The organism is Actinomadura sp. KC216, assembly GCF_004348535.1.
In the GTDB taxonomy this organism is placed as follows: domain Bacteria; phylum Actinomycetota; class Actinomycetes; order Streptosporangiales; family Streptosporangiaceae; genus Spirillospora.
This window is the reverse complement of record NZ_SMJX01000009.1, coordinates 1-57671: the sequence shown is the minus strand read 5'-3', so window position 1 is coordinate 57671 and position 57671 is coordinate 1. Positions and strand designations below refer to the sequence as shown.

Below are 57671 nucleotides of genomic sequence, written 5' to 3'. Positions count from 1 at the left end.
CGGGCCTGCGGCGTCGAGGCGGGGGAGCGGCAGCGCGTGCCGGTCCAGCCAGGCGCGCAGCGCGTCCGTGCCCGCCGGGGCCGTACCCGCCGGGGCCGTGGCGTCGGCGGCTCTCGGCAACCCTAAGGACAGGGCTGCGGCGGTGCCGCCGGTGATCAGGGCGCGGCGGGAGAGCCCGTGGGCGTTGCTCCGCCCTGCTGTCTCGCGAGTCATGCTTGCTCCTTCGAGGATGCGGCGATGCCGGCGATCTGGTCGGCGAGCGCTTGCGGCGCGTCGAGCGGGACGAACGTCCGGGCGCCGGGGATCTCGACGAACTCGGCGCCGCCGAACGCCGCCGCCAGCCGCCTGCCGAGCGCCGGCTTGAACGCCCGGTCGGCGGTGCCCCAGACCAGCCGGACGGGGCCGCGGAAGGCGCCGAGCCGCGTCGAGACGTCGTTCAGCTCGCGCGGGTCGACGGCCTGGAGGAAGCGGGCCGCGTCCGTCCGGACGGCCGCGTCGGTGAGCGCCGGTTCGATCCAGGCGCGCGACTGCGCCGGGTCGAACCCGCGCGCGAGGAGGCCGAACCCGAGCGGCGAGTGCCGGAACGCGCGCAGCCGCATCGGCTGCAGGTTGAACCGGAGGCGGCGCGGTTCCTTGAGAAGCTGGAAGATCACGTTGAAGGGGAACGGCGGGAAGGTGTCGAAGGCGTCGCAGTTGGTGAGCACGAGGCGGCCGATCCGGCTCGCGTCGGTGTCGACGGCGTACTGGCACAGCGCGCCGCCGGTGTCGTTCCCGACCAGGGTGACGTCGGTGAGGTCGAGGGCTTCGAGGAACGCCAGGATCTGCCGGGCGACGCCCCGTGGCGACTGGTCGGCGCCGGGCACCGGCACGCGGTGCGAGCCGAGCGGCCACTGCGGGGCGTAGGACCGGACGCCCTTGGCGGCCAGCAGGTCCGCGACGCCGGACCAGAGCGAGCCGTCGACCAGGAAGCCATGGACGAAGACGACCGGCGGGGACGCGGAATCCTCCGGACCGGCGGCCCGGTAGCTTACGGTGCCGTGGGGCAGATCGATCATCTCCATCCGGCCCACCTCCTAAGATAAGTAACATACAACCTGCATGTATCTTACGGACAGACTGTATGAAACAAGCTCGTCGAACGCAAGCAGACCGCTCGGCCACCACCCGGGCGGCGCTCGTGCGCGCCGGCCGGAAGCTGTTCGCCGAACACGGCTTCGCCGGTGTCGGTACCGATGCGATCGTCCGCGCGGCGGACGTCAGCCGCGGCGCGCTCTACCACCACTTCGCCGACAAGACCGGCCTGTTCGTCGCCGTCCTCGACGAGCTGGAGGGCGAGGCCGCGCGGCGGGTGGCGGACGCGGCGGCCACGGCTCCCGAGGGCGACTTCCGCGAGACGATGACCCGCGCCATGCTGGCCTGGCTCGACGCCTGCGAGGACCCCGAACTGCAGCGCATCCTCCTGGTGGACGGGCCGTCCGTGGTCGGCTGGGCCCGCTGGCGCGAGATATGCCAGCGCCACGTCCTCGGCATGATGGAGGGCGTCCTCGCCCAGGGAATGGCCGGCGGGACGGTCCGGGAGCTGCCGGTCAAGGCGCTCGCGCACGCGCTGCTCGCGGTCGCGGACGAGACCGCGCTCCTGATCAGCGCCGCCGACGACCCGGCCGCCGCGCGCCGCGACGTGATGGCGGTCGTGGGCCCGTTCCTCGACGCCCTCCAGCCATAGACCGGCAGCCATAGACCGGCAGCCATAGACCAGAGCCCATAGCCCATTTCGTCCGCCGGCAGCAAAAAGGCAGGGAGACCGCAACTCCCTGCCACGTTCAATCTATAGCGCACTGGGGGGCTTGCGGCAAGCCCCGGGTCGTGCCGCAGAATCTGCGGCCGGAAACAACCTCAGTGAATGGGCGGTTCATGATTGACGTGATCATCGCCGGGGGCGGACCGACCGGAATGATGCTGGCGAGCGAGTTGCGGCTGCACGGCGTGCGGGTGCTCGTCCTGGAAAGGGACGCCGAGCCGAGCTCGTTCGTTCGCGCGCTCGGCCTGCACGTGCGCAGCATCGAAGTGCTGGAGCAGCGCGGTCTGCTGGAACGGTTCCTCGCGCACGGTACGAAGCACCCGATCGGCGGATTCTTCGCCGCCATTCCCAAGCCCCCGCCCGGCGGGCTGGACACCACGCATCCCTACGTCCTCGGCATCCCGCAGCCCGTCACCGATCGCCTGCTGGCCGAGCGCGCCGCCGAACTCGGCGCCGAGATCCGGCGCGGCTCCGAGCTGGCCGGGCTGCACCAGGACGACGCCGGGGTGACCGCCGAGCTGGCGGACGGCACCCGGCTGCGCTCGCGCTACCTCGTCGGCTGCGACGGCGGCCGCAGCACCGTGCGCAAGCTCCTCGGCGTCGGCTTCCCCGGCGAGCCCACCCGGGCCGACACGCTGCTCGGCGAGATGCAGGCGACCGAAGACCCCGCGACGATCGCCGCCGTCGTCGCGGACGTCCGCAAGACCGAGCTGCGGTTCGGTGTCGGACCCATGGCCGGGGCGTACCGCGTCGTCGTGCCCGCCGAAGGGGTGGCCGCCGACCGCACGGTCCCGCCGACCCTGGAGGAGTTCAAGCGGCAGCTACGGGCCTACGCCGGGACCGACTTCGGCGTGCACTCGCCGCGCCGGCTGTCGCGCTTCGGGGACGCGACCCGGCTGGCCGAGCGCTACCGGTCCGGCCGGGTGCTGCTGGCGGGCGACGCGGCGCACGTCCACCCGCCGCTCGGCGGGCAGGGCCTCAACCTCGGCATCCAGGACGCGTTCAACCTCGGCTGGAAGCTCGCCGCCGAGGTCGGCGGCTGGGCCCCGGACGGGCTGATGGACACCTACCACGCCGAACGGCACCCGGTTGCCGCCGACGTGCTGGACAACGTCCGCGCGCAGACCGAGCTGATGTCCGGCGGGGCGGGCCCGCGATCGGTGCGGCGGCTCATGTCCGAGCTGATGGACTTCGAGGACGTGAACCGCCACCTGACCGAGAAGCTCATAGCGATCGGCGTCCGGTACGACTTCGGCGGCGGGTCCGGCGGGCATCCGCTGGTCGGCCGCCGGCTGCGGGACATGGAGCTGAAACGGGGCCGCGTCTACGAGCTGACGCACCGCGGCCGCGGCCTGCTGCTCGGCCAGACCGGACGGCTGTCGGCGGCGGGCTGGGCGGACCGGGTCGACCACGTCGTCGACCACTCCGACGAGCTGGACGCACCGGCCGTGCTGCTGCGCCCGGACGGCCACGTGGCGTGGGCGGGCGACGACCAGCGGGACCTCCTCGACCACCTGCCCCGATGGTTCGGCGCCGCCGCCTGAGGACCCCGGCCCCTACCGGCTCGTGCTCGCGGGCTTGCGGGCGAGGACGAGCCGGTACCGTGCGCTTCCGTCCGCCCGCTGCCCCATGGGGGGCAGGGGCACGGTCGTCACGGTGAACCCGGCCGCGGTCAGCTCGTCGCGGAGGGCGTGCAGCGGCCAGGTCCGGTAGTACATGACGAACCGCGGGCGCCACACCGCGTTGCGAATCCGCATCACCACGTCGAATCCGAGGAGCATCCAGTACAAGCCCGAGGCGACGGGCGGCGGCGCACCGATCGGGAACGCGAAAAGCCCGCCGGGCCGCAACGCGCGGTACACCCCGGAGAACACCGCGGGACGTTCGGCGGGCAGGAAATGTCCGAGCGCCCCGAAACTGACCGCGAGGTCGAAGCCCTCGTCGAAGGGCAGGGCACGGGCGTCGGCGCGCACCCATTCGGCGTCCGGATGCGCGTCGCGCGCCTGCGCGAGCATTCCGGCGCTGAAATCGACACCGGAGATGCGCTTCTCGCAGAGGGGCCGGAGGACCCGCATTCCCGCGCCGGTACCGCAGCACACGTCCAGGCCCGCATCGAACGGCCCGAGCGGGCGCAGCGCGTCGGCGGTCGCGCCGAGCACGCTGTCGGGGGTGCGGAACGGTGTGCGGTCGAACTTGGGCGCGAGCAGGTCATAGGCGTCCTCCACCGAGGACAGGGCCTGGATCGCCAGTTCGCGCAGGGATGGACCTTGAGCGGAGAACACCGGCCAAGGCTACTTCCCGGCGCGCCGGGACGGCACGGGCTCAGGGGGTGCCGAGGCTCCAGAGGCGGACGCCGAGGTCCTCGGGGCAGGTGATGGCGATCGGCCGGCCGTCGATCCGCCCGAACGCGACCGGGACGGCGCCGCCGCGCGCGGACGGCCCGGCGGCGAGCGGGTCGCCGAGCGATCGGCGCGACGGCAGGCTCCACCCCTGGACCGCGCCGTCGGCGCCGCCGACCAGCAGGATCGGCTCGCCGCCGCGCATGCCGAACGTCACGGACAGGACCGCGCTCTCGTGGACGAGCGGGCTGCCGAGCTCGCGCCGCGTCCCGAGGTCCCAGACGCGGACCGTCCGGTCGTAGCCGCCGGTCACCGCGACGGGCCGGCCCGCGAGCCGCCCGTAGGCCACCGCGACGACCGAGTCGGTGTGGCTGGTCAGCCGCAGGTCGGTCCACCGGCGGTCGCCGAGGTCGAGGACGCGGACGGACTGGTCCCACATCCCGCCGATGATCGCCACCGCGGACCCGTCGAGCTCGCCGCAGGCCACCGGCATGGGGCTGGCGTCGTCGGTGAGGGGCGAGCCGATCTGGCGGCCAGCGGCGAGGTCCCACAGGCGCGCGGTGCGGTCGTCGCTCGCGCTGACCGCCAGCGTCCTGCCGCCGACGACGGCGGTCGCGACCGACGTCACCGCGCCGCCGTGACCGCGCAGCGGCTCGCCGACCCGCTCTCCGGCGGCGAGGTCCCACACGGTCAGGGTGCCGTCCTGGCAGCCCGTGACGGCGATCGGCAGCCCGGCCTCCTCGCGGCAGGCGACCGCGAGCACGGGCGCGTCGTGCCGGAGCGGCGGCCCGTGCCGCCGCCGCGCGGCGAGGTCCCAGACGCGGGCCGTCCGGTCGTGCGCGCCGGTGACCGCGAGGGGCAGGTCACCGCACGACCCGTACGCGACGCACCGGATCGTCCCGGTGTGGCCCGTCAGAGGATCGCCGATCGGGACGCCGAACGGCGACGGCACCGGCGGCCCGCCGGAGGACGGCGCCGGCCCGCCCTGGCCGAGCATCGACATCACCCCGGAGGCGGTGGGACGGTCGGCCGGGTCCTTGCGCAGGCAGGCGGAGACGACGGCGCGCAGCGGCTCGGGCACGCCGCCGAGGTCCGGCTCCTGATTGACGATCCGATACATGGTGCCGTGGCCGTTCTCGGCGTCGCCGTGGCCGAACGGCGGCGTGCCGGTCGCGGCGAACGCCATCGTCGACCCCCAGGCGAACACGTCGGTGGGCGGGCCCAGCCGTCCGCCCGTGACCTGCTCCGGCGCCATGTAGGCGGGGGTGCCCCGGCGCTCGTGGTCGCGGTGCGCGATGGTCTCCAGGGCGCGCGCGATGCCGAAGTCGACGATGCGTGCGCCGTAGGGGCCGGTGAGGACGTTGCCCGGTTTGAAGTCGCAGTGCACGAGCCCGGCGGCGTGGACGGCGGCGAGCGCCGAGGCGATGGCCGCGGCGAGCGCCACGACCTCCGCGCGGCCGTACGGCCCGGCCCGCCGGACCCGGTCCTCCACCGACTCGCCCTCGATGTACTCGCTGACGACGTACGGGCGCCCTGCCTGCTCGCCGGAGCCGAGGACGCGGGCCGTGTAGCCGGTGGCCCGCCCGGCGAGCCTGATCTCCCGCTCGAACAGCCGCCTGCCCTGCGGGCTGCCGCCGAACCAGGGGTGCAGCAGCTTGATCGCGACGCGCCGGCCGTCCGGTGCCTCGCCCAGGTAGACGACGCCCTGCCCGCCCGCGCCCAGCCGGGCGAGCACCCGGTACTCGCCGATGTGCCTGGCGTCGCCTTCCAGCAGGGGTTGGAGGGGCACCTTTACGCGTGCTCCAGCGCGTCGATCGACTCTCCGAACTCCGCCACCTGCGGCGAGTCCCCCGCGAACCTCCTGACGGCGCGCAGCAGCTCGGCCAGCCCGCGCGGGTGGTCGCGGCAGGCGCTGACGATGGCGTACAGGTCGGCGCGGTCGTCCCCGCCCGGCCGGGTCCCGAGCCGGGTGGCCAGCGGCAGCGGCAGCTCCGCGACGATCTGGTCGCGCAGGCGGCGCGCGCGGAGCTCCCGGAGGGACATCGCGCGCTCCACGGCGACGTCGAGCGCCGGGGGCGGGTCGGCGACCGTGACGGGCGGCGGCAGCGGCGGCGGCACCGACGGCGGCAGCGGCGGCGGCACCGACGGCGGTGGCAGCGACGGCCGAGCGGGAGCTTTCGGCGGGAGGGCCGCGGGCGGCCGCCGCGCGGGCTCCGCCGGTGGCAGGACGCGCGCGTCGACGATCGTCGGCGGCGCGGCGGGGGCCGGGAGGAACGGCGGGCGGAAGCCCGGAATCCGCATCCAGGCGGGCGCCTCGGTCTCCTTCACCCGCGCCACGATCCGCTCGTACTCGCCAGGGTCCACCAGGCCCAGGCCGTGCCGGATCAGGTCCTCGTGGACGCGGTCCGACGCGACCGCCGCCAGGTCCGCCCCGGTCCGCCGCATGCCCTCCCGGAGCTGCCCGGCCGACAGGATCCGGAACGCGTGGTTGACGGCCGTCCCGACCAGGCCGTGCCGGTCCGAGGTGACCTGCCCGGTGTGCACCGCCACCCGCAGCCGCATCCGCGCGGCGCCGTTGGAGACGTCGTTGTGCCGCCGCACCTCGGCCCGCAGCCGCTCGACCACGGGTGCCAGCAGCGCGGCCGGGTCGGTGTCCGGCGGCGGGACGATCAGCACGCCGTCGCCGCGGTCCTCGCGGTAGCAGGACGCGAAGGGGATCCCGGCGCCGTCGAACGCGGCGTGCAGCCCGTCGTAGAGCGCCTGCCTGAGCCGGTGCCGGACGACGTCGCTCCGCGCGCCGGTCGAGAACGACTCGATGTCGCAGACGAAGAGCGAGCACAGCCCGTTGGGTGTCCAGGGGGCGCTGGAGTGGGACATGCGCTGCCTCGGTTCGTCGGCCGGTCACTGCCTCCGACCGAGGTGTACCACGGGGTTTCACCAGCCCGTCAAGGTCACATGACACACAAGCGGCCGGCGGTGGGCGGCCTCCTGCGGCTCCGGACGCCGCGGCTACGTCGAGCGCCGCACCCCGCACGGACGCACACGCATACACAGACGCAGGCGCGGACGCGGACGAGGACGAGGACGCGGGCGCATGGGTGGACGCATCAGGAAGGGGGTCGCGCAGGTCACCAGGAACACGCCCGCGCAGGCCAGCCAGGTGGTGTGCCGCGGCCCGAGCGTCGCGACGAGGTATCCGGCGGTCAGCGCGCCGAGGGGGAGGGCGCCGCCGGTGACGAAGCGGCCGACGCCCATGACCCGGCCGAGCATGTGCTCGGGCACCCGCCCGGTCTGGTGGTTGATGAGGGCGAAGTTGAGGAGTCCGCCCGTCAGGCTCAGGCCGCCCCAGGCGACCAGGCCGATGACGGGGTCGGCGAACACCGCGACGACGAGGGTCAGCCCGGTCCAGGTCACCATGCAGACGCCGATCGTCCGCCCGTCCCCGAGCCGCTCCTCGATCTTCGGCGCGGCGATCGACCCGGCGAGCCCGCAGATGCCGGACGTGGCCAGCAGCAGCCCGATCTGGCCGCCGGACATCGCGTGCTCCCTGGCCAGGACCAGAAGCGAGAGCACGACCGCCTGGAACAGGAAATTGCAGGCGGCGGCGACGGTGAGCACGGTGCGGAGAAAGGGGCTCCCGAGCACGATCCGCAGGGCGGCCTGGAAGGAGACGGAAGCGGCGGCGTCATCCGGTTCCGCCATTGCTGGATCACGGACGTCGCGCGGCCGGAAATTCTTTGTGCGCATGAGGGAAAGCGCGAATATCGCCCACACCGAGGCCAGCACGCCCACCAAATGCGGAAGGTACTTTCCGCAGCCCAGGAGGAAGCCGCCGAGAGGCCTGCCGAGCAGCTGGGCGAGATGGCCGCGCGCCTCGTTGGTGGCCAGCGCCGTCCGCAGCTTCGCGGACGACACGACGTGCCGGACCGCGGTCACCTCCGCGGCGTGGTAGAGCACCAGGAAGACGCCCTCGAAGAAGGCGAAGAGGATGAGCAGCGAGGCGGCCCACTCCTGGAAGGTGATCGCGCCGACCGGGAGCACCCCGGCCGCCAGCCGTCCCGCCTGCCCGGCGAGCATCAGCTTGCGCCGGTCGAAACGGTCGACGAGCCAGCCCGCGGACAGGTGCATGAGCAGGGCGGGCAGCGTGCTGGCCGCGCTCACCCAGCCCGCCACGACCGGCGAGCCCGTCAGCAGGAGCGCCAGCAGGGGATTGGCCGTGAGGGCGCACATGTGACCCAACTGGGAGGCCGCCGAGGCGCTCCACAGCAGCGTGAAGTCACGCCCTCTCATCGGCTGCCGGGCCTCTGACGACCGTCGCCCTCCGCGAATGCGTGCGACCTGCCGGGTCGCACGCATCCGGCGGGGCGGTCATCGATGGTAAGGATCCGCCGCTAAATGTTAAGGATCCACCGCCTACCGGCGCCGAAGAGCGGGTCACGAGACTCGGATTCATCCGGGGAGATTACCCAGCGAGCGACCCACCCAGCGGGACAACGAATGGAAAGGTGCCCCATCAGTCGCCTATCCCGAGGTCATGAGTTTCTCGGCCTCCGGATGCAGGTGCCGGGGGAGCGGCGGGCGCCGCGCCCTGACCGCCCGTTCGGCCAGCCCGGCGGCCGTGTCGGCCTCGCCGCCGAGGCGCAGGACCCTCGCCACCCGCAGCAGGGCGGGCCCGCTGTCGTCGGCGCTGTCGATCAGGTCGACCTCGTCCGTCCCGGCCGGGCCGATCCCGGTGTGGGTCAGCGTGGCCAGCGCCCACGCGGCACGGCTGGACGGACGGTCCCCGTAGTTCACGCGGTCCAGGTCCCGCAGCGCGGGCCCGCCGCGGCCGAGATCGGCCAGCAGCTCACCGCGCAGCCGGAGCGCCTCCGGCGTGCCGCCGTCCTGGCTGAGCGCGTCGTCGAGGATCGCGAGCGCCGCCTGGGTGCGTCCCGCGTACCAGAGCGCATGGGCGAGCGCCGTCTTCACGAACAGGTCGCCCGGCAGCCGGGTCAGCGCGGCGCGCAGCCGGTTCACCGCCTCGGACGGCCCGTCGCCGATCTTCAACCGGCCGACCGCGGCGAGCAGCATGCCCACGTGCGCGGCGTCCCCGAACGCGCCGTACGCCCGGGCCGCGGTCTCGTAGTGCTCGATGGCGAGACGCTGCTCGCCGTGCTCGTAGGCGATGGTGCCCAGCAGGCATTCGGCGGCCGCGCGTTCCCGGTCGTCGGTGGCCGCCTCGGTCACGGCGCGGGCGCGGTTCCGGGCGGATCCGAGGTCGCGGACGGTGAACGCCGCCTCCGCCTCGTCCAGCCGCCGGGGACGCTCGCGCGCGGCCGCCGCGGCGTCGGGGTCGAGCCGCCGGACCACCGGTCGGAGCCTGCCCTGCCGCAGGCGGTAACGGCGCCTGCCCGGACGTCCTTCCGCGTACAGCAGCCGCGCGTCCAGCAGAGCGGCCATCACCGAACCGGACGGCTCATCCGCTCCCCGCCCGCCGCCTTCGCGGGCCGCGCCGGGGCGGTGGCCGAACTCGTTCCTGAACCATTCCGTGAGCGTGCCGGGGTACTTCCCATGGTCGGTCGCCGTCGCCGCCAGGGCACCGAGGCAGTGGTCGCGGAGGATCCGGTCGACGAGTTCGGGCAGGTGCGCGATCGGCGGCCCGGTTCCGGACGCGGACTCGTCCCAGAGGCGGCGGCAGACGATCTGCAGGAGCGCGGGATCGATACCGTGATCGCTCCCGGGCTCGGCTCCGGGCTCGGCCCCGCCGAGGTCGTCGACCAGCCGCCGGGCGCTCGCCGCGAGCGGGTGGCCGGTGCCGGCCAGGGGCCCGCTGACCGTGCGGACGGCGGCGTCCGGGTCGAATGGGCGGAGCGGGAACCGGGACGCGGCGGAGGGAGGCAGCCCGGCCCGGGCCAGCAGCTCCAGCAGCTCCTCGACGTTCTCGGTGCGGACCGCGATGAGCAGGCGCAGGCGCGGGCAGTCGGCGAGCGCCGCGACCAGCTCCTCGGCGAACCGCGCGGCATGCCGCGCCCGTTCACCGTCCACTGGGAAGAGCAGGTCCGCGTGGTCGACCGCGGCGAGCAGCGGCCGCCCGGACGGCCCTTCGCCACCGGCCCGGCCGGGGCGGTCGCCGGGGGATCTCCGGCGGAGCAGCCCGGCGATCGACGAGCCCGAGATCCGGGTCGGCGGCTCGCCGGGGAACCAGGACGCCAGGACCGCGAACGTGAAGCGGTTGAGGTCCGGGAGCGCGGCCAGCGGGAAGTCGCCGGTGAACGCCGGGCGCCCGATCGGGAGCACCTCGGCGCCGCCGTCCGGGCCGGGACCGAGCCTCGGCAGGACGCCGGCGCTCAGCAGCGAGGTCTTGCCGACACCCGCCGGGCCGTGCAGCACCGTGAGCCGGTTGCCGCGCCAGGCGTCCGCCAGGGCGGCGGCCTCATCGGCGCGGCCCAGGAAGATCGCCGCGTCCGCCGTGTCGAACGGGCGCGGGCCGACGAATGGGGCGTTGGCGCTCATTTCCTGGTCACATGGTGAGAGGCCGGCGGCGGGAAATCGTCCGGATGCGGTCTCCCGCCGGCCGGCCGCCCGTGCACTAGAAGCCGTTGTTCCAACCCGTGGCGTCGGCCGCCGCCGTACGGGTCGGATTGATCACTTCCTGGATCGCGTCCGTGAGAATCGGATTGTCATCCGACTGGAGGAGGTCAGGCGTGATTCCTTGGGTATCGATGGTGAGTGGCGGCATGATCCCTCCTTGTGGATCGGCTGCCCGGCTCGGGCCGTCGTCCCAATATAGCCCCGTCCGGCCGCCTTCTCCTACGTCCAGAACGAAACATTGTTTCCGGTCCGCCGAATTAGGAACGTGTCACGTGACACGTTTCCAGGACATTCCGGTGTGGCGTTTTCCATTCACCGTAGCCTGCCATGTCGTGCCGGATCTAGACTTGCCGAAAGGCAGCGCCCGCACGTGAGTCGGAGGCGGATCTAGTGGCCGGAGAAAAGGGAGTCGCCGGAACGCCGGAGTCGCGCGTCCCGCCGGTCTGGGGACACGTTCCGCCACGCAACAGGAATTTCACCGGCAGGGAAGAGCTCCTGGCGACCCTGCGCGAGGGGATCACCGGGCGGATGACCGCCGTGGTCCCGCAGCCGCACGCGCTGCACGGCCTGGGCGGCGTCGGGAAGACGCTGACGGCCGTGGAGTACGTCTACCGCTACCGGCACACCTACGACGTCGTCTGGTGGATTCCGGCCGACCAGCAGTACCTGGTGAAGGCCGTGCTCGCCGACCTCGCGCCCCACCTCGGGCTGTCGCCGGCGAGCGTGACCGGGGTCGAGGAGGCGGCGAAGAACGTCCTGGACGCGCTGCGCCGCGGCACCCCCTACGACAAGTGGCTCCTCGTCTTCGACAACGCCGACCAGCCGGAAGACCTGTACGACATCCTCCCGCAGGACCCCGGGCACGTGCTGATCACGTCCCGCAACCACCGCTGGGCCAGCCTGGTCGACGCGGTCCCCGTGGAGGTGTTCCGCCGCGACGAGAGCATCGAGTTCCTCACCAAGCGGGTGCGCGACTCCATCAGCCCCGAGGACGCCGACCGCCTCGCCGAGCAGCTGGGCGACCTGCCGTTGGCCCTGGAACAGGCCGGCGCGCTGCTGTTCGAGCGCGGCATGACCGTGCCGGAGTACCTGGAGCAGCTGGCCGACCGCACCAGCCAGCTGCTCTCCCAGGGGCGGCCCGTCGAGTACCCGGTGCCGATGACGGCCGCGTGGAGCGTCTCGGTCGCGAACCTCAGCGACAGCCTCCCGGAGGCGGTGGACCTGCTGCGGGTCTGCGCGTTCTTCGGCTCCGAACCCATTCCCAGGGAGGTCCTCAGCGCGGCGCCGGCGGGGCTGCGTCCCGAGATGGCCGGACTGCTCGACGACACCATCCGGCTGGGGCGCGCGTTCGGTGAGCTGGGGAGGTACGCGCTGGCCCGCCTGGACATACCGGGGCGGACGATTCAGATCCACCGCCTGGTCCAGAAGCTGGTGCAGGACGAGCTGTCCCCGGAAGAGCGCAAGCGCAACCAGCACGAGGTGCATCTCCTCCTGGCCGCCTACGAGCTGGGCGACCCCAACGACGAGTCGAACTGGCCGAAGTACGCCGGTCTCGTGGGGCATCTGGGTCCCGCGGCGGTCGCCGACTGCCGCGTATCCGAAGTCCGCGCCTTCGCCATCCGGATGCTGCGCTACCTGTGGAACTCGGCCAACTACACGTCCGCGACCAGCGTCGCGAAGGGCCTCATCGACACCTGGAGCGCCGCGTCCGGGCCCGAGCATCCCGACGTCATCCGCGCGAAGTTCGAACACACCAACACCCTGCGGGAACTGGGCAGATACGACGAGGTCACCGAGCTCAACGCCGAGGTCCTCAGCACCGCCGAGAAGACGCTCGGCCCCAGCGAGGACATCACCCTGTTCGCGCTGCGCGGCTCGGCCGCCGACCTGAGGGCGCTCGGCGACTTCCGCGAGGCGCTGCGGCGCGACGAGGACGCGGTACGCCGCTTCGAGGACAAATACGGCCCGGACCATGTCGGAACCATCCGCGCCATGAACAACCTCGCTCTCGACTACGGCCTCGTGAGCAACTACAGGAAGGCGCGGGAGCTGCACAACCGGGCGTACTCCGGGTGGCGGCGGCAGGGGCCCGCGATCGTCAAGGCCAGCATGCTCAGCGCGCTGAACGGGCTCGGCAGGGCCGTCCGGCTGTGCGGGGACTTCTCGGAGGCGTGCGACCTCGGCGAGGACGCCTACGCCATCGCGCAGGAGGCGATCGGCCCCGAGCACAACTGGACGCTCCGCATCGGGAAGGACCTGTCCGTCGCGCTGCGCAGGTACGGCGACTTCGAGCGGGCCGAGGAGCTGGCGGCGCAGGTGCAGGAGCGGTGCGTCCGGCTGTACGGGCTGAAGTCCCCCGACACGCTCGCCGCCGCCGTGTGCCTGTCCAACCTCTGGCGCACGTCGGGCCGGCTGGAGGAGGCGACGGAGCTGGCGGCCGACTCGGCCGCCCGGTACGCGGAGATCTTCCCGGAGACGCACCCCTTCACCGCGGCGTGCCTGACCAACCTGGCCATCCTGCGGCGCGTCCAGGGCGACGCGGAGGCGGCGCGGAAGCTGAACGAGCGGGCGCTCGCCGCGCTGGACGCGCGGCTCGGCCGCGACCACGACTACACGCTGACCACGGCGCTCAACCTGGCCAGCGACCTGGCCGCGCTCGGCGAGTTCGACGCGGCCTGCAGCCTCGGCGAGGACACCCTGCGGCGGCTGCGCGCGCTGTTCGAGGACCACTACCCGCTCACCCTGACCGGCGCCGCCAACCTCTCGGCCGACCTCATGGCCGCCGGACGGACGGAGGAGGCGACCGAACTGAAGGACGCTACCCTGGAGACCTACCGGCGAACGCTCACCCTGAATCACCCGGACGCCGTCGTCTTCATGGAGGGCCGCCACCTGGACGCCGACTTCGACCCGCCGCCGATCTGATCCCGACGCGTGCCGGATGGGCGTTCAGGCGGTCGCCGCGGTCGCGGCTTTCGCGGCGGCCTCGGCGGTCGCCGTGGTCGAGGCGTCGCGGCGGGCGCGGATCGTGGCGACCTCCCGGGAGACCTCGGCGTGCACGTGGGTGATCAGGCGCTGGAGGTCATGGCAGTACACCGACGGATTGCGGAAGCCGCTTCCGCTCCGGTACCGGTGCACGTAGTGCCCGGCACCGCAGACGAGCCGCAGCCGGCACGCCCGGCACTGCTCGGCCAGCGCCAGGCCCCTGATCTGCCGGGCGGCGATCGGCGGCAGCAGCAGCGCGGCCTCGAACGGGTCGCGGGACACGTGCAGCACGGTCGCGGACGCGCCCTCGTACGCGGACTTGAGCGAGTCGACCTGCTCGATCCGCCCGTTCGTCTCCACCACCGCGACGGCGATGGCGGAGAGCCCCACCGCCTCGCTCCCGGCGGGCCGCCCGAGCAGCAGCATCATGATGTCGTCGAACAGCCGCACCCTCGTGTGCTTCTCCCGCGACCTGTACCAGCGGTCGAACGCGGCGACGAGCCAGTCGCCGTAAGGCGTGGAGGTATCCGGCGGCCGTCCGGGTGGAGGCGCGTCCCAGTTTCCGTGCGGCAAGAGGAAGTCGATGGCGGGCGGCTCGAAACCGAGCATCGCCTCGTACGTCCGCACCGGGTCGTTCCGCAGCTCGACCGTGCACAGCAGGCCGCTGAACAGCCGCCGGTAGCGCTCGTCGCAGAGCCGCTCAAGGCCCGCCTGCACGGACTGGAAGCTGCCGTGCCCGTTGCTCGCCCGGCGATGCCGGTCGTGGCCCTCTTCGTCGCCGTCCAGGCTGACGCCCACCCGCACGCCGTGCTCAAGAAAGAGGTCGAGGAACGGCCGGTCGAGCAGGACGCCGTTGGTCTGGACGTGGAAGCGGACCTCGACATCCGGCGCGCACGCGTCCCGCACCTTCTCGATCGTGTAGCGCAGGTGGTCGAGGCCGGCGAGCAGGGGTTCGCCCCCGTGCAGGGTCACGTCCACCTGGTCCAGGAGCTTGGCGCGTGCGTGCTCGGCGATGCGTTCCGCCACCCGGTCCACGGTCGGCCTGGCCATCCTGCGCGGCTGGCGCCGCCAGCCCTGGTCGGCCATCTCGTACATGTAGCAGTAGTCGCACGACAGGTTGCAGCGGCTGTGCACCTTGAGGACGAACTCGCGGAAGGGCGTCGGCCGCCATCCCCGTCCCAGCAGGGACGCGACGTCGAGCGTCTCCGGCCATTCGTGCGGGCCGTCTCGCCGTGCGTCAGCCACGCTGGTCGCTCCCCGGGCCGAGAACCGCACCGGTTCTGATGCCACTGGTGCACTTTGCCCTGATATGTACACCCCCCAAGATCGCTAAACGTCCCGCACGGAAGCATGGCGGCTTTCGGCAAGTCTTCAGTTAGGGCGGGCACCGTGGGCCCATGACCGCACGCCTCCTCGTGGTCGAGGACGAGCCCGACATCCTCGAACTGCTGTCGGTGAGCCTGGGCCACAGCGGGTTCGCCGTGCTGACGGCCACGTCCGGGACCGCCGCCGTCCAGGCCGCGCAGCGCCACCGCCCGGACCTCATCGTGCTCGACGTGATGCTCCCCGACCTGGACGGCTTCGACGTCGTCCGGCGGCTCCGGTCGGGCGGCGACCGGACGCCGGTGCTGTACCTCACCGCCCGGGACGCGGTGCAGGACCGGGTCCGCGGCCTGCGCCTGGGCGGGGACGACTACGTCACCAAGCCGTTCAGCCTGGAGGAGGTCGTGGCCCGCATCGAGGCGGTACTGCGCCGCTTCCGGGACGGCCGCGCCGAGCGGCCCGCCCGGCTGGTGTTCGCCGACATCGAGCTCGACGAGGACGCGCACGAGGTGTGGCGTGCCGGGGAACCCATCCCGCTGTCGCCGGCCGAGTTCAAGCCCCCCGGCGTGGACCGCGCCGCGCTCGTCGGCTGGCCGGTGGCGCAGCGGCTCCTCGGCTTCGACGGGCACCCGACCACGATCTACGAGCGGTCCGCGGGCGACACCGTCGAGGACGTCCGCGCGGTGCTGGCCCGGACCGCCGACCCGCGCAACCCCGAGCAGGTCACGGTGAGCCGGCCGTCCGACGGGCTGGCGGCCAGGGCCTTCACCGACCTGCTGCTTGGGGTCGGCGCGATCGCGCTGCTGGTGGGCGGTGTCGGCGTCGCCAACACGATGGTGATCTCGGTGCTGGAGCGGCGCGGCGAGATCGGTCTGCGGCGCTCGCTGGGCGTCACCCGGGGGCAGATCCGGCTGCAGTTCCTGACCGAGTCGCTCCTGCTGTCCGGCCTGGGAGGGCTGGCCGGAGCCGCCGCGGGCGCCGTGGTGACGACCGCGTACGCGACCGCCCGGGACCTGCCGCCGGTGATCCCGCCCTGGGCACTGGCCGGCGGTCTCGCCGCCACCCTCCTCATCGGCGCGCTCGCCGGCCTCTACCCGGCCCTGCGCGCCGCCCGCCTTTCCCCGACCGTCGCACTGACCACGGGATGAGGCCCCTCGATTCGGGGGCCGTCACCGAACCGGCCGGCGGCGGTCACGACCGGACTCGGGCGAGCCGGTAGTCGGCGCCCTCCCGCCACAGCAACCAGCCGCCCGCCGCCCGCACCTCCCCGTGGAGCCTGACCTCACGGCCGGTCCGGACGTCGAGGACCACCGACTCCGCCACGTCCTCGTCCTGATGCGCGGCCGTGTAGGCGACGACCCGGTCACCGGCGGTGAGGCGGCCCGCATAGGCGGGGTCCGCCGCGTGCGGCAGCGCCCGGACGGCCTGGCGCGAGGTGCCGGTGCCCCTGTCGAGCACCCTGAGGGCGCCGCCGTCCGCCCAGGCGATCAGGCGCGGACTCGCAGCGAGGACCGGGTCCGCCGATGCCGCCAGCCGGACGAGGTCACGGGCGGCGCCGTCCCGCACATCGACCTGTCGGAGGCCGGCTCCCGTCCGGACGATCGCGTAAGGGAAGGAGAAGCCCTCCAACGTTCCGCCGACCGGATAGGTCCTTGTCTCGCCACCACAGGCGGTCGCCACCCGCAGAGCGTCGGCGTTGCGGCCCCAGACGAATGCCGGGCCGTCGGCGAAGAACCGGTCTCGTCCGCCCCAGGCCGCGTCGAGGGTCCGGGACGGCCCCGCACCGGCGGGTCCCCGGCAGGCGAGCCGCTCACCGTCGGGCCACAGGTAACCGGCGTCTCCGGCCGCCATCGCCCACAGATAGGCGCGTGTACCGGGCGCGGTCTCGGTGACGAGTGCGGGACGGCCGCCAGCGGGGCCCGCGCGCCAGATTCCGGTGGACCGTGCGTCATTCCCGTCCGCGCCCGCCTGGGGAGCGCCGAGAACGGTGCCGTCCTTGTTCACGGCCATCGCCTCGAACGGCGATCGGCCCGGCAGGTCTCGCGGAATCCGCACGATCGTGCCGCGCTCGACCACGGCGCCCAGATCGGTCGCCGTCACGGTCGCCGGGTCATCGGCGGGGGACCGCTCCGGGGCGGCCTGCATGACCGCAACCGGACCGAGCCCCGCGACCGCGGCGACCACCACGCCTCCGGCCGCCACCCTCCGGTGGCGGGCCGCCGCCGCGCTCCGCATGATCCGGCCCTGCAGCGACGCCGGCGGCTCCTCGTCCTTGAACGGCGCGGTCAGCAGATCCCCGAGCCTCCGCTCGAACTCATCCATGTGGTTCCTCCTGCGTGTCGGCCGCGGCCCGCAGTTTGGCGAGCGCGCGGCACGCCTGGCTCCGCACCGTGCTCGCGCTGCATCCGAGCACGTCGGCGATCTGCTCGTCGCTGAACCCGTCGACGTAGCGCAGCATGAGCACGGCCCGCATCCCCCTCGGCAGCCCCGCCAGCGCCGCCTGCGTCGCGGCCAGCGCGGTCACACCGTCGAGACGCTGGTCATCGGCGGCCCGGTCGGGCGGGTCGGCCATCAACCGCTCCCGGTCGCGCCGCCGCTTGTTGAGCATGAGCCGCACCATGGCCATGCGGACGTAGCCCTCCGGGTCGTCCTTGCGCCGCACCCGCCGCCACCCGGCGCCCGTCCTGGCCAGGGCCTCCTGGACGAGGTCCTCGGCGTCGTGCCGGTTACCCGTGAGCGCGCAGGCGTATCGGTAGAGCGCGGGCAGCCGGCTCGACACGAAATCGTCGAACCGGGCCAGCTCGTCGTCCGGCACGATGCACCTCCTCACACCCAAGGACACGCGACCCGGCCCCGGCGCTGCACGCGACGGTGGCCGAGCCCAGGCATGTTCTCTCGCTCAGAACCGGCGCGCCCACCGGCTTGCGCATCCTTTGCGCTCGCGCCTCTCCGGCTGACGAGCCGCCGCGGTCGTCGGGTGCCGGGTCAGGTGCGGCGGATCAGCTTCGTGTAGCCCGCCACGAACAGCGTGGCGAACGCCCATCCCAGGAACTGCGGCACCCATCCGGCCGCCACGATCCACTGTTCCCGGTCGGAGGACGCGACGAGGTTGCACCGTGTCCGCCGCGTCGTGCTGAGGACCGGGATGGCCAGCTCGATCCCCAGCCCCACCTGGTCGACGAACTGGCAGTGCTGCACCTCCGACCTGGCGGCCGGGGCGGTGCCGGGCCGTGCGGGCACCTGGACGGCGCCGGTCGTCTGCGCCGCCACCACGGTCAGGACCACGGTCGCGGCGACGGTCAGGGCCAGGCCGGCCAGGGCGCGCCAGGTCTGGTAGCCGTAGCCGAGCACGATGCGCAGGACGTGCAGGCGCAGCCGTTCGGCGCGCGACAGCCTGCGCCCGCCGGCCAGCAGGTCGTCCTGCTGGGCGATGAGCACACGGCGGGCGTCCTCGTCCCACCCGGCGGCGGTGTAGACGTCGGCGAGCTGCCGGTAGGGCTGCGCCGCGTAGATGGCCCGTTCGCGCAGGAAGGCGATCCATTCGGCGCACGTCATGCCGTGCGGGACCATCCGGTAGGTGAGCCCGTCGAGGGCGACGAGGTCGCGTCCGGACGTCCCGGCCAGGTCGGGCCGCATGCTGAGCGTGCGGCCGAGCGTCACCATGCGGAGGTCGACGGCGGGCGCCCCCGCCCCGCCGGTCACGGTGGCGCCGTCGCAGACCAGGCTCCCGCCGATCTCGGCGCCGGTGAGCCACACGACACCGTCGGGATGGGCGCCGGTGGCCGTCATGCGGACGAGGAAGACGTCCGTCTCGGCCCGGACGCCCTCGGCGGCGAGCGCGCACATCCCCTCCCCGGCCAGGTCGGCGTCCTCCAGGCTGAGCTGGCCGCGGACGGTGGCGCCCCGCAGCACGACCACGGCGGCCTCGGCGGTGCCCGCGCGGCGGCCGTCCCCGCGGCCCCGCGCCCGCAGCTCGCGCAGCAGCAGGTTCCCGCCGACGTCGGCGCGCTCGGCCAGCAGCGCCGCGCCGCCGGCGCCGGTGATCTCGGCGCCGACGAGGTCGAGGTTGCCCTCGACGGTCGCGCCGACCAGCCGCACCGCCCCGGCGCCGCCCGCCGCGCGGAAGCCCGCGCGCAGCAGCACGTCCCCGTCGGAGCGCAGGTCATCGGCCAGCAGCGCGACCCGCGTGCCGGCATCGATCACGGCGCCGGTGAAATTGGTCTGCCCGCCGATGCGGGTTCCGTGCAATTCCACCGGCCCGGCGCAGGAGATCAGGCGGGCGTCCAGGCCATTGTCGATGCGCGCGTCGTTGGCCTCTAATCCGGCGAGCTTGGAGCGCGTCAATACGAGCCTGGGGAGCCGCGCATGACTGATCTTGATCGGCTGCTCGGCCGTGCAGGACTCCAGGAAGAGGCCGACCGGCAGTTCCGCCCCTCGGAGGTCCAGGGTGCCTGCCAGCCGGACGCCGCTGAGGATCACTCCCGGCTGCGGAGGAGGCTCCAGGTAGTTGCGCCCCAGCAGCAGATCGCGCAGGAAGTCCGCCTTCACGACATCGCCCGCGCCGCCGCTCTCATTCCGAAATGCCCCATTAGGTCGGAAAACAGTTGGGTGTCCGGACTCAATGTGCTGGAGAAGGGCGAGTTCGGCCGGAAGTAAAGGCATTGGCATGGACGTATCTTAGAGTGCCGGATGCCATATTCGTCCCAGCATGGCTAAGGTACTCTGAACCAATGATCGGCCCCCGGAAATGATCAACCGTGATGCTCGAATACCGCCATGATTGGCCGGAACCCGCCGCGCGGCCCGGCCACTTCGTGCATCTGCCCGCGCAGATGGCCGAGGTGATCCGGAGCCTGTCCGACGAGCGCGGCACGCTGGCCGCCCTCGGGCGCGCGGCCCAGGCCACCAGGGTGCCGGTGAGCGCGCAGTCGCCCGCCTACTTCGGCACGTGGCACACCGCGGTGAGCCTGAACGGGCGCTACCTGTCGGCGCGCGGGAGCGCTGGCGCGGTGCTGGCCGCGATCGACCGCAACCTGTGGCACGCCGTCGCCCGGCTGGCCCGGGTCTCGGAGAACTACCGCCTGGCCGAGGCGGAGACGCTGGAGACGGTCCGCAGAATCCTCGCTTCGTTCTCCGACACCGAGGTATGGCGGCGCGAGCTGTCGTCCACCGGCTCGGTGTGGCCGCGGCTCGGCGCCTCCCCGCCGCCCGGCCCGGCGCCGTACCGGCCGGTGCCGGGCCCGCGCGTGGACGTTCCTCCGGCGGGACGACCTGTCCTGACGCAGCTGACGCTGCCCCGCGACCGTCCCATGCCCGAATCCGCCGACCGGTACATGCCCCAGCTGATCGCGATGTGGTTGCGCCCGCTCAAGGAGGTCCGGGCCTGGGAGGCCCATCACGCCACCTCCCGGGAGCTCTACACCGCCACCAGGACCTTGCACACCCTGGGCGACACGCTGTTCGCCCAGGCCCACCGGCTCGCGGACGCCTGGAGCGACCGGGCCTCCCTGCACGCCCAGGGCAAGCTGCGCCGCATCCACGCGACCACCACCGGCCTCGCGGTGTTCACCGGCGCCCTGGAGGTCGTCGAGCGGCACACGGCCGAGGCGCTGGAGCAGGTGCTCGGCGACCTGCCCTCCGGGCGGGCGCTCGTCCCCAACCGCGACCGCGACGACCGCCTCGCCCGTGCCTTCGACGACCTGACGGCCTGGTACCGCGACGTCGCCGACGGATATCCCGCCCACCTCGCCGTCGACCTGCCCTTCGGCGGGATCGACCCGCCGGAGGGGCCGCCCCGTCCGGGCGTCCAGGTCCCGCCGGTGCCGCCGGTGCCGCCGGTGCCGCCGGTACCGCAGCCCGCCGCGCCCCGCGCCGAGGAGACGTCCGAGGTCGCGCCCCCGGTGATCGGCGGCGGGCCGTACGACGGCCGGGCCGAGGTCTCGATCAACCGGTGGCTGCCCGAGCCCGGCCCGGCGGCGCCCCCGGTGATCGGCCTGGAGTAGCCGCGGCAACCGGGGATATCCCTTTGCCGTGACCGGCGTCCCGGGCATCCTGGACAGATGATCAGCAGAAGGGGCGGTCATCGCCCGGCTCGATGCAGGAGACGGCGCTGCGTCATGACGCGACGTCCGCGGCGGGGTTCGCCGAGCGGCTGCGGGCGGCCGGGCATCCGCTCGCGGACCTGCCGCTGCGCCCGGCCCCCGCGGAGCGCGAGCACGCCCTGACCGCGTACCCCTAGCCCCCGAAGCCCGCATGGCGCCTGCCCGGCGACGGCGCCCCGGAGGCGCCCGGACCTCCCGGCCTCGACATCGCGGCGGAGGCGGGCGGCTGGCCCGAGGCGCCGCGGGCGTGCACCGCCTTCCGCGACTGGACGGCCGACGCGGAGGACATCGAGGCCCGCCTGTTCCGGCTCGGACGCCCCATCACCGCCGGCGAGTTCGGCTCGTCGCTGCTCGGCGCCCTCCCGGCGGCGAGCATCGGCCCGACCGTGACCGGCGTGCGCAGGGTGACCACCGCGGCCGTCCTGCGCAGGCTCTTCGGCGCGGCGGCCGGCGGCGGCGCGTACGGGCCGGGCATGCACGGCGCGTACGCGCGCCGCGCGTCCTGGGAGTCGCTCGCCGCGCTGTCCGAAGTCCAGGAGCTCGACGTCGCGGCCATCGAAGAGGCCGCCGACCGGTGCGTCTGGCTCTTCTACACCTCGGACTGGCATATGCGGATCATCCCGGCGCTGGACGTGGGCATTGCCGCCCTCCGCCCAGACCGCCGGACCGTGGCCGTACTGGCCGCCACGGACGCCGACTGATCGTCAGCCGGTCGCCGACTGCGGCCTGTGCTCACGCATCGCCGCGTGCCGGGTGTCCAGAGCGGCGTCGTCGGTCAGGAACCCGCCGGACTGGTGGCGCCAGAGACGGGCATAGGGCCCCTCGGCCTGGAGGAGTTCCCGGTGGGAGCCGTCTTCGAGGATGCGGCCACGGTCGAGGACGATGAGACGGTCCATGCGGACGACCGTGCTCAGGCGGTGCGCGACGACCAGCGCGGTGCGGTCGCGCATGAGGTGCCACAGCGCCTCCTGGACGAGAAGCTCGCTTTCGGAGTCCAAGGCGCTGGTCGCCTCGTCCAGGAGCAGGATCGGGGCGTCCCGGAGGATCGCGCGGGCGAGGGCGACGCGCTGCCGCTGACCGCCCGACAGCTTGACGCCGCGCTCGCCGACCAGCGTGTCGAACCCGTCCGGAAGGCCCTCGACGAACTCGGTGACATGCGCCGCCCGCGCGGCCTGGAGGATCTCGGCCTCGGTGGCGCCCGGCCGGGCGAAGCCGATGTTGTCGCGCACCGACCGGTGGAACATCGCGGGTTCCTGCGGGACGTAGGCGACCAGGCCGCGCAGGTCGCTCTGCCGCAGCCGCGCGATGTCCTGGCCGCCGATGAGGATCCGGCCGCCGTCGACGTCCATGAGACGCAGCAGCAACCGGGTGAGGGTGGTCTTGCCGCCGCCGGACCGGCCCACCAGGCCGATCTTGGCGCCGCTCGGGATCTCCAAGTCCAGCCCCTCGAACAGGGGCGGGCCGCCGCCGTGCGCGAAACGCACCCGCTCGAAGCGGACCGCGGCGTCTGCCGGGCGCAGCGGCTGCGGGTCGGGCGGGTCCACGACCGTCGGCGGCTCCAGGAGCAGCTCGGTGAACTGCGCGCTCTCGGTGAGCGTGCTCTCCAACCGCCGGTAGATCTGGTTGAACTCGAACATGATCCGGGTCGCGTGGGTGTAGTAGGAGAACGTCACCACGATGGCCTCCACGCCGAGCCCGCCGCGAAGCGCCACCGCGACGAGCAGCCCCAGGGCGCTGGTGAGGATCGACATCGGAGCGACGATCGTGTCGACCCGCATGTTGGCGTAATCCCAGGAGCGCAGCGCCAGGCGGTGCTGCTCGGCGATCCGGTCCCGGAACTCGGCGGCCTCCCGCCTCTCGGCGGCGAACGCGCGGACCGACTCCATGTTGGTCATCACGTCGGCGACGTGGCCCGACACCCGCACCTTGGCTGCCTCGCGCTCGTCCACCAGATGCTGCCGGCGGCGGATGAGCGGCGCCACGATGAAGCCGGTGAGGACGATCAGCCCCACGAGGACGACGACCAGGAGCGGGTGGTACCGCCACAGGATCACCGAGGCGAAGGACAGCGGGATCAGGTTGGCCACGACCGAGAAGGTGAGCGTGTCGCCGAAGTTCTCGAAGCCGCCGGAGAAGCTCAGTACCCGTTTGGTCAGCGCACCGGCGAAATTGTTGTGGAAGAACGCGGCGTCCTTGGCGAGCAACGCGTCCATGCCGTCGATGCCGAGCGATTCGATGCCTCGCCCGTTCACCCGGTTGAGGAAATGCAACCCCACGCGCCACAGGGCCTCACCCGCCAGCCCCAGCCCGGCGAAGCCGAGAACATAGGGTAAGAGCGCGTCGAAGTCGCTTTCACCGCCGTCGGCCAGATGCCCCACCAGCGCGGCGACGGCCAGCGGTGTCAGGTAGAAGAGGCAGATGTTCCCGAACGCCGGCAGCGTCAACCCGGGAAGCGAGAACCGCCACTCGCGGCGCAGCACGGTGCAGTAATAGCGCAGGGCCAGCAGAACCGCTCGCTGCCGGGGTGACCGGCCTTTCTTGGAGCCACCTCGTACTCCGAGCACAGGCACCCGGCCACCCACCCTCCATGCCGCCGCGCTCCTATGCTGCCTCAGACCGTCCGGCCGAAGCGAACGCTTTTTTGCGCGCACGGCAAGGGCGGCGCGCATTCTTTGCAATGAAGGGCTGATTCCTGCGCGCGTTGATGACCTCTCCGATCGATACCCCGGCATGGTGAGGTTGTTGTTGCGGCGACGCCATTCATGTGGGTGCGCTCCGTCAGCGCGAGCCGCCCGGCTCGGCATTCACCTGTTCGGTGTCCGGTGTGCCGCTGGACGGCGCCTTCTCATGTTCGAGGACCAGCAGGGCTATGTCGTCGTGGTCCTGACCGCCGGGGTGCGTTCTCAATTCCTCGAGCAACCGATCGAGGAGCTCGCCGGAATCGGCGGCCAGCAGGTCCGCGACCCGCTGCTCGAAGGGGTAGGCGAGCCCGTGCTCGTCGCACGTCTCGATCGCGCCGTCGGTGTAGAGGACGAGCCTGTCGCCCGGGCGGAACGGGACCGTCGCCGGTGGGCACCAGTCGTCCGCGAGCCCGAGCAGGCCGAGCGGCAGCACCGTGTTGGAGTCGTCGAGCGGCTGCGGCTTCCCGGCGCCCAGGAGCAGGGGGCATGGATGGCCGTAGCTGAACAGCTCGGCCGTCTCGGTGTCGGCGTGGATCTCGACGAGGACCGCGGTCACGAACTTCTCGGAGAACTCTCCCACCCGGGTGGCGACGAAGGAGTCGAGCCGTCGCCCGATTCCTTCGAGCCGGGGCTCATGCGGGGCCAGCGCGCGGAACGCGCCGAGCACGTCGGAGGCCATCTGCACCGCCGCGAGCCCGTGCCCGGACACGTCGCCGATGATGGCGCGCACACCGAACGGCGTCGACACCACCTCGTAGAGGTCGCCGCCGACCCGGGCCCCGGACTCCGCCGCGCTGTACCGCGCGTGCACCCGTAACGGACCGCAGCGCTCGGGCACCGGGCGCAGCAGCGCGTCCTGGACGACGTCGCTGATCTGGCGCAGGCCGGACAGCTCGCTCCGCATCCGGACGTAGTGGCGGACGGCCAGCACGCCCACGGCTAGGAGGACGACCGCGACGGCCGTGACGCCCGCGAGCAGGCCCCGCAGCGGGGTGAGCGGTATGGCCGCCGAACCGGCCATGACCACTGCGGCAGCCGCGACCGATCTGGCCCTGCAGCTGAAGCGTGGCATGTGCGGCCTCGTCTTCGCGGAAACGGACGGACCCTCGACGATAGCCGCTAGTAGCGATGCATATGCGAAAAGTGAACTATCGGGCGCGTCCGCCGATGTAGGATCCCCGTCCTGCACCGAGAGTCACGGAGAGATCATGAAGAGTGACATTGGTGGGTGCCCGGGAAACCTCCCGCCGGTGCCGCCCGGTTTCGTCGGCCGAGCCACGGAACTCGCCGAGATCGGTGACCGGCTGCGCACGAACCGCCTGGTGACCGTGACCGGAGTGGGCGGTGTCGGCAAGACCCGCACGGTCCTTCAGGCCGGTGACGCGCTGCGCGCACGCTTTCCCGACGGCGTCTGGCTGGTCCGGCTGTCCCCGGTACGGGACGGCGCGCTGCTGCCCCACGCCGTGGGCATGGAACTGCGACTGCAGGACCAGACCACCCGGCCGATGATCGACGTGCTCGCCGACCATCTGGCCGACCGGCGCTGCCTGCTGATCCTCGACACCTGCGAGCATCTGGTCGACTCCTGCGCCCTGCTGGTGACGGCCCTGCTGCAGGGCACCGAGCACCTGCGCATCGTCGCCGTCAGCCGGCAGAGCCTGCGGGTCAGGGGAGAGTCGCTGATCACGATCGCGCCGTTCCCGACAGCGGCGGACGAGCCGTGCCGGGACGCCGCCGACCTGTTCACCCAGCGGGCCTCCGCGGCCGTACCCGGATTCGCGGTGACCGCCGCGGGCCGCCGCACGATCGCCCGGATCTGCCACCGGCTCGACGGCCTTCCCCTGGCACTGGAACTGGCCGCCGCGCTCGTCCGCGAGCACACCATCGACGATATCGCGGCCCGTCTTGAGGCCCGGTTCGACGCCCTCGCCCGGACGACGTCCGATGCCCCCACCCGCCATGACACCCTCAAGGCCGCCATCGGCTGGAGCCACGAACTGTGCGCGCCCGCCGAACGGCTGCTGTGGGCACGCGCCTCGGTCTTCGCCGGCTCGTTCACCGCGGACGCCGCCCGGGCCGTCTGCGTCGGAGGACCCCTCAGCTCCATCGACCTGCCGAGCGTCCTGGACGCGCTGGTCGACAAATCCATCCTCCTCAAGGACGGCTCCCGCTACCGCTTCCTCGACACCATCCGCGAGTACGGGACCACCTGGCTCGCGCACCTCGGCGAAGACCACGCCATCCGCCGCCGGCATCGTGACCGCTACCTCTCCCAGGCCCGGCAGGCGTACCCCCACTGGACATGGGCCGAGCAGGTCACCTGGTGCCGGCGGATCACCGACGACATCGCCGAGGTCCGGCTCGCCCTCGAAACCTGCCTGGCCGAGCCCGGCTCCGCCGCGACGGAGATGGCCGGCGCCCTGTGGTTCCTCTGGTTCTCCTGCGGCCATCTGCGCGAAGGCCGCGAGTACCTGGAGCGGGCTCTCGCCCACGACACGGAACCGGGCCCGCTGCGCGTCCGGGCCGCCTGGGCGTACGGCTGCGTCCTGCTCGCCCAAGGCGACTTCCCCAGCCTCCAGCTCTGCATCGACATCTGCCGCGCGTCCCGCCACCTCACCACGGAGGCCGCCGTCGCCGCCGACTACCTCGACGGCGCCCGCCACGCCCTCCAGGGCGACCACGAGCGGGGCATCGGCATGCTCTCGGCCATCGACGCCCGGCCCGAACGGGGCGGCATCCACGAGGTCACGTGGATCCAGGTACAGGCCGTCCTCTCGCTCACCCTGGTCATCACGGGCTCGTTCGCCGAGGCCGCCGCCATGGCCCAGGAGATCCGCGACGAAGGCGGCCGCCGCGATGAGGCCAAGTTCCTCTCCTGGGGCCACTACGTCCAGGCCCTCGCCGACCTCAACACCGGCCGGCTCGACTCCGCCGAGCTCCACGCCCGCGCCGCCTTCGAGAACGTCCGCCGGCTCGGCGACAGCTGGGGCATGGCCCTCGCCCTGGACGCCTTGGCCATGGCCACCGCCGCCCTGGGCCGGCTCGAAGCGGCCGCGCACCTCCTCGGCGCCGGAGAGTGCCTGTGGCAACTCACCTACGGCCGCTCCCAACTGGGCTCACCCCAGCTCATGAACGCCCGCAGCGCCTGCGAGCAGCAGATCCGCACCGCCCTGGGAGACACCGCGACCGACACCGCCTTCCACGCGGGCCTCACCACCGGAGTCACCTGAGCACAACCCACTCGATCGACGCTTCCGGTACACCGCGGCACTCGGCCTGCTGATCGGCTGAGACGGGGGAGCCCCGGGGCCGGGACACCGTCGAGGCCCGGCCCCGGCTGAGTGTCGGGGCCGGGCCGAATCGTCCGGTGTCACCCGGGATACGTCGGTGGCCGTGTGGTCGCCTCTCGACCGGTCAGGCGGCCGGGTTGTCCCGAGGGCGGGGTGCCGCGGATTCGGTGAGTGGCCGCCCGTGCGTTTCCGGGGCCATGACCAGGGAGCACACCGCGCCCACGGCGCTGATGACACCCACGATGATCATCGTGCCGGAGATTCCGGTGTGGTCCAGGAGGAGGGGGACGGCGAAGGTTCCGAGGATGGTGCCGACCCGGCTGATCGACAGGCCGATGCTGAAGGCCGTGGCGCGGATCTCGGTGGGGAAGATCTCGTTCGGGTAGATCCATTGCAGGATCGTCGGGCCGCCGATCGCCATGGCGTACACCGCGAACAGCACCACCACGACGATCGCCGTGGCATCGGCGAAGGCGCCGAGTGCGAGCAGGGCGGCACTCGCGATCATGAAGGGCCAGATCAGCAGTGTTCTTCTGGGCAGCCGGTCGGAGACCACGGTGGCGAAGATGGTTCCGACGAGGAAGAACACCCCGACCAGCACGGAACCGACGTCCACCGCGCCCTGCCCGCTGAGGTCGAATGCCTCCAGCAGCTTGGGGGCGAACGCGTAGATCGCGTAGACGGGGGTTATCGAGCACGCCCAGAAGGTTCCGACGAAGATCGTTCTCTTGAAGTAGGGCGACCGGAAGATCAGCTTGAGGCTGGTCGGGGTGGACTCCTCGCCGATGCCGTCAAGGGTTGCGTGCGGTCCGTAGACCTTCTGTACGACGCTGAGCGCCTCGTCCGTCCTGCCCTTGCTGATGAGCCAGCGTGGTGATTCGGGTGTGCCGATGCGCAGTATGGCCAGCAGGGCGCCGATCACGGCGGGGGACAGCAGGATCCATCGCCACGCCTCCGTTCCGAGTTGCAGCAGCGCCGCGCCGACGAGATAGGCGGCGGCGTTGCCGGCCGTCCACATGATCGTTTGCAGGCCGATCAGCTTCGCTCTGGCCTTGCGGGGGGCGAACTCGGCCAGCAGCGACGAGGCGATGGGGTAGTCGGCGCCGATCGCGATGCCGAGCAGCACGCGCAGGACCAGCAGTTGCACGGGACCGGTGACGAAGAACTGCGCGACGCACAGCAGTGTGATCGCGGCGATGTCGGCCACGTACATGATGCGTCGTCCGAGCAGGTCGGTCAGGTAGCCCACCCCGATGACGGCCGGGACGCCGAGCAGGGGGGCCACGGCCAGGATCCCCTGCCATGTTCCGCTGAGCTGCCACTGGTCGGCGATCTGCGGAAGCGCGAAGCCGATGACGCCGAGTGCGAAGCCGTCCAGGAACGGTCCACCCGAGCAGAACATCGTGAGCTTGCGGTGGAACGCGGTCAGCGGGGCGTCGTCGATGACGTTCGAAGCCGGCCCCGCCGCGGTGGCCGGCGAGGTGAGGGGGTCGGGAGTGGTCATGGTTCCTCCCATCGGTGGTTCCGGCAGGCGAGCGCCGCCGAAGTCAGGAGGACCTTAGATTGCTCAACAATCTGACGTCAATAGTCGGGGTCGAAACAGCATCTAGCTCGGGAACTTCGAGATAGTACGAGCTTGGGCCTAACGCCCTCCGCTTGATTGTTGAGCAATCTGTGGACTAGTCTTCCCGGCATGTCACTCGATACCGCCGAGACGGAGGCGCCCAGCGCCGCCGAACGGATCGCCGGCCTGCTGCGCGACAGGATCCTGGAAGGCGAGCTGCCGCCCGGCTCGCCCCTGCGGGAGGTATCACTCGCGACCGACCTGCAGGTCTCCCGCAACACCCTGCGGGAGGGCCTGCGCCAGCTGTCGTTGGAGGGGCTCGTGGCGCTGGTCCCGAACCGGGGGGCGGCGGTCAGGCGGCTCACGGCGGCGGACGTGCGTGACATCTACCGGGCGCGAAGGGCCCTGGAGGTCCAGGCGGCCACAGCCAGCGCTCTGGTGGAGGACGAGCAGTTCGCCGACATGGAGGCGGCGGTCATCGCCGGGGAGCGGGCCGAACGGGAGCGCGCCTGGGCGGCCGCGAGCACCGCGAGCCTGCGCTTTCACCAGGCGCTGATCGCCCTGCTGGGCAGCCGCCGGCTCGACGACTTCTTTCACTCCCTCCTCGCCCAGCTCCGCCTGGCCTGGGGCGAGACGCAGGACGAGGAACTCTTCCAGCGCTCGTGGGCCGTCCGCGATCGCGAGCTCCTCGACCTGCTGCGCACGGGCCACCGGACGCAGGGAGTCGGCGCGTTGCTGGTCTACCTCGACGACTCCGAAAGCCAGACGCTCGACACGCTCCGGCGTGCGCGCACGGCCTGACCGTCCCCGACCTCGAGACGGCCCGTCCCCGGCCGTCCCGCACTCCACGATCGAGAGGTATCCGATGAGCCACCCTCCCGCCGCCTACCAGCCGAAGGCCGGCAGCATCCTGGACGTCGACACGGCCTTCTACGACCGCCTGGCCGAACGGACGGACGAGCGCAAGCCGGTGGAAGAGTTCGTCATCCCGATCCGTTCCGGACGCGCGTGGGAGGTCCCGGCCGGTCACCTGTGCCGTGTGATCACTCCCGAGGGCCCGCAGGTCGGCGACTTCAACGTGTGGAACCGCCACAACCCGCGGGAGCGGCTGTGGGCGGCGCGAACCCGCCAGCTGCAGAGCGCCCACGTGACGAGGTACGACCGGCTGTGGTCCACGCTTCCCTACCTGCGCCCGCTGCTGACGATCACTAACGACACGCTGGAGTCCTACGGAGTCGACGACGACGGCGGGCGGGTGCACGACCTGCTCGGCTCACGCTGCGACCCGTATGTGAACCGCATCCTCAGCGACGAGGACTTCGACTTCCACTGCCATTCGAACCTCGTCCGTGCCGTGCTCCCCTACGGGCTGACCGAGTTCGACGTCCACGACGTGCTCAACATCTTCCAGTGCACCGGCCTCAACGATGAGGACCGGTACTTCATGAAGGCCTCGCCCGCGAAGCCCGGGGACTTCTTCGAGTTCTTCGCCGAGCAGGACCTGCTGTGCGCGCTGTCCACCTGCCCGGCGGGCGACCTGTCGATCCCGCTGTGGGGCCCGGACGCCCGCGATCCGCTGGAGGTCTGCAGGCCGCTCGCGGTCGAGGTGTACCGGCCGGACGCCGGGCTGCTCGAAGGATGGAGCCCGCCGCCGGTCGCGTCCTACGCCGGGTTGCACGGCATCGACCTGCCCGCCTGGCCGACCGAGGGCGCGGAGTAGCCGATGCCGGGTACGACACCACGGTCCATCGATCTGAACGCCGATCTGGGGGAGGGGTACGGCCGCTACACCCTCGAAGGGGACGTCGACGTCATCCCCCACATCACCTCCGCGAACATCGCCTGCGGATTCCACGCCGGTGACCCGCGCACCCTGGACGCGGCGGTGGCCATGGCCGCCGAGCACCGGGTGGGGGTCGGCGCGCATCCCGGCTTCCCCGACCGGGTGGGATTCGGGCGGCGCATGATGGCCCTGGGCCCCGAAGAGATCATCACCGACGTCGTGTACCAGATCGGGGCGGTGCAGGCGTTCTGCCATCGCCATGGAACCCGGCTGCGGCACGTCAAACCGCACGGGGCACTGGGCAACCTGGCCTGGAAGGACGATCGGGCGGCCGAGGCCGTGGCGGCCGCGGTGGAGTCCGTGGATCCACGGCTGATCGTCATGGCGTGGCACGGTTCCGCGCTCGAAAGGCAGGCTCGTCGCCGGGGGCTCACGGTGGCCAGGGAGGCGTTCCTGGACCGCGCCTACGCTCCCGACGGGACCCTCGTCCCCCGGTCCCGGCCGGGAGCGGTGCTGCGCGGCGAGGAGGCGATCCTGCGCCGTGTCCGGCGGTTGGCGCGCGACGGAACCGTCCAGGCCATCGACGGGACGGTACTGGACGTCGACCCCGACTCCCTTTGCCTGCACGGTGACACGGCCGGGGCGGTCGACCTGCTCGCCAAGGTCGGCGCCGCTCTACAGGCAGAAGGCGTGACCCTGCGAACGTTTCACGAAACAGGGGAGCACCCATGAGCGTGCCGCCTGCCTCGCTTGGCGATGCCCCGCCTGGCGAGACCCCGCCTGGCGATGCCCTCGAATTCCAGCGTCTGCCCGTGACACCGCGTCCGCCGTCACAACGGGACGCCGTCCTGGCCGCTCCCGTTTTCGGGCGGACGTTCACCGACCACATGGTGACGGCCCGTTACACCGAGGAGGCGGGCTGGCATGGCTTCACCGTCGGCCCCTTCCAGGACCTGCCGCTCTCTCCGGCGACATCGGCGCTGCATTACGGGCAGGCCGTTTTCGAGGGACTGAAGGCCTACCGGCAGCCCGACGGATCGGTGGCCCTGTTCCGGCCGGAACTGAACGCCGCCCGGTTCGCGGCCTCCGCCGCGCGCATCGCCATGCCACCGCTGCCGCGGGCCGCGTTCCTGGCAAGCCTCGGCGCCCTGCTGGAGGCCGACCACGCATGGGTGCCGGACGGTGCGGACAGAACCCTCTACCTGCGGCCGCTCATGATCGCCACCGACCGGGCGGTCGTCGCCGCCGCCTCCGGCACCTACCTCTTCGTTCTCTTCGCGAGCCCCGCGGGCGCGTACTTCGACGGCGGGATCCGGGCGCTGCGCGTCTGGGTCGAACGCGACCAGGTGCGGGCGGCGCGCGGAGGCACCGGCGCGGCCAAGTTCGCCGGCAACTACGGCGCCGGCCTGCTCGCCCAGAAACTCGCCCGCGAGCGCGGCTGCGACCAGGTGGTCTGGCTCGACCCCGAGCGGCGCCGGTTCGTCGAGGAGCTCGGGGCGATGAACCTCTTCCTCGTCGCCCGGGAGGAGGGCCGGGACGTCCTGCTCACGCCTCCGCTGAGCGACAGCCTGCTGGCCGGGGTGACCCGCGGCTCGGTCATCGACCTCGCCCGTGACGCCGGCATGACCGTCCGGGAGGCACCGATCGCGATCGAACGGTGGCGGGACGGGGCGCGTGACGGCGACATCCGCGAGGCGTTCGCCTGCGGGACTGCGGTCGCGGTCGCGCCCATCGGAAGCATCCGCGACGCGACCGGAGACACCGTCATCGGCGACGGCAGGCCCGGTCCCGTGACCCTCGCCATCAGACAGCGCCTGCTCGACCTCCAGTTCGGCCGTGCCGACGACCCCCGCGGCTGGCGCCATACCGTTTGGAAGGCAACATGACCACGTCCAAGGTTCCCGGAGCCGCCTCGATACACGAGGCGGGAGGAGGCATCGGGGCGCTGCCCGGCAGGCTCCGTCCCGTGACGCCCCGGATGCGGGTCCACGGTCCCGCCTATCCGGTGCGCTGCCCCGGAGGCGACAACCTGTGGCTCCACCGGGCGATCGCGGCCGCTCCACCCGGCTCGGTCATGGTCGCCGAGACCGGCGGCCTGACCGAGTTCGGCTACTGGGGCGAGATCATGACCCGCGCCGCACGGGCGAAGGGCCTGGCCGGCCTCGTCATCGACGGCGGCGTCCGGGACACCGCCGTACTGGCCTCGCTGGACTTCCCCGTCTTCAGCAGCGGCGCCCGCATCCGCGGGACGGGCAAGGACCCGGCACGCGGCGGGGCGCTCGCCGTGCCCGTCGTGCTCGGCGACGTCCTGGTCCGTCCAGGCGACCTGGTGGTGGGCGACGCCGACGGCGTCGTGATCGTCCCGGCGGACGCCGCCGTCGAGGCCGTCGAGGCCGCACGGCGCCGGGACCTCGACGAGGCCGCGATCATCGAGCGGCTCGAAGCCGGCGAGACCACCCTCGACATCTACGGGCTCCCGGCATGACCGACCACCAGGTCGGCAGGCTGTCCCGGCTGGACACCTGCCTGCTCAGCGATGCGCTCGCCGCCGAGGCGATCCCGGGCGCGCTGTCCGGCCTCGCCCCCGTCACCGCGGGCCGCTCCTTCGCCGGCCGCGCCATCACCGTCGATCTGGGCCCCGCAGGTCCCGCGACGGCGTCCGCCCGCCATCTCGGCACCGCCGCCCTGGACGCCGCCGTCCCCGGCACCGTCATCGTCGTGGCCCACCACGGGGTGACCACCGTGGCGGGCTGGGGCGGAATCCTCAGCCGGGGCGCGGTGCGGGCCGGGGTCGCCGGAATCGTGGTCGACGGCGCGGTACGCGATGTCGACGAGATCCGCGAACTGGGCCTCGCCGTGCACGCCGCCGCCGCCACGCCGCGGTCGGCTCGCGGAACGGTCGTGGAACGCGCCTGGAACTGCCGGATCGACGTCCAGGGCGTCACGGTGACCCCCGGCGACCTGGTCCGCGCAGACGGCTCCGGCGTTGTGATCGTCCCCGCGTCGATGGCCGGGAGGGTCCTCGGCACCGCCGAGAGGCTCGCCGAGAAGGAGGCCGCCATGGCGGCGGCCGTTCAGGACGGCGTCGCGATGAGCCAGGTCATGGGCGCCGCCTACGAGGGCGCCATCCAGGCGCGATCCCACACCGCCACGAAAGGACCCGACGACCGTGACAGCACCTGAGGCCGTGCGTTCCTATATAGCGGCGGGCAGCGAAGTGTTCTTCGCCGAGCTCGCGGAATGGCTTGCGATTCCCTCCATTTCCAGCGACCCGGACCACGCCGGCGACGTCCGGCGGTCGGCGGAGTGGCTCGCCTCCGCCCTGCGGCGGGCGGGCTTCCCGATCGTGGAGATATGGCCCACCGGCGGCCATCCGGCCGTGTACGCCGAGTGGCCCTCCGCCTTTCCGTCGGCCCAGACGGTTCTGATCTATGGGCACCATGACGTCCAACCGGTCGAGCCGGTGGAAGCGTGGGACACGCCGCCCTTCACACCGACGGTCGTCGGAGACCGCATGTACGCGCGGGGCGCCTCCGACGACAAGGGCCAGGTGCTCTTCCACGCGCTCGGGGTCCGCGCGCACCTGGCGGCGACCGGCCTGACGGCGCCCGCCGTCACCCTGAAGCTGCTCATCGAGGGCGAAGAGGAGGCCGGGTCGCCGCACTTCGAAGCACTGGTACGGCGGCACGCCGACCGGCTGGCGTGCGACGTGGTGGTCAACGCCGACTCCGCCATGTGGTCGGCCGACGTCCCGACCACCTGCACCGGTATGCGCGGCATGCTCGCCGCCCAGGTCACCTTCCGCGGGCCCGCCGACGACGTGCATTCCGGTTCCTTCGGCGGCGCGATCCCCAACCCGCTCACCGAACTGTGCCGGGCACTGGGCGGGCTGCACGACCACCGATCCCGGGTGACCCTCCCCGGCTTCTACGACCGCGTCGTCGAACTCACCGACACCGAACGCGACCTGTTCGCCAAGCTTCCCTTCGACGAACGGGAATGGCTGTCCACCGCCCGGTCCCGCGCGGGACACGGCGAAGAAGGCTTCACCACTCTCGAACGCGTGTGGGCCCGGCCGACCGCCGAGATCAACGGCATGTGGGGCGGCCACACCGGCCCCGGCATAAAGACGATCATCCCGCGGGAAGCCCACGCCAAGGTCTCCTTCCGCCTGGTCGCGAACCAGGAACCGGCCGAGGTGCGGGAGTCCTTCCGCCGCTGGCTGGGAGAACAGGCCCCGCCGGGCATCGCCGCCAAGGTGGAGTTCTTCGGGGAGGGGACCAAGCCCTGTCTCACTCCGCTCGACCACCCGGCCGTGGGAGCGGTGACCCGGTCTCTCGGGCGGGCCTTCGACCGCCAGGTGCTCTACACGCGCGAGGGCGGATCCGGCCCTTCCGCCACCCTGGCCGAGGTGCTGGACGCCGCCGTCGTCTTCCTGGTGGTCACCCTTCCCGATGACAACTACCACGGGCCGAACGAGAAGACCGAGATGCCGCTGCTCCTCAAGGGCGCCGAGGCGGCCGCCTATCTGTGGTCGGAACTGGGAAGCGAGAACTAGATGACCATCGACGAGCGCGAATGGCGCGATCTCGGCACCAGCACGGTCTCCGACGCGCTCGATCGTGCCGGGATCGCCGGGCAGATCCCCGCGATCGCGCCGCTCCGGCCGTCCTTCCGGCTCCTCGGCCCGGCCTTCACGGTCCGGTACGGGCCGGTCGGCCAGGACGCGGGCACGGTCGGCGATTACATCGACGAGGTACCGCCGGGCTCCGTCGTCGTACTCGACAACCAGGGACGCGCGGACGTCACCGTCTGGGGCGATCTGCTCACGCTGACCGCGCACCGCAGACGGCTCGGCGGCACGGTCGTCAACGGAACCTGCCGCGACACCGACATCGCCCTGGAGACGGACTATCCGATCTTCACTCGGCACCGGTGGATGCGCACGGGCAAGGACCGCGTCCAGGTCGAGGCGGTCCAGCAGCCCGTCAACTGCGGCGGAGTCCGCGTAGAGCCGGGCGACCTGCTCGTCGGGGACGCCGACGGAGTACTCGCCGTCCCCGCCTCCAGGGCCGAAGAGGTGCTGCGGCACGCCCTGGACATCACCCGAGCGGAGCAGGCCATCCGGGAACAGGTCGTGAAAGGCGCGACCCTGCGGGACGCCCGCGCCGCCGTCGGCTACCACCGCCTGCAGACACGGAGATGAACCACGACCCCGTGATCTGCGCCGCCCGCCCGGTCGGAGACCGCGCCGTACTCCTCGATCTGGACGGTCCAGAGTCCGTCCGGCGCATCCACGCCGACCTGACGCGTCACCCCGTGGAAGGCATCGCCGACGTGGTGCCCGGAGCCCGGACCCTGCTGCTGATCGCCGAACAGGGCCGAAGCCGAGCCCTGACCACCGCCGTGCAGCGCGCCCGGAAGCCGATGAGCACGGTCGCGACACAGCTGACGGAGAGAACCGTCAGGTTGCCGGTGCGCTACGACGGCGCCGATCTGGCAGAAGTCGCAGCACGGTGCGGCATGTCCATCGAAGAGGTGATCGCCAGGCACAGCCGCCGCACCTACACGACCGCGTTCCTCGGCCTCGTACCAGGATTCGCCTACCTCACCGGCCTCGACCCCGCGCTCCACCTTCCCCGACGAGACAGCCCGCGCACCCGCGTCCCGGCGGGCTCCCTGGCCATGGCGAGCGAATACACGGGCGTCTATCCGAGCTCATCACCGGGCGGCTGGCACCTGCTCGGCACCACCGACTCGGCACTGTGGGATGTGGAACGACGCCCCCCTGCACTACTCACCCCCGGCACCACCGTCCAATTCGACCCGATCCGATGAACCCGAGAACGGCACGCCGAGAACTGCTCATACACCAACCCGGCACACTGACACTGGTGCAGGACCTCGGCCGAACCGGCCACGCGTCGCTCGGCGTGCCACCCTCCGGAGCAGCCGATCCCCCCGCACTGAAGCTGGCCAACCGCCTGGTCGGTAACCCCGAGAACACCGCCGGCCTGGAGATCACCCTCGGCGGCCTCATCGCCGAGTTCACCGCCGGACACTGGCTGGCGCTCACCGGGGCCGAACTGCACGCGCGACTGGACGACACGCCCCTGGCGGCGAACGCCCCCCACTACGCTCGGCCAGGCCAGATGCTGCGACTCGAGCGCCCACTGGGCCGCGGCCTGCGCACGTACCTGGCGATCTCCGGCGGCATCGACATTCCTCCCGTACTGGGCAGCCGGTCAACAGACCTGATGTCCGGACTCGGCCCACCGCCCCTGCGAAGCGGCACGAAACTGCCGCTCGGACCATCGACCGCGGCCACGCTCAACGTGGATATCGCACCCGTCCCCGGGCCCGCACCGGCACCGACGCTGGATATCGTCCCAGGCCCCCGCGACGACTGGTTCACGCCAGGGGCCATGACCATGCTGACCAGCGCCGACTACGCGGTCACCAGCGAAGCCAACCGAATCGGCATCAGACTCCGCGGCCCCGCCCTGCCCCGGCGCATAACCACCGAGCTGCCCTCAGAACCCATGATGACCGGCGCGCTTCAGGTGCCGCCCACCGGCCTGCCGATCCTTTTCCTCAACGACCACCCCACAACAGGCGGCTACCCCGTCATCGCCGTCGTCACGACAGCGAGCCTCCCGGCTGCAGCCCAACTCGTCCCCGGCGACACCCTCCACTTCCGCCTGGCGCGACCCAAGATCGCCCCAAAGCCGGAAAGCCCACCAAAGGGAACCCGCCGCAAGTGACCCCGGCAACCCCTGCCAACGTCGGCGGCAAGCCGATGACACGCACAATCGAGTTCGCCACCCAACGCGCTAACCGACCGTTAGCCGTCGCCCCGGTGCTCCGCGCTACCAGCACGAGCCCAAGGCGTGAAGTTGAAGCGCCTAGCCACACGAACGACTTTCACGCCCTGACTCCGGTCGGGCAGCCCTCCAACTGGCCTGACGGCAGACGGAACCGCGGCACGGCCGTACCGGAACCGGTCCGCTCCTCGAACGGCCGGGCGGAACCGGCCGTCCACGGCCTCGACGCGATCGCGGTTCGCGGCCCGGCTGAGCGGGGGAACGGCGGAAGTCACCTTCGACAGTCACCACCCGCTGCCCTGCAATCCGGCCGACCTGCTGGTCACCGTGCTGTGGACCGTCCTGACACACCTGCTCCGCCCGGCCCTGGACCGCCACCACTCAGCGGGAGCGCGCCCGCCGTCCATCTCCGCAGAGCCACTGACCGTTGGAGGCCGGTTCGCCTCGGCTGGTGCTGGACCTAGACCGGGTGGGCTTTGCGACGCCGTCGCCCTGAGCGCCCTGGTGGCGATCTGATACGCGGTCCGTGCCCGCCACGGCGACCCCGGTCATCGCCTGGCGCCCGGGAACGTGCCGCCGGATCTTGCATTGCAGCGGCCTGGACCAGCACGTCCACACGCCCGCACCGGCCTGGCGGAAGAAGTCACCTCTCCAGTCTCGAAAACCTCTAGTGATCGAGGTAGATATTCGCGGCGAGATGAGGTAGTGTTCCTGTCATCGACGAAGAACAAGTCCATGAAACGTGGCAGATGACGAACTGCCCGGTGAGGTGGATGGCGCAAGCCGGGCGTGCCGGAGTCAACGCAGTGCAAGGGACTCCGGCAGACGGCTGCGCCCCGGCGGCCAACGGGCCGCCGGTAGCACGAATGCAAGTGAAGGAAAGAACGCAGGTAGGAGAACACGGAAGGAGGACTCGGCACCATCGGGATCGCCCGTCGCAGGCTCCAGTCACGCCGCGCGGGTACCGCAGCCAAGAATCCGAAACGGTTAGCGGTCACGCATCCGCGATCCCGGCGCCCCCGCCACAGGCGGGCGGCGTGCACGACGACCGGCCCTGGCGCCGGACACATGGTGTTGTACCTCAAGGCCCCGGCGCCCGCGGTTTGGCGCCGGGGCTCCGTCATGTTCCCACCCGCGGACCCGAACTCTGAGAAGCACGCAGTACGGAAGGTTTTGTGAACCCAACCCGGCCGGCTCGGACCGGCAGCCACACCGAACACCAGGACCCGCAGGCCGCCCCGTCCCGCGCGGTGCAGAACGGCCTGGGCGACACCGGCGATACCGCCGACGACCTGCCCGGCGCCGCCCCGGCCGTCGAGCTGGACGACAAGCTGGACGACGAGGACTACCCCGCCTACAGCATGGGCCGCGCCGCCGACATGCTCGGCGTCACACCCGCGTTCCTGCGCAGCCTGGACGCCCCCAGACTGTTCGTCCCGCAACGCTCGGCAGGCGGACACCGCCGCTATTCCCGCTACCAGCTCCGCCTCGCCCAGCGCGTCCGAGACCTGGTCAACGAGGGAACCGCCCTGGACGCGGCCTGCCGCATCATCATCCTCGAAGACCAACTCGCCGAAGCACAACGCATCAACGCCCAGCTCCAGCAGCGCCGGGTGACAACGGAAAGCGACACGCCCGACTGACACATGTGATCGCCGGCGGGCCCGCAGCGGGATTGGTGCGGGCCGCACGGCGACCTGTCAAGGTCGCAGAGACGCCGGGCCCGTCCGCTCTCGCGGGGCGTGCCGCCGAAAGCCTCGCCGAGTATCGGACAGAGGCGGATACAACGCAGGAGGTTTGAATCCGGCCGCCAGAAAGCCTTCCCCTGTGGACGGAATCACTCAGTGTGAGGCTATCCGCGTCCCATACCCGCACCGTCCGTTCGTCGCTGCCGGTGACGGTGACCGTCTGGCCCTCTACCTGGCTTACGGCCACCGCGTACACCGGCCCGATGTGGCCGGTGAGCTGTTCACGAGGCTGTCGCCGCGTTCGACCTGGTCATATCTGAGGTCGGGACCTGCGTCCGCTCCCGGCAAGAACACGCTCACCGGCCCCTGCGCGGCCGGGGTCCCGGCGTCGCCGGGAGTGGTCTCGCTTCGACCGCGCCTCAGTTCGACCATGCTCGCGTTCGTCCTCCTCTGCATCGAGGGCGAAGCCAGAGCCTCGGTCGACCGCCGCGCGAAATCGGCGTGCTGGGACAGGAACCCGAGATGCCTGCCGCGAAGCTCCACCAGTTCTCGATCGGCCCACGTGGCCGAGCCGGTCGGCGCGGAAGAGCGTGATCTCGGGTGCTGCCGTTAGAGATTTCCTTGACGGAGAGGTGCCGCGTGCGTGAAGCCCGGTATGGATCATGCGCCGCGCCGGTTTCTGGCCGTGCCACTGGTGGCCGTCTTGGTTAGGGCCGGGTTTGCTGGTGGGAGGCTCGCGCCGCCGCCGCTGAAGGCACGTCTGGCTGCCGCGACCTGGGCCGAACGGGTCGTTGTGGGGCTGCCCGGTCATCTGGTGGAGGATCCGGAGACCGGAATCGCCCGGAGCCCGGTCCTGACCAGGGAACGGATGACGACATGTCCGCCGACCAGGATCGTGAATCACAGGGGTGAGATGGGTGATGGTGTCGGCGGCCAACCGGGGGCGGTGGCCCGCGGCTTGGCCGACACCGCGATGACGGTGATGGTGCTCCTGCCGATGAGACGGAGGATGACCTGCCGGAACCCCGTGGAACACACCGTCCGCGGCGGCGCGTCTGGCTACTCACTGTAATCGATGGTGCTCGTCGGACGCTGGTTTGCGGGCGGTGAGCAGGCGGGTCGGGACCCATGGACTGCCCCACCACGCGCGCCAGCCGAGGTCGCGCACGCCGATGTCCTGGGCGTTCAGCCGGGCCAGCACCGCAGCGTACTGGCGGGGGGTCCGCGCCAGGTCGGCGATCAGCAGGCGGCCGCCCGGCCGCAGCACCCGGTAGGCCTCGGTGATCGCTTGGGCGCGGGCGTCCGGGCCGAAGATGGTGTGCACCGTCATGCTGGACACCACCAGGTCGAAGCTTGCCTCCGCGTAGGGGAGTCTGCGCAGGTCGCCCCCGTGCACGTGAACGCGGTCGGCGACGCCTTCGGCGCGGGCGTTGCGCAGGGTCGCCGCCGGGGTGTTGCCGGACTGCTGCAGCCCGCGCCACAGGTCCACGCCGACCGCCCGGCCCTGGGGGAGGCGCCGGGCGGCGGCCAGCAGGACGGCGCCGCGTCCGCAGCCGAGGTCGAGCAGCCGTTCGTCGCCACGCAGGTCCAGCTCGTCCAGCACGTCCCGCCAGACCAGGAACTTGCCGCGCAGTGTGGTGTGCAGGCTCAGGGCCAGGCATCCCGCCAGTAGGGTGCCGGAGACCAGCGCGGGCAGCGCGGCGGCTAGGTCGGCGGTGGCCGTCATCACCAGCCCGGTCACCCAGAACCCCAGCACGACCAGGCCCATGAAGCCGAACCCGTAGGGCGCATCCATCCCGTATCGCGCGCCAGGCATCCCGCCACTCTGCCACGAACCGGCCGCTCGGGGGCCCGCTACGACGCACTGATCCACCGCCGACCAGCCCGCCGCCGAGTACCCGGCACCGTGGCGACGCCGCCCCGGTCTTCATCGGCGGCGGAGACGCGTGGACGGGCGCCGGGCTGAGCGCGTGCCCGGACCCGGCGCTCACGCTGGACGCCGACGACCACGGGCAGGAGGCCGCGCTGCGCGTGGCACGGCAGCCGGTGATTTACCTGAAACGGCCCGGCGGCCAGAGCCAGTTCAACGTTTCACTCGACCCGGTCTGCACAGTCATGGGACAGGCTGTAGCCGCAACCGCGCCGGCGACGGCGCTCTCATCAAAGGCCTCACCGAACCCGGGGGCTCCCCGCACTGATCGGCCTCCCCGGGCCGACGCCAGCATCGTCATGCAGCGCTAGGCCATGCTCAAGCCCACAAGACCACCGGCTAACCACCGCCACCGCGTGCCCCCGCCCTGGAACTGCTCAACAACCGACAACAAAGAACACACTCTTCTGCCTCTGGTCGGGCGCGCTGACCAGCAGGTGGCGGGCAAGCCTGCCGCCGGAGGCTACTGGGGTGGGGCCGTGGGGCGGCGGGCGAACAGGATTGCGCCTGGCTTTGGCTCGTCGGGGTTCAGCAGGTGCTGTGCCTCTAGGGTGAAGCCCGCCTCGCGGAGCCAGTCGGCCACGCGGGACGGTTGGCGGTAGTGCACATACGCCTGGACGGGCTGGTCGCCGTCCCCACTGGTCTCGAGCTTTGATTCGTCCCCGACGTGGAAACCCACGGCCAGTACTCCGCCGGGTCGTAGGACTCGGTGGAACTGGTCGAGTACGCCCGGAACCGCCTCGTCGGGGATGTAGATCAGCGACCACCAGGCGAGCGCACCGGTCAGAGAGGCGTCGGCGAGGTCCAGGGCGGTCATGGAGCCGACCTCGAACCGCGCGCCGGGGTGCTCGCGGCGGGCGATCTCGATCATCGCGGGGGACAGGTCGATGCCGAACGCGTCCGCGCCCAGCTCCCGCAGCAGGGCGGTGGTGTGCCCCGGCCCGCAGCCCACATCGGCGACGGGTCCGCCGCCGATCGCGCGAACCAGGTCGGCGAACAGCACCACCCCCGCGCGAACGTGGAGCAGCCTGTCGAGCAGGTCGCGGGTCTCGTCGGCATAGCCGACCGCGAGGGCGTCGTAGGCGTTCCGGGTATCGCTCAACCAGCTCATCAAAGGACCGTAACCCTTCCAACCGGTTGAGCCGTAGACGTGGCCGCCGAGTGACCCCACACCACGGCAGGGCCGTTCTGCAAGGGTGTAGGGGCGTTTTTGGGGTAGTCGCGTCCGGAGATGAGGGCGAGGGCGCGGGCGGTGGCGGCGAGGCCGAGGGTGGCGCGGGGGCTGGCGCCGATCTCGATGACGCCGCGCTGGTCGGGTTCGCGGGGTGGTGGCCCGTCCATGTCGGTGGTGTTCGTCGGTCGGGGAGCGGCTGGGGTCGCACGCTCTGTCGAACCCGTATCTGCGGCATGTTGGAGGCGGCTTAGCGCCGCTTATGTCAGCACGCGACGGGGGGACCATTGCCGTGCGTGTAAGTAGGTGCATGTTGTGCTGCACTTTGGGGCGCCTCCGGCAGGATTCGAACCTGCGGCACCCGCTTTAGGAGAGTGACCTCGGTCGTGGGGCCCAGGTTGGCCATGGTGGGTTTGGCAAGGTCAGCGTGGCTGCGCGGGGGTCCTTCGTGTGGGCTCGTTGGGTCTCGTGGGGCGCAGAAGGGCGCCGTTTGTGCCATCACGGTGCCATCACTGGACGCTCCTCGCGGACCGCCGACAAGGTTCGGCGCGTGTGTGGAGCCTGTGCGTGAAAGGTCGCGGTCGCGGCTTCAGGCGGGCCCCGGACGTGGTGGCAGGGCCCGCCGGTCCGGGCTTCGTGCGTCCGGCTGCTGTGCTCTCAACTTGGGTCTTGATCTTGCCAGGGGTTCCGTGTAGTCGGTGGGAGCGCGGCCAGTCGACACGATTCCGCTGCGACGGCGGCGTGCTGCTCTAGGCCGTCCCCGACGTCACCGCCGACGGTTGGCGGAGTATCGGTTCGGCGCAGGGGAGGGGCGAAGGCACGGCTCACTTCAGGCACGTGTGGTTCGGTCCTCGAGCGGGCGGTGGGTGTCCGGTGAGCTGAGCGCACTCCGCTGCTTGATGACGGGTCGGCCGCACCCCGACGCCTGGCCTGCCCTCGAGTGGGACAGTCGCGCAGGAACTCGGTCATCCTGAGAGTGGAGATGGTGCCCGTGCCGCACTCGCCGCGCGTTGGATCTTGTAGTCGTGCCACGTGGTCGGGCTCTCGATTAGCACGGCTCACTGTCTGCACACCTGCGCATGGCGGACGGGTGACAACGTCCGCTCATGCCGATGTGCGGATGTCATTCGTTGAGTGTGGCGCTGGGGTGCTCCAGCGCCCAGGTGCAGATGGCGGCTAGCGGCTGCTGGAGGGTTTTGCCGAGTGCGGTCAGGGCGTACTCGACATGCTGTGGGGCGGTGTCTTTGAGCACCCGTCGTTCGACCAGCTCGTCACGTTCCATGTTCCGCAGGGTCTCGGTCAGGACCTTTTGCGTGATGCCGGGTAGCCTGCGGCGCAGTTCGGCGTGCCGCTGCGGTCCGGCGAGCAGCGCGTAGATCAGCAGGATCCGCCACTTGGCCGCCAGTCGCTCCAGCGCCTGACGGGTCGCGCAGCTTTCTTCCAGGACGTCGGGTATCACCAATGCCAAGGGGGCTCCCGTGTGGAGGGCACTTCAAAGTGCCTTCTGGCCGGTTCAAGATCAGGGTGCCTAGTGTCCCAGTCATGACAGAGCTTAGGGTCCACACGTACACGGCGGCAGAGCCCGGGATCTTCGTCAACAGCTATCTGCTGGAGACGGCGGACGGCGTGGTCCTTGTCGATGCCGGGTTGCTGGTGTCCGACGCGCGGGCACTGGCCGCGCGGGTCGTGGCGTTGCGCAAGCCGCTGGTCGCGGCGTTCGTGACGCATCCCCACCCGGATCACTTCAACGGGCTGCCCTATGCGGTCGGCGAGGGAGTACCGGTCTATGCGACGACATCGGTCGCCAAGGTGATCGAGCAGACCGCAGCTGCCAAGCGGGAGCAGTGGCAGCCCACCTACGGCGACGAGTGGCCGGACCGGTTCCGGGTGCCGGACCATCTGCTGGACGGCGGCGGCACCGTCGACGTCGCCGGACTGCGAGTCCAGGTGCACGACGTCGGAGCCGCTGAGAGCCATGCCGACTCCTATCTCCTCGTCGAGGCCGGCGAGAAGCGGAACGCCTTCATAGGCGACCTGGCTTTCGACGGCGTGCACTCCTACACGGCGGACGGTCATTCCGGTGCGTGGCTGGAGACGCTCGACCGGCTGGTGGACGAGCTGGCCGGGGTGCCGCTGTATCCGGGACACGGCGCGCCCGGCGACCTGGGCCTGCTGACCCGTCAGCGGCAGTACCTGCTCATGTACCGGGAGGCGGTGGGACACTTGGCTGCCGGTGCACCGAGTCTGAGCGAGGCGCAGAAGCTGGAGCTGACACAGACCATGACCCGTTTCCTGCCGGAGGCGCCCCTGAACTGGCTCGTCGGCCTGGGTGCGGACGCCGTTGCCGCCGAACTCGCCGCCTGACCTTCAATCGACGCCCGGGAGGGCTCATGGCCGCTGTGAAAACGGAACGAATCACCTTCAGCAGCGAACGCATCGAGCTGGTGGGCGAGCTCCGGTTCCCGGACACCGAGGATCCGCGACCCGCCGTCGCGCTCACCGGCCCCTTCACCGGGGTGAAAGAGCAAGTCCTCCGCACCTACGCCGAGCTGCTCGCGCATGCCGGGCTCGTCACGCTCGCCTTCGACCACCGGGGCTTCGGGGAGAGCGGCGGACGCCGCCAGCATGAGGACGGTCAGGGAAAGCTGGCCGACCTCAGGGCCGCGGTCGGCGTGCTGGCCGGCCGGCCCGAGGTGCGTCCGGCCCAGATCGGCGTGGTCGGTATCTGCCTCGGCGGCGGCTATGCGGTGCTTGCCGCCGCCACGGACTCCCGCGTGAGGGCCGTGGCAGGAATCGCGGGAGCCTACAACAGCCCGGCTCGGATCGCCCAGGCCATGGGCGTCGACTCCTACCGGTCTGCACTCGGCGGCTTCCTGGACCGGTACGACGAGTACATACCCGCCGTGGCGCCCGATGACGGCGAGGCCGCGATGGTGGGCGATGAGCCATACGCCTATTACGGCACGGCCCGGTCCGCCTCGCCGTACTGGCGCAACGAAGTCACCAGAGGATCGCTCCACTCCCTGATGACCTTCGACGCTCTCGGCGCGGCGAGCCTTCTGGCCGCCACCCCGCTACTGATCGTCCATGGAAGGACCGACGCCTACTGCTCGCCCGAGCTGGCTCGGGAGCTCTACAGACGCAAGCCGGGCGACAAGGAGATCCTCTGGATGGACGTCGACCAGCACATCGACCTCTATGACAGAGAACCACACGTCAGCCAGGCCGCCCAGGCGACCGCCGACTTCCTCCACCACAACCTCAGCGCCTGACAACCGGGAACGACGAGCACCCCGTTCCAGACCAAGGCGCCAACCGGCACCACTGCAACAACCCATGCCGAAAACGTCATGCTGGACGCGACTGACAGGGCCGTCCCGTCCACCCCACAGCTGCTCAAGCGACAGCCGTCCGCACATGCCGCTTGTGGTCGGTGGGGTTGTGCTACGGCCATCGCTGATGGCACGGCGCGTCTGGTCGCTGCCCGTGGCTTGGGCGTGCCTATCGCTTCGGCATCGTGAACGCCCAGCACCGTGAACGCCCAGCACCGTGAACGCCCAGCACCGTGAACGCCCGGCACCGTGAGCTTTGGCGGTGAGTACCGCAACGGCACTTAGCCGCGCGTCGGGTGCCTGCGTTTATTATCCGCCGCCGCGGTAACCCGACGGCATGGCAGACATCTGCGAGCAACTCGCTATAGCTGCGCAGGAGGCCGCACGGCTTGCCCGCGGCGTGAACTCGACACAGCTCACCGACCGCACGCCGTGTCCGGAATATGACCTGCGCGCGCTGGCCGCGCACCTTATGCAGGAGATCGTTCTGCACAGCTGGGATCTGGCCGCCGCGACGCGGCAGGTCCCGAGGTTCCCCGATGAGGTCGCGGCCACGGTGCTGCGGTGGCTCGAACACGAACAGGACGCCAAGCGGGCTGATGACTGGTACGAGCGTCCGGTGCCGACGGCCAGCACCTCGGTCCTGGACCGCGCGGTGGCCCTATCGGGACGCGACCCAAAGTGGCGGGCCACTTCACTCAACGCGGAGGCCACCTGAGCGCCGTTGCGGCATTAACCTGTGATCTTCGCGGTGGGTGTGATGCGGGCTGAGTCAGTTGGTTGATGTGTGTGATTCCTTATGCTGAGTGGGCGGCGAAGTTGGGTTCTCTTCTGTGCTGACCCGTCAACGACTTTCTTCGTAGGGTTTTCGTTGTCGGAGCATAGGATCGCGTGGAGGCTGTTGCGTGATCCGGGGACTTCTTCGCGCCTGACGGTGACCTTCGGTCACGTGGGGTGGGCCGAGATCAGGTCAGAGTATGCGTCGAGATATTCCTGAACCCTGGGGTCGGGAAGTGGCGCTGTCCCGGCCCAGGTCGGCATGGTGTGTCACCTTGCACGCCAGGGCGGTTCACTGCCTGAAATCGTTGTTGAACGCGCCGCTGGTCCCCCAAGGGGGTGTTCACGTGGAGTTCGCTGCGGGCCGTTCCGCTATTACATTGAGGCTGTCCAGCGCGTCGACGCGCTCATCCTCGTGTTCATCGAACACGACCAGGCGGGGCCGGCCGCCCCGGGCCGTCCCGGCCCCGCCGCTGATTCCCCGGCTGGTCCGCGCTGGTCGCTGGCGAGGGCATCCGGTGGCCTGCGGTGAGCGCTGATTCCGCCCTGACCGTCGAGATGTCCGACCTGGACGGCTATGCCGTGGTCGCCGCCGCAGGATCGGTCGACACTCTCACCCATCCGGTGCTGGCCGAGCATCTCGGCCGGGCGATCGAAGCGACCCGGCTGGCGGTCATCGTGGACATGTCCGGCGTGCATTTTTGCGACTCCAGTGGCCTGAACGCCTTCGCCCGGGCCGACATGCGCGCTGGCTCTCGCGGCATCAGCCTGATCGCTGCCGGATTGCAGGACCGTGTCCACCGCGTCTTCACCACGACCGGCATTGTCCACGGCGTCTACTTGATGTCCGACGTGCACAGCGCCGTGCGCTGGCTGGAGACCGGCACCAACGGCCCCGCCCTCTACCTGACCTGAGAAGAGGGGGCGGCTGCCGGACCGAGCGCGATACGGCGTGGAGCAGTAGCGCGTGTTTGGGTGCGGCGGGCAAAATGGGCGATCTCATCCGGCGGGCGCTCCGGCAGGAAGCCAAGGTCGGGCCGCGAACGGTGTCGGTGCCGCTCCGACCGGTCACGCGGACGGGCGGGGCCCCGCGGCCCGGCGGAGCCGGTTGGCGATCCAGCCCCAGCCCCTCCTCCACTGGTAAGGAGGCGACGATGAGGTCGCACCCCTGCTCGTCGAGCTCGCGCAAGAAGGCGTACAGCCCGCGCGCGTAGGCGGCCATCGAGCCGGGGAGGGAAACCACGGCGTGCGCCCTGACCGCACGCTCTGTGAAGGAGGGGGTGCCGGTGAAGGAGGGGGGAACGAGCACGCCCACCCGGTGCCCCAACTCCTGCGCGAGTTCGGCTTCGGCGATGACCTTCTCGGGCTCGACCAGGACGACCCGCGCCCGCGGCGCGTAGTGGGAGGGATACTGGCCGGGCACCCGGACGCGGCTGGTCGACGGGACCGCGAGCGGGCGCCCCAGTACCGTTTCGAGGTCTTCGCGCGTCACTCCGCCGGGCCGCAGGATGCTCGGGGCCCCGCCCGTGGTGTCACCTGTGGTGTCGAGGCCGGTGAGGTCGAGGATGGTGGACTCGACGCCGACCTGGCAGGGGCCGCCGTCCAGCACGAAATCGACGGCATCCCCAAGCTCGGCACGGACGTGGCCGGCCGTGGTGGGGCTGACCGAGCCGAAGCGGTTGGCTGAGGGGGCCGTGAGACCGCCGCCGAAGGCCGACAGCAGCGCGAGTGCGACGGGGTGGTCGGGTACCCGCACGGCCACCGTCTCCAGACCACCGGTCGCTTCCAGAGGCACCCGGGGATCGCGCCTTAGCACCAGCGTGAGTGGTCCCGGCCAGAAGCGTTCGGCCAGCAGGCGCGCGGTCGCGGGCACCTCGGCGACCCACTGGTCCAGGTGCTGGGCGCCGCCGATGTGGACGATCAACGGGTGGGACGGCGGACGCCCCTTGACGGTGAAGGTACGCGCGACCGCGGCGCTGTCGGTGGCGTCGGCGCCCAGACCGTAGACGGTCTCGGTCGGGAAGGCCACCAAACCGCCCGCGCGCAGCACACCGGCCGCCTTCTCGATGTCACTGCTGCTCGCCGTCACCCTGGGATCCTCCCACCGTTGCGTTCCCCCTTCTCACCGCGGCGGCTTGCCCGGCCGTGAACGGGGCGGAGCTCTCGTTCAGCCGCCCGACGGGGCGGGGCCTCGGGCCTGCCGGAACTCCTCGGCCGCCCCCTGGAGCTTGCGGACCGCATCGGCCAGCCGCCCCCGTGCCGCGACCGCCCGCAGATACCCCGCGTCCGAACGCGCATCTGCTTCGCCCTGACCGGCCCGCACGGCGACGTCCCGGCCGATCCCCTCGCATCACCCGGTGACCTGCCCGAGCGCCACATCGGCGGCCGCCACCGCCTCGGCGAGCGCCTGCGCCGCCAACTCCTCCTGCGTCACCGCGCGCGGCGGCGCTGGGTGGTGAGGGCGATCTGGTCGGCAAGCGCGGCCAGGCGGACGAGCCCGGGCGGACGGCGCTAGGGCTGGAACCGGGTGATGCGAGTGATGAGCCGGTCGCGCTCCCGAGCGGGGAGGAACGCGGCCTCCGCGGCCCGGATGTTGTAATCGCGGAGCTCGTGGAAGCCGACGTTCAGTTCGGTGTTGAGCAGGGTCGTCTCCTGGCTCAGGCTCGTCCGGCTCATGAGCCGGTTGTCGGTGTTGATCGTCGTCTTGATCCCGCAGCGGGTCATCATGGCGATCGGATGGTCGCGCACCGTCTCGACGCCGCCGGTGTGCGCGTTGGACGAAGGGCAGCACTCGACCGTGATGCCCAAGTCGGCCACCAGCTTCGCGACGGTTCCGTCGACTGGTTCGGCGCCCTCGGTCAGCTCCCGTCCCAGCGTGACACCGTGTCCGATGCGCTTAGCGTGCAGGAGCTCGATCGCCTGCCGGATCGATTCGGTGCCGTCCGCCTCGCCCGCGTGGATCGTCGCGGGCACGCCGGCCTGGAAGGCGCGTTCGAACTGCTCGGCGTGGGCCGCGGCCGGGTGGCCCAGTTCCGGGCCCACCAGGTCGACGGCGACGATCAGGCCCTGCTCCCACGCGGCGATGGCGGCGTCCATCGTGTCGTCGTCGATCGGCAGGTCTCGCTCCACGCAGGCGATGAGGCGGACGTCGATGTCGCCGCCGTCGGCCCGGACGGCGGCGACTCCGGCCCGCAGGCCGTGCGCCGCGGCGCGGAGTGCGCCGAGCATCGTGAGGCCGGCCGCCACGTGCATCTGCGGTGCGAAGCGGACCTCCGCGTAGATCACGCCGTCGGCGGCGAGATCCTCCACGGCTTCGTAGGCGACGCGTTCCACGGTGGCGACACTCTGCATGAAGCCGTAGGTGTAGCGGAATCCGTTGAGGTAGGACGCCAGGCTCCCGGAGTTGGCGTTGTCGGCGAACCACTGGGCGAGGAGGCGGGGCCCGCTGACCGGCAGCGGTACACCCGCCTCGGCCGCGAGGTCGAGAACGGTCTCCGGCCGGAGGCCACCGTCCAGATGATCATGGAGCAGCACCTTCGGCAGGGCCTTGATCTTGTCGGACGGCAGGGGCGCCGGTGCGGGCCGGCTGCCCGGTGATTGAGATCGCATCGCCGGATCATCGCAGGATCTCCGCTTAACAGACAAGTGCTTGCCAGTTGCCAGTTATCTGTGTAGCGTGCGGCCACCGGTCGCCGCGTTCCGGTCGGCAAAGACGAATGCGGACGCCGTACAAGATCTGAGGAGGGCTCATGCCCAGACTTCGAACGGCGGGGGCGGCGGCGGTCGCCATGCTCATGGCCGTGGTGCTCGCCGGATGCGGCGGTTCCGGCGGCTCTGCCGCGACATCCGGCACCGGGCCCGCCTCGGCCGGCAAGAAGCAGTCGACGGTCAAGGTCGGGGTGGTGTACGACATCGGTGGCCGCGGAGACAAGTCGTACAACGACGGCGTCGGCGCGGGCATCGACTCGCTGAAGCGAGAGCTCGGCATCCAGGTGAAGGAACTCAGCCCCAATGCCGGCGGAACCGACCGCCAAGAGCTGCTCCGGCTGCTCGCGGAATCCGGCCACAACCCGATCATCTGCGTCGGCTTTCTCTTCCAGGACCCGGTCAAGAAGCTCGCCTCCGCCTACCCGAAGACCCGGTTCGCCGTCATCGACGACGACTCCGTGAAGGCACCGAATGTGACCGGGCTGGTCTTCAGCGAGGAGCAGGCGTCCTATCTCGTCGGCGCCGCCGCCGCCCTGAAGAGCAAGACCGGCCACATCGGATTCGTGGCCGGGGTGCAGACGCCGCCGCAGCAGAAGTTCCAGGCGGGGTACGAGGCCGGTGCCCGCAAGATCGACCCGCGTATCAAGGTCGACGTCAAGTACCTGACGCAGCCCCCGGACTTCTCCGGGTTCTCCTCCCCGGACAAGGCGAAGGAGGCCGCCAAGGGCATGTACGACGGCGGCGCCGACGTCGTGTACCACGCCAGCGGCGCGTCGGGACGCGGGGTCTTCCAGGCCGCGGTCGCCGCGGGCAAATGGGCCATCGGCGTCGACAGCGATCAGTACCACACCGTGGAGGCCGCACAGAAGCCCCATGTGCTCAGCAGCGCAGTGAAGAGCCTGGACGTGGCCGTGTCGAAGTTCGTGAAGGACTACGCGGACGGACGGCCGCAGTCGGGCAGCGTCCGGTTCGGCCTGGCGGAGAACGGCGTCGGCTATTCGACGTCCGGCGGGTTCATCGACGACGTCGAACCCCGGCTGGAAGCGCTCAAGAAACAGATCATCGCCGGCCAGATCACGGTGCCGACCACGCCATGAACAGCGCGGCAGCCGCGGTGTTGCAGGCCGCGAACATCAGCAGGCGGTATCCCGGCGTGCTGGCCAACGACGACGTGTCCCTGACCGTACGAGCCCGCGAGATCCACGCGATCGTCGGAGAGAACGGCGCCGGGAAGTCCACGCTGATGAAGATCCTCTACGGCGAGGAGCGGCCTGACCGGGGGACCCTGAGCATGGCCGGCCGACAGGTGCGGTTCGCCACGCCCCGGGCCGCGATCGCCGCCGGCATCGGCCTGGTCCATCAGCACTTCATGCTCGCCGACAATCTGCTGGTCTGGGAGAACGTGGTCCTCGGCGCCGAGATCCGGCGCCGGGGGCTGCTGGACCGGGCGTCCGCGCGCGCCTGGATCACCCGGATCGGCGATTCCCACGGGCTCTCGGTGGACCCCGATCGCGCCGTGGGCGACCTCGGGGTCGGTGAGCGGCAGCGCGTGGAGATCATCAAGGTGCTGTACCGGGACGCCAAGGTGATCATTCTCGACGAGCCGACGGCCGTCCTGGTGCCGGACGAGGTGGACCGGCTGCTTGACAGCCTGCGGAGCCTCCGCGAGCGCGGGATATCCGTGCTGTTCATCTCTCACAAGCTTGACGAGGTGCTGGCCGCCGCGGACCGGATCACCGTCATGCGCGCCGGGCAGGTGGTCGGCACCGTCGATCGCGCGGACGCGACGAAGGCCCTCCTCGCCGAAATGATGGTCGGCGGGCGGCTGCCCGCCGTTCCGGCACGCGGCACCGCGCCCCGGGACACGGTCGGACTACGACTGCACGACCTCACCGTCACGGCGGACGGCCGGTCGCCGGTCGAGAAGGCGTCGCTGACCGTGCACGCGGGGGAGATCGTGGGCTTGGCCGGTATCGAGGGCAACGGACAGAACGAGGTACTGGACGCCGTACTCGGCCTCCTGCCGGTGCGGGCGGGCACCATCTTGCTGGACGAGCGGGACATCACGATGCTCGGCGTCGTCGAACGGCGCCGGCTCGGGCTGGCGTCCATCGCCGCGGACCGCCAGCGGCACGGAATGCTGCTGGGCGCGGCGCTGTGGGAGAACCTGCTGCTCGGCAACGAGCGGCTGCGGGCGGCGTTCAAGCCCTGGCGGATCGATCGGCGGGCCGTCCAGCACGCCACCGAGGCGGTCCTGCGCACCTACGGGGTGAAGGCGCCCGGCCCGGCCACGCCCGCCTACGCCCTGTCCGGAGGGAACCAGCAGAAGTTCGTCTTCGGCCGCGAGATGTCGACGCGTCCGAAGGCCCTGCTGGCCGCCCACCCCACCCGTGGCGTCGACGTCGGGGCCCAGGCTCAGCTGTGGCAGCACTTGCGGGACGCCCGGGACCAAGGGCTCGCCGTTCTGCTGGTGTCCGCGGATCTGGAGGAGCTCATCGCCCTCTCCGACACGATCTACGTCGCGTTCTCGGGTCGCATCAGCGATCCGATCCCGGCGGACCGGCTCACACCTCGGCGGCTGGGCTCGCTGATGACGGGCCGTCCCGACGACGAACTCCAGCCCACCGGCGCCGTTGCCGCTTCCGGTGGTGGAACAGCCGTCGACGTCGTTGACACCATTGACGCCGGAAGTGGTCCACCCGGTGCAAGCGCCGCTGGTGACGGCGCCGCCGGCCCCGGTCACGTCCCTGGGAGCCCCGGTCACGTCCCCGGGAACGGCGACGGGGACCGGCGGTGAGCGGCGTGACCCGGCGCGTCGCGCTGAGCGCCGCCGCCCCGGTGTCGGCGGCGCTGCTGGCGACGGCCATCGCCGCGTTGGTGCTCGGCCTGTCGGGGCATCCGCCGTTGCCCACCTTCGCCATGATGATCGACTACGCGCGGACCCCCGAGTCGATCGTCTCCGCGCTCAACCGCGCCGTGCCGTACTTCCTCGCCGGGCTCGCCGTCGCCGTCGGGTTCCGCATGAAGCTGTTCAACATCGGTGTCGAAGGGCAGTACCAACTCGGGGCGCTGTCCGGCGCGGCGCTAGGCGCCGTCGTCCACCCGCCGGGCGCGCTGCACATCGCCTTCATCGTGGTGATCGCCGCGGCGGTCGGCGCGGCCTGGGCGGGCCTGGCCGGATGGCTCAAGGTCGCCCGCGGCGTCAACGAGGTCATCTCCACCCTGATGCTCAACTACATCGCCGTCGCCATCGCCGCGTACCTGCTGGCCAACCACCTCGCGTCCACGGCGGGCGCGAGCACCGGCACCGCGACCCGGCCCCTGCCCGAGAGCGCGCGGATGCCGTCCCTGAACTCGCTCGCCGGGGCGCTCGGGCTGTCGCTGCCGCCGACCGTCGCGCTCTGGGGCTTCCTGGGCATCGCGCTCGTCATCGGCGCCGGGGTGCACTACCTGCTGACGAGAACGTGGTACGGCTACCAGCTGCGCGCCACCGGCCTCAACGCACCGGCCGCCGAGGCCAACGGCATCGATCCGCGCCGCATGGTCGTCATCACCATGCTGCTATCGGGCGGCCTCGCCGGGCTCGCCGGGCTGCCGTATCTGCTCGGCCAGTCCCACAGCTACGGGCTCGACTTCCCGGCCGGCATCGGCTTCACCGGCATCGCCGTCGCCCTGCTCGGCCGCAACCGGCCCGCGGGCATCGCGGCGGCGGCGCTGCTGTTCGGCCTCCTGGAACGCAGCGCGCAGATCCTCGACCTGGACGGCATCCCCAAGGAGATCGCGACCATCATGCAGGGAGTCATCGTGCTGTCAGTGGTGATCGCGTACGAGGTCGTCAAGCGGAGCACCGCGCGGCAGGCCGCGCGGCTGGTCCGTGCCCGGTCGGCGGACTCCGCGCGCCCAGCCGAGCGGGCGGTGGCGCTGTGACGGCCGTCGCCCGGCGCGGCGCAGCGGCGTGGTTCCGCGTCGTCCCGATGCCGCGCATGCTCAGCCTGGCGGCGATCGGCCTGCTCATCGTCGCCACGGCCCACCAGATGGCCGGGGTGCCGTCCATGACCGGTTCGGGGCTGGTCGGAGCCGCGCTGCGGCTGGCCGTGCCGATCGGGCTCGCCGCCCTGGGCGCGTTGTGGAGCGAACGCGCCGGTGTCGCCAACCTCGGCCTGGAGGGCATGATGATCCTCGGCACGTGGAGCGCCGCCTGGGTCGGCGTGGCCCACGGCGTATGGCCGGGGGTCGTCGCCGGAGCCGTCGGCGGCGCGCTCGGTGGTCTCCTGCACGCCGTCGCCACGGTCACCTTCGGTGTCGACCAGGTGATATCCGGCGTCGCGATCAACCTCCTGGCACCCGGCCTCGTCCGTTACCTGTCGACGGTCAACTGGTCGAACCTGCCGCAGGCCGGGTCGACCCAGTCTCCACCGGTGCGCGGCGCGATCGGCTCCTTCACCGTCCCCGTGCTGGCGGGCGGCCGCGTCGGCGAATGGGACAGCCCCGACCTGCTCGGTGCGGTCGAACGCGGCGATCTGTTCATGCTGTCCGAGATGGCCGGCCTGCTGCGCGGTGTCGTGGCCGACGTCTCCTGGTTCACCCTGCTAGCAGTCGTCCTGTTCGCCGGGACCTGGCTGGTGCTGTGGCGCACGCCGTTCGGGCTCCGGTTGCGGTTCATCGGCGAGAACCCGGCGGCGGCCGACAGCTTGGGCGTCGCCGTCTACCGCGTCAAATACGTCGCGGTCGTCATCTCCGGCGCGCTCGCGGGTCTCGGGGGCGCCTTCCTGGTGACGGTGGCCAGCGGCCTCTACCGGGAAGGGCAGACCGCCGGCCGGGGCTACCTCGGGCTGGCCGCCATGATCTTCGGTAACTGGCGGGTGGGCGGTACGGCCACCGGCTCCCTGCTCTTCGGGTACTCCGACGCGCTTCAGCTTCGGGAGTCCGGCGCGGTGCGCGGCCTCATCCTCCTCACCGGACTGGCGCTCCTGGTGCTGGCCGGAGGTCTGCTGCTGCGCGGGCGGTACCGAGCGTCCCTGTCCTCGCTCGGCGTGGGGGTGGCGGGGATCGTGTTGTTCGGCCTCGTCGACCGGGTTCCGCCGCAGTTGGTGTACGCGACGCCGTACGCGGTCACTCTCGTCGTCCTGGTGGTCTCCGCGCGCCGGCTCAAGATGCCCGCGGCCAACGGGATCCCCTACCGCCGAAGGGAGGTCGACCGATGACGGCCGGGGGCCGGCTGGCGGGCTACCTGTCGACGTGGACGGCCGCGCCCGGAGAACTCGTCGGCGTACACGCCGCGCTGCTCGTTGATCGGCCGCGGGCCGGGGCCGCCGCCCCCGTCGCGGCGCCGTTCACCGTCGAACCGATCACGCTGGACGGAGGCGACCGGCCGGCGCGGGCCGAGGTAGATCACCGCACGCGGACGCTCACCGATGCCGTGCTGCCCACGGGCTCGTACATGCGGACCGGCGTCTGGGGACACGCCGGCGACGACATCAGCCTGCTGATGTGGCTGCGAACGGAGAATGCTGTACCCGGACGCCGGCAGACCTTGGCCGAGCTGGTCGAACACCCCGACCAGCCGGGCGCGGCGCCGCTCGGTCACACCCGCTGGAGCCTGGACGGCCGGGGCGGCGCCGTCATCGACGTCGCCGGGCACGCCACCGAAACCGGGATCCGGCTCGACGCCGGCACCTGGTATCTGCTGACCCTCGTTCGTACCGCTCGCGGAGCGGAACTGCTGCTTACCGACGAGCAGGGCGGCACCCGACGGGCAGTGGCCACCGGACCGGAGCGTCCCGCCGGAGCCGTCTCCCGTTGGGAGGTCACCATAGGCGCGCGTGCGACGGCGGGCGCCGCGCCGTCGGACACGTTCAACGGCCGGATCGAGGACCTCGTCATCCTCGGCCGAGTACTCCGGCGGGAGGAGGCCGAACGGTACGCCCGCGCCGAACCAGGCCCGGCCGCGCTCCTCGCCGGGGACGCGGCGACCATCGCCGGGTGGAACTTCGCCGACATCGCCGCCGGGACCGCCGCGGAGAGTGCGGGTCATCCCGGCGTCACGCACGGGAACGCGCGGGCGGCCGCCGCCCGGCCGCGCCTCTTCATCCTCAACCATCCGGCCGATGGCCTGCGCGGCCACGGCGGCGGCGCCGGCGGCGCGCTCCACCTGAGCTCCGACGATCTCGACGACGCCGGTTGGCCGCTCGTCGCCCGGGTACGGGTCGGCGCGCTGCAGGGCAGCGGAGTCCTCGGCGTACGCGTCGCGACCGCTCATGACCGCCTCGACCTGCCGCTCATCGTCAGCCCGTCACCTGAACAACGACCGGCACCCGGCTCCGCCGGCGACCGGCGACCGGCCAGGGCGCTGCTGCTCCTCCCCACCTTCACCTACCTGGCCTACGCCAACCACCGTCAACGCTCCGAGGAGTCATTCTTCGGCGACTATCAGACCGTCAGCGACCACCCCGTCGTCCTGGACGACGACAACACCTACCTGAACACCAACGAACGGCTCGGCGCCTCTCTCTACGACAGACGGGCCGACGGCACGGCCGCCGTCTACAGTTCACGGCTGCGGCCGATCCTCAGCATCGATCCTGACTACCGCTGGTGGCTGACCGGAGCCCACCGCCACTACCCGGCCGATCTGCGGTTCCTGCGCTGGCTGCGGCGCACCGGCCACCAGGTCGACGTGACCTCCGACGAGGACCTGCACGACCATGGCGCCGAACTGCTGTCCGGTTACCGCGTCCTCATCACCGGCGGCCATCCCGAATACGTCAGCGAGGAGATGCACGACGCGGTCACCGCCTTCACCCGGACCGGCGGCCGGCTGATGTACCTCGGCGGCAACGGCTTCTACTGGGTCGCGGCGCGCGCGGCAGGCGCGCCGCACCGGATCGAGGTCCGGCGCCGCGGCGACGGCGGCTGGTGGAGCGCCCCGGAGGGGGAGGCCACCATGGTCGCCAATGGACGGCCGGGTGGCCTCTGGTCGCTGCGCGGCCGACCACCCCACCACCTTCTCGGGGTCGCCTTCGCCGCACAGGGCTGGCCGCGCGCGAGCGGCTACCGGCGGCTGCCCGCGTCCTACGGCACGGCCGCCGCCTTCGTCTTCGCCGGCGTTCCCGACGAGGTCGTCGGCGAGTTCGGCCACGCCCTGCAGGGCGCGGCGGGCGACGAGATCGACGGCTTCCGCCCCGACCCGCGGCACCCGGACACGGTGCGGCTCGCCACGTCGGCGGGCCGTCACCCCCCGTTCTTCCTCGAAGCCGGCTCCGCCGACCTTGGGGACGCCATCGACTCTGGGGACGCCGATGCCTCGGACGCCGTACGAGCGGACATGACCCTGCGCAGCCTGCCCGGCGGCGGGGCGGTGTTCTCCGTCGGATCCATCACCTGGAACGCCAGCGTCACGTGGAACCACGGCCGCAACAACGTGGCCGCCATCACGAGGAACGTGCTGGAGCGGTTCCTCCACGGACCTTGACCGCGCTCCGTCCCCCTCCGCATATCACCGGAAGGACACATATGACCCTGGTCTACCTCGACCACGACGGCGGCCTCGACGATCTCGCCGCACTGCAACTCCTGCTGAGCTACCAGCACGTCACCTTGGTCGGCGTCGCCGTCACCCCTGCAGACTGCCTGCTCGAACCCGCGCTCTCCGTCACCGCGAAAATGCTGCGCCTCGCCCGGCGGGACGACATCCGCCCCGCACCCGGGATCCTGGAAGGACGGAACCCCTTTCCCATGGCCTGGCGGGTCGACAGCCTCCGCGTCGACCACCTTCCAATACTCAACTCGGCACCCCGCCCGTCCGCAG

Annotated in this window: 49 protein-coding genes and 2 pseudogenes (1 of these 51 running past the window's edge); 30 read left to right on the top strand and 21 right to left on the bottom strand. The window is 71.6% G+C overall.

Features of this window, described 5'->3' with window-relative positions; genetic code table 11:
- Positions 1 to 213: the 5' portion of an erythromycin esterase family protein gene (locus E1264_RS02995; RefSeq protein WP_132169306.1), read on the bottom strand. Its footprint begins 1260 nt before the window's first position; 213 of the gene's 1473 nt are visible here — the first part of the coding sequence; its start codon is at positions 211 to 213; its stop codon lies off the left edge, out of view.
- On the bottom strand, positions 210 to 1061 hold the full coding sequence (locus E1264_RS02990) for an alpha/beta fold hydrolase (protein ID WP_132169304.1): 852 nt from the start codon (positions 1059 to 1061) through the stop codon (positions 210 to 212). The genes E1264_RS02995 and E1264_RS02990 overlap by 4 nt, the downstream gene beginning before the upstream one ends.
- A 116-nt stretch (positions 1062 to 1177) precedes the next feature.
- On the opposite strand from E1264_RS02990, the gene E1264_RS02985 reads away from it, so the two are divergent.
- The gene (locus E1264_RS02985; RefSeq protein WP_207935684.1) at positions 1178 to 1723 is read left to right on the top strand and encodes a TetR/AcrR family transcriptional regulator; all 546 of its coding nucleotides are present in this window, start codon (positions 1178 to 1180) and stop codon (positions 1721 to 1723) included.
- A gap of 188 nt (positions 1724 to 1911) precedes the next feature.
- Positions 1912 to 3342, top strand: a complete 1431-nt coding sequence (rox, locus tag E1264_RS02980; protein ID WP_132169300.1) for a rifampin monooxygenase — start codon at positions 1912 to 1914, stop codon at positions 3340 to 3342.
- A gap of 12 nt (positions 3343 to 3354) precedes the next feature.
- Here the strand turns inward: rox and E1264_RS02975 are convergent, their stop codons facing one another.
- The 6 genes from E1264_RS02975 to E1264_RS42955 form a co-directional block, all read right to left on the bottom strand.
- On the bottom strand, positions 3355 to 4080 hold the full coding sequence (locus E1264_RS02975; RefSeq protein WP_132169298.1) for a class I SAM-dependent methyltransferase: 726 nt from the start codon (positions 4078 to 4080) through the stop codon (positions 3355 to 3357).
- Between the two features lie 40 nt (positions 4081 to 4120).
- Complete coding sequence (locus E1264_RS42965) at positions 4121 to 5926, bottom strand: serine/threonine-protein kinase (RefSeq protein ID WP_165963938.1); 1806 nt, start codon at positions 5924 to 5926, stop codon at positions 4121 to 4123.
- A 2-nt stretch (positions 5927 to 5928) separates the two neighbouring features.
- Positions 5929 to 7014: a hypothetical protein gene (locus E1264_RS42960; protein ID WP_165963937.1), complete on the bottom strand. Its 1086-nt coding sequence runs from the start codon at positions 7012 to 7014 to the stop codon at positions 5929 to 5931.
- A 132-nt stretch (positions 7015 to 7146) separates the two neighbouring features.
- Entirely contained in the window at positions 7147 to 8427 is a 1281-nt protein-coding gene (locus E1264_RS02965; protein WP_165963936.1) for an MFS transporter, read from the bottom strand.
- A gap of 231 nt (positions 8428 to 8658) precedes the next feature.
- Positions 8659 to 10629: a tetratricopeptide repeat protein gene (locus E1264_RS02960; RefSeq protein ID WP_132169292.1), complete on the bottom strand. Its 1971-nt coding sequence runs from the start codon at positions 10627 to 10629 to the stop codon at positions 8659 to 8661.
- A gap of 76 nt (positions 10630 to 10705) precedes the next feature.
- Positions 10706 to 10855, bottom strand: a complete 150-nt coding sequence (locus tag E1264_RS42955) for a hypothetical protein (RefSeq protein ID WP_165963935.1) — start codon at positions 10853 to 10855, stop codon at positions 10706 to 10708.
- 242 nt (positions 10856 to 11097) lie between these two features.
- Between E1264_RS42955 and fxsT the strand changes: the two genes are divergently transcribed.
- Positions 11098 to 13632 (top strand): FxSxx-COOH system tetratricopeptide repeat protein, encoded by a 2535-nt coding sequence (gene fxsT, locus E1264_RS02955; RefSeq protein WP_132169289.1) that lies wholly within the window; start codon positions 11098 to 11100, stop codon positions 13630 to 13632.
- Positions 13633 to 13656: 24 nt separating this feature from the next.
- Here fxsT and E1264_RS02950 read toward each other — a convergent pair whose 3' ends face one another.
- Positions 13657 to 14937, bottom strand: coding sequence for an FxsB family cyclophane-forming radical SAM/SPASM peptide maturase (locus tag E1264_RS02950; RefSeq protein ID WP_243710710.1), 1281 nt, complete (start codon positions 14935 to 14937; stop codon positions 13657 to 13659).
- A 152-nt stretch (positions 14938 to 15089) separates the two neighbouring features.
- Between E1264_RS02950 and E1264_RS45065 the strand changes: the two genes are divergently transcribed.
- A complete protein-coding gene (locus tag E1264_RS45065; RefSeq protein WP_132169287.1) occupies positions 15090 to 16163 on the top strand; it encodes a response regulator in 1074 nt (357 codons plus the stop codon).
- Between the two features lie 43 nt (positions 16164 to 16206).
- Here the strand turns inward: E1264_RS45065 and E1264_RS02940 are convergent, their stop codons facing one another.
- The 3 genes from E1264_RS02940 to E1264_RS02930 form a co-directional block, all read right to left on the bottom strand.
- A complete protein-coding gene (locus E1264_RS02940; RefSeq protein ID WP_132169285.1) occupies positions 16207 to 17337 on the bottom strand; it encodes a hypothetical protein in 1131 nt (376 codons plus the stop codon).
- On the bottom strand, positions 17330 to 17830 hold the full coding sequence (locus E1264_RS02935) for a SigE family RNA polymerase sigma factor (RefSeq protein WP_207935683.1): 501 nt from the start codon (positions 17828 to 17830) through the stop codon (positions 17330 to 17332). Before E1264_RS02935 ends, E1264_RS02940 begins: the two co-directional genes overlap by 8 nt.
- A 170-nt stretch (positions 17831 to 18000) precedes the next feature.
- Positions 18001 to 19563: a hypothetical protein gene (locus E1264_RS02930; RefSeq protein WP_132169280.1), complete on the bottom strand. Its 1563-nt coding sequence runs from the start codon at positions 19561 to 19563 to the stop codon at positions 18001 to 18003.
- Between the two features lie 212 nt (positions 19564 to 19775).
- Here E1264_RS02930 and E1264_RS02925 point away from each other — a divergent pair, with 212 nt between their 5' ends.
- The 3 genes from E1264_RS02925 (at position 19776) to E1264_RS45060 (ending at position 21817) form a co-directional block, all read left to right on the top strand.
- On the top strand, positions 19776 to 21017 hold the full coding sequence (locus E1264_RS02925; RefSeq protein ID WP_132169278.1) for a hypothetical protein: 1242 nt from the start codon (positions 19776 to 19778) through the stop codon (positions 21015 to 21017).
- 92 nt (positions 21018 to 21109) lie between these two features.
- Positions 21110 to 21253: a hypothetical protein gene (locus E1264_RS42950; protein ID WP_165963934.1), complete on the top strand. Its 144-nt coding sequence runs from the start codon at positions 21110 to 21112 to the stop codon at positions 21251 to 21253.
- Between the two features lie 150 nt (positions 21254 to 21403).
- On the top strand, positions 21404 to 21817 hold the full coding sequence (locus E1264_RS45060) for a DUF6183 family protein (protein WP_347813358.1): 414 nt from the start codon (positions 21404 to 21406) through the stop codon (positions 21815 to 21817).
- A gap of 3 nt (positions 21818 to 21820) precedes the next feature.
- Here the strand turns inward: E1264_RS45060 and E1264_RS02910 are convergent, their stop codons facing one another.
- Positions 21821 to 23686, bottom strand: a complete 1866-nt coding sequence (locus tag E1264_RS02910; protein ID WP_243710709.1) for an ABC transporter ATP-binding protein — start codon at positions 23684 to 23686, stop codon at positions 21821 to 21823.
- A gap of 208 nt (positions 23687 to 23894) precedes the next feature.
- On the bottom strand, positions 23895 to 24818 hold the full coding sequence (locus E1264_RS02905) for a PP2C family protein-serine/threonine phosphatase (protein ID WP_207935682.1): 924 nt from the start codon (positions 24816 to 24818) through the stop codon (positions 23895 to 23897).
- 187 nt (positions 24819 to 25005) lie between these two features.
- Here E1264_RS02905 and E1264_RS02900 point away from each other — a divergent pair, with 187 nt between their 5' ends.
- A complete protein-coding gene (locus E1264_RS02900; RefSeq protein WP_132169268.1) occupies positions 25006 to 27027 on the top strand; it encodes a regulator in 2022 nt (673 codons plus the stop codon).
- Positions 27028 to 27211: 184 nt separating this feature from the next.
- On the opposite strand, the gene E1264_RS02895 is transcribed toward E1264_RS02900, so the two are convergent.
- Positions 27212 to 28591 (bottom strand): MFS transporter, encoded by a 1380-nt coding sequence (locus E1264_RS02895; protein WP_132169266.1) that lies wholly within the window; start codon positions 28589 to 28591, stop codon positions 27212 to 27214.
- Positions 28592 to 28780: 189 nt separating this feature from the next.
- On the opposite strand from E1264_RS02895, the gene E1264_RS02890 reads away from it, so the two are divergent.
- The 12 genes from E1264_RS02890 to E1264_RS02835 all read left to right on the top strand — a co-directional run bounded on the left by E1264_RS02890 (position 28781) and on the right by E1264_RS02835 (position 40018).
- Positions 28781 to 29452, top strand: coding sequence for a GntR family transcriptional regulator (locus tag E1264_RS02890; RefSeq protein ID WP_132169264.1), 672 nt, complete (start codon positions 28781 to 28783; stop codon positions 29450 to 29452).
- A 64-nt stretch (positions 29453 to 29516) separates the two neighbouring features.
- Positions 29517 to 30371: a DUF1989 domain-containing protein gene (locus tag E1264_RS02885; protein ID WP_132169262.1), complete on the top strand. Its 855-nt coding sequence runs from the start codon at positions 29517 to 29519 to the stop codon at positions 30369 to 30371.
- Positions 30372 to 30374: 3 nt separating this feature from the next.
- Positions 30375 to 31166 (top strand): 5-oxoprolinase subunit PxpA, encoded by a 792-nt coding sequence (locus E1264_RS02880; RefSeq protein WP_132169260.1) that lies wholly within the window; start codon positions 30375 to 30377, stop codon positions 31164 to 31166.
- A gap of 80 nt (positions 31167 to 31246) precedes the next feature.
- Positions 31247 to 32320, top strand: coding sequence for a branched-chain amino acid aminotransferase (locus tag E1264_RS02875; protein WP_243710708.1), 1074 nt, complete (start codon positions 31247 to 31249; stop codon positions 32318 to 32320).
- Positions 32317 to 32919 carry an RraA family protein gene (locus E1264_RS02870; protein ID WP_132169256.1) on the top strand — a complete coding sequence of 201 codons (603 nt, stop codon included), beginning with the start codon at positions 32317 to 32319 and terminating at the stop codon, positions 32917 to 32919. Before E1264_RS02875 ends, E1264_RS02870 begins: the two co-directional genes overlap by 4 nt.
- The gene (locus E1264_RS02865; protein WP_132169254.1) at positions 32916 to 33617 is read left to right on the top strand and encodes an RraA family protein; all 702 of its coding nucleotides are present in this window, start codon (positions 32916 to 32918) and stop codon (positions 33615 to 33617) included. The genes E1264_RS02870 and E1264_RS02865 overlap by 4 nt, the downstream gene beginning before the upstream one ends.
- Positions 33604 to 34992 (top strand): dipeptidase, encoded by a 1389-nt coding sequence (locus E1264_RS02860; RefSeq protein WP_132169252.1) that lies wholly within the window; start codon positions 33604 to 33606, stop codon positions 34990 to 34992. Before E1264_RS02865 ends, E1264_RS02860 begins: the two co-directional genes overlap by 14 nt.
- The gene (locus tag E1264_RS02855) at positions 34993 to 35640 is read left to right on the top strand and encodes an RraA family protein (RefSeq protein WP_132169250.1); all 648 of its coding nucleotides are present in this window, start codon (positions 34993 to 34995) and stop codon (positions 35638 to 35640) included.
- Complete coding sequence (locus tag E1264_RS02850; protein WP_132169248.1) at positions 35637 to 36272, top strand: allophanate hydrolase subunit 1; 636 nt, start codon at positions 35637 to 35639, stop codon at positions 36270 to 36272. The genes E1264_RS02855 and E1264_RS02850 overlap by 4 nt, the downstream gene beginning before the upstream one ends.
- A complete protein-coding gene (locus tag E1264_RS02845) occupies positions 36269 to 37198 on the top strand; it encodes a biotin-dependent carboxyltransferase family protein (protein WP_132169246.1) in 930 nt (309 codons plus the stop codon). The genes E1264_RS02850 and E1264_RS02845 overlap by 4 nt, the downstream gene beginning before the upstream one ends.
- A 1421-nt stretch (positions 37199 to 38619) precedes the next feature.
- Positions 38620 to 38901 carry a MerR family transcriptional regulator gene (locus E1264_RS02840; protein ID WP_132169322.1) on the top strand — a complete coding sequence of 94 codons (282 nt, stop codon included), beginning with the start codon at positions 38620 to 38622 and terminating at the stop codon, positions 38899 to 38901.
- Between the two features lie 688 nt (positions 38902 to 39589).
- A complete protein-coding gene (locus E1264_RS02835; RefSeq protein ID WP_132169244.1) occupies positions 39590 to 40018 on the top strand; it encodes a hypothetical protein in 429 nt (142 codons plus the stop codon).
- On the opposite strand, the gene E1264_RS02830 is transcribed toward E1264_RS02835, so the two are convergent.
- The 4 genes and pseudogenes from E1264_RS02830 to E1264_RS02815 form a co-directional block, all read right to left on the bottom strand.
- A complete protein-coding gene (locus E1264_RS02830) occupies positions 40010 to 40762 on the bottom strand; it encodes a class I SAM-dependent methyltransferase (RefSeq protein WP_207935681.1) in 753 nt (250 codons plus the stop codon). The two genes, E1264_RS02835 and E1264_RS02830, sit on opposite strands and share 9 nt — an antisense overlap.
- A gap of 577 nt (positions 40763 to 41339) precedes the next feature.
- Positions 41340 to 41987, bottom strand: a complete 648-nt coding sequence (locus E1264_RS02825) for a methyltransferase domain-containing protein (RefSeq protein ID WP_132169242.1) — start codon at positions 41985 to 41987, stop codon at positions 41340 to 41342.
- A gap of 104 nt (positions 41988 to 42091) precedes the next feature.
- A pseudogene (locus tag E1264_RS45055) lies at positions 42092 to 42193 on the bottom strand (ATPase); the annotation flags it as partial.
- A 977-nt stretch (positions 42194 to 43170) separates the two neighbouring features.
- On the bottom strand, positions 43171 to 43506 hold the full coding sequence (locus E1264_RS02815; RefSeq protein ID WP_243710711.1) for a helix-turn-helix domain-containing protein: 336 nt from the start codon (positions 43504 to 43506) through the stop codon (positions 43171 to 43173).
- 83 nt (positions 43507 to 43589) lie between these two features.
- Here E1264_RS02815 and E1264_RS02810 point away from each other — a divergent pair, with 83 nt between their 5' ends.
- From E1264_RS02810 to E1264_RS02795, 4 genes are all read left to right on the top strand, one after another.
- Positions 43590 to 44411: an MBL fold metallo-hydrolase gene (locus tag E1264_RS02810; protein WP_165963933.1), complete on the top strand. Its 822-nt coding sequence runs from the start codon at positions 43590 to 43592 to the stop codon at positions 44409 to 44411.
- Between the two features lie 26 nt (positions 44412 to 44437).
- Positions 44438 to 45319 carry an alpha/beta hydrolase gene (locus E1264_RS02805; RefSeq protein WP_132169234.1) on the top strand — a complete coding sequence of 294 codons (882 nt, stop codon included), beginning with the start codon at positions 44438 to 44440 and terminating at the stop codon, positions 45317 to 45319.
- A 397-nt stretch (positions 45320 to 45716) separates the two neighbouring features.
- A complete protein-coding gene (locus tag E1264_RS02800) occupies positions 45717 to 46097 on the top strand; it encodes a hypothetical protein (RefSeq protein WP_132169232.1) in 381 nt (126 codons plus the stop codon).
- A gap of 617 nt (positions 46098 to 46714) precedes the next feature.
- On the top strand, positions 46715 to 47071 hold the full coding sequence (locus E1264_RS02795) for an STAS domain-containing protein (RefSeq protein ID WP_132169230.1): 357 nt from the start codon (positions 46715 to 46717) through the stop codon (positions 47069 to 47071).
- Here E1264_RS02795 and E1264_RS02790 read toward each other — a convergent pair.
- Both E1264_RS02790 and add read right to left on the bottom strand, forming a co-directional pair.
- Entirely contained in the window at positions 46965 to 48245 is a 1281-nt protein-coding gene (locus E1264_RS02790) for an L-threonylcarbamoyladenylate synthase (RefSeq protein ID WP_243710706.1), read from the bottom strand. The two genes, E1264_RS02795 and E1264_RS02790, sit on opposite strands and share 107 nt — an antisense overlap.
- Positions 48246 to 48667: 422 nt before the next feature.
- The gene (add, locus tag E1264_RS02785) at positions 48668 to 49765 is read right to left on the bottom strand and encodes an adenosine deaminase (RefSeq protein ID WP_132169228.1); all 1098 of its coding nucleotides are present in this window, start codon (positions 49763 to 49765) and stop codon (positions 48668 to 48670) included.
- A gap of 140 nt (positions 49766 to 49905) precedes the next feature.
- On the opposite strand from add, the gene E1264_RS02780 reads away from it, so the two are divergent.
- The 6 genes and pseudogenes from E1264_RS02780 to E1264_RS02755 all read left to right on the top strand — a co-directional run.
- The gene (locus tag E1264_RS02780) at positions 49906 to 50961 is read left to right on the top strand and encodes a BMP family ABC transporter substrate-binding protein (protein ID WP_132169226.1); all 1056 of its coding nucleotides are present in this window, start codon (positions 49906 to 49908) and stop codon (positions 50959 to 50961) included.
- Positions 50958 to 52661 carry an ABC transporter ATP-binding protein gene (locus tag E1264_RS02775; protein ID WP_132169224.1) on the top strand — a complete coding sequence of 568 codons (1704 nt, stop codon included), beginning with the start codon at positions 50958 to 50960 and terminating at the stop codon, positions 52659 to 52661. Before E1264_RS02780 ends, E1264_RS02775 begins: the two co-directional genes overlap by 4 nt.
- A complete protein-coding gene (locus E1264_RS02770) occupies positions 52658 to 53791 on the top strand; it encodes an ABC transporter permease (RefSeq protein WP_132169222.1) in 1134 nt (377 codons plus the stop codon). The genes E1264_RS02775 and E1264_RS02770 overlap by 4 nt, the downstream gene beginning before the upstream one ends.
- Positions 53788 to 55068, top strand: coding sequence for an ABC transporter permease (locus E1264_RS02765; RefSeq protein WP_243710705.1), 1281 nt, complete (start codon positions 53788 to 53790; stop codon positions 55066 to 55068). The genes E1264_RS02770 and E1264_RS02765 overlap by 4 nt, the downstream gene beginning before the upstream one ends.
- Positions 55065 to 57335, top strand: coding sequence for a N,N-dimethylformamidase beta subunit family domain-containing protein (locus E1264_RS02760; RefSeq protein WP_132169220.1), 2271 nt, complete (start codon positions 55065 to 55067; stop codon positions 57333 to 57335). Before E1264_RS02765 ends, E1264_RS02760 begins: the two co-directional genes overlap by 4 nt.
- 41 nt (positions 57336 to 57376) lie before the next feature.
- Positions 57377 to 57671 (top strand): annotated as a pseudogene (locus E1264_RS02755) (nucleoside hydrolase); the annotation flags it as partial.

Excerpts from the sequence above, each read along its gene's own strand:
- E1264_RS02895 (WP_132169266.1), bottom strand. The coding sequence starts at position 28,591 with ATGACCACTCCCGACCCCCTCACCTCGCCGGCCACCGCGGCGGGGCCG.
- E1264_RS02795 (WP_132169230.1), top strand. The coding sequence starts at position 46,715 with ATGTCCGACCTGGACGGCTATGCCGTGGTCGCCGCCGCAGGATCGGTC.
- E1264_RS02850 (WP_132169248.1), top strand. The coding sequence starts at position 35,637 with ATGAACCACGACCCCGTGATCTGCGCCGCCCGCCCGGTCGGAGACCGC.
- E1264_RS02825 (WP_132169242.1), bottom strand. The coding sequence starts at position 41,987 with ATGAGCTGGTTGAGCGATACCCGGAACGCCTACGACGCCCTCGCGGTC.
- E1264_RS42960 (WP_165963937.1), bottom strand. The coding sequence starts at position 7,014 with ATGTCCCACTCCAGCGCCCCCTGGACACCCAACGGGCTGTGCTCGCTC.
- E1264_RS02990 (WP_132169304.1), bottom strand. The coding sequence starts at position 1,061 with ATGGAGATGATCGATCTGCCCCACGGCACCGTAAGCTACCGGGCCGCC.
- E1264_RS45065 (WP_132169287.1), top strand. The coding sequence starts at position 15,090 with ATGACCGCACGCCTCCTCGTGGTCGAGGACGAGCCCGACATCCTCGAA.
- E1264_RS02805 (WP_132169234.1), top strand. The coding sequence starts at position 44,438 with ATGGCCGCTGTGAAAACGGAACGAATCACCTTCAGCAGCGAACGCATC.
- E1264_RS02880 (WP_132169260.1), top strand. The coding sequence starts at position 30,375 with ATGCCGGGTACGACACCACGGTCCATCGATCTGAACGCCGATCTGGGG.
- add (WP_132169228.1), bottom strand. The coding sequence starts at position 49,765 with ATGCGATCTCAATCACCGGGCAGCCGGCCCGCACCGGCGCCCCTGCCG.
- E1264_RS42950 (WP_165963934.1), top strand. The coding sequence starts at position 21,110 with ATGCAGGAGACGGCGCTGCGTCATGACGCGACGTCCGCGGCGGGGTTC.
- E1264_RS02960 (WP_132169292.1), bottom strand. The coding sequence starts at position 10,629 with ATGAGCGCCAACGCCCCATTCGTCGGCCCGCGCCCGTTCGACACGGCG.
- E1264_RS02900 (WP_132169268.1), top strand. The coding sequence starts at position 25,006 with ATGAAGAGTGACATTGGTGGGTGCCCGGGAAACCTCCCGCCGGTGCCG.
- E1264_RS02885 (WP_132169262.1), top strand. The coding sequence starts at position 29,517 with ATGAGCCACCCTCCCGCCGCCTACCAGCCGAAGGCCGGCAGCATCCTG.
- E1264_RS02760 (WP_132169220.1), top strand. The coding sequence starts at position 55,065 with ATGACGGCCGGGGGCCGGCTGGCGGGCTACCTGTCGACGTGGACGGCC.
- E1264_RS02840 (WP_132169322.1), top strand. The coding sequence starts at position 38,620 with ATGGGCCGCGCCGCCGACATGCTCGGCGTCACACCCGCGTTCCTGCGC.
- E1264_RS02775 (WP_132169224.1), top strand. The coding sequence starts at position 50,958 with ATGAACAGCGCGGCAGCCGCGGTGTTGCAGGCCGCGAACATCAGCAGG.
- E1264_RS02865 (WP_132169254.1), top strand. The coding sequence starts at position 32,916 with ATGACCGACCACCAGGTCGGCAGGCTGTCCCGGCTGGACACCTGCCTG.
- E1264_RS02870 (WP_132169256.1), top strand. The coding sequence starts at position 32,317 with ATGACCACGTCCAAGGTTCCCGGAGCCGCCTCGATACACGAGGCGGGA.
- E1264_RS02890 (WP_132169264.1), top strand. The coding sequence starts at position 28,781 with ATGTCACTCGATACCGCCGAGACGGAGGCGCCCAGCGCCGCCGAACGG.
- E1264_RS02925 (WP_132169278.1), top strand. The coding sequence starts at position 19,776 with ATGCTCGAATACCGCCATGATTGGCCGGAACCCGCCGCGCGGCCCGGC.
- E1264_RS02965 (WP_165963936.1), bottom strand. The coding sequence starts at position 8,427 with ATGAGAGGGCGTGACTTCACGCTGCTGTGGAGCGCCTCGGCGGCCTCC.
- E1264_RS02780 (WP_132169226.1), top strand. The coding sequence starts at position 49,906 with ATGCCCAGACTTCGAACGGCGGGGGCGGCGGCGGTCGCCATGCTCATG.
- E1264_RS42955 (WP_165963935.1), bottom strand. The coding sequence starts at position 10,855 with ATGCCGCCACTCACCATCGATACCCAAGGAATCACGCCTGACCTCCTC.
- E1264_RS02855 (WP_132169250.1), top strand. The coding sequence starts at position 34,993 with ATGACCATCGACGAGCGCGAATGGCGCGATCTCGGCACCAGCACGGTC.
- E1264_RS02810 (WP_165963933.1), top strand. The coding sequence starts at position 43,590 with ATGACAGAGCTTAGGGTCCACACGTACACGGCGGCAGAGCCCGGGATC.
- E1264_RS02830 (WP_207935681.1), bottom strand. The coding sequence starts at position 40,762 with ATGCCTGGCGCGCGATACGGGATGGATGCGCCCTACGGGTTCGGCTTC.
- E1264_RS02800 (WP_132169232.1), top strand. The coding sequence starts at position 45,717 with ATGGCAGACATCTGCGAGCAACTCGCTATAGCTGCGCAGGAGGCCGCA.
- rox (WP_132169300.1), top strand. The coding sequence starts at position 1,912 with ATGATTGACGTGATCATCGCCGGGGGCGGACCGACCGGAATGATGCTG.
- E1264_RS02905 (WP_207935682.1), bottom strand. The coding sequence starts at position 24,818 with ATGGCCGGTTCGGCGGCCATACCGCTCACCCCGCTGCGGGGCCTGCTC.
- E1264_RS02845 (WP_132169246.1), top strand. The coding sequence starts at position 36,269 with ATGAACCCGAGAACGGCACGCCGAGAACTGCTCATACACCAACCCGGC.
- E1264_RS02940 (WP_132169285.1), bottom strand. The coding sequence starts at position 17,337 with ATGGATGAGTTCGAGCGGAGGCTCGGGGATCTGCTGACCGCGCCGTTC.